The 46,388-nt window shown below is 32.4% G+C and carries 37 protein-coding genes, 1 tRNA gene and 11 pseudogenes; 18 read left to right on the plus strand and 31 right to left on the minus strand.

Annotated elements, in window-relative coordinates; genetic code table 11:
- Positions 1 to 48 precede the first annotated feature (48 nt).
- From AC1RYN_RS04120 to AC1RYN_RS04155, 8 genes and pseudogenes are all read left to right on the plus strand, one after another.
- Positions 49 to 3,035: pseudogene (locus AC1RYN_RS04120) on the plus strand (serine hydrolase domain-containing protein).
- 321 nt (positions 3,036 to 3,356) lie between these two features.
- On the plus strand, positions 3,357 to 3,503 hold the full coding sequence (locus AC1RYN_RS04125; protein WP_481805935.1) for a hypothetical protein: 147 nt from the start codon (positions 3,357 to 3,359) through the stop codon (positions 3,501 to 3,503).
- A 304-nt stretch (positions 3,504 to 3,807) separates the two neighbouring features.
- Positions 3,808 to 4,050, plus strand: coding sequence for an anhydro-N-acetylmuramic acid kinase (locus AC1RYN_RS04130; protein WP_481805967.1), 243 nt, complete (start codon positions 3,808 to 3,810; stop codon positions 4,048 to 4,050).
- On the plus strand, positions 3,932 to 4,429 hold the full coding sequence (locus AC1RYN_RS04135) for an anhydro-N-acetylmuramic acid kinase (protein ID WP_481805936.1): 498 nt from the start codon (positions 3,932 to 3,934) through the stop codon (positions 4,427 to 4,429). The genes AC1RYN_RS04130 and AC1RYN_RS04135 overlap by 119 nt, the downstream gene beginning before the upstream one ends.
- Before the next feature lie 285 nt (positions 4,430 to 4,714).
- The gene (locus AC1RYN_RS04140; protein ID WP_481805968.1) at positions 4,715 to 4,858 is read left to right on the plus strand and encodes a DUF5009 domain-containing protein; all 144 of its coding nucleotides are present in this window, start codon (positions 4,715 to 4,717) and stop codon (positions 4,856 to 4,858) included.
- Positions 4,834 to 5,118: a hypothetical protein gene (locus tag AC1RYN_RS04145; protein ID WP_481805937.1), complete on the plus strand. Its 285-nt coding sequence runs from the start codon at positions 4,834 to 4,836 to the stop codon at positions 5,116 to 5,118. The genes AC1RYN_RS04140 and AC1RYN_RS04145 overlap by 25 nt, the downstream gene beginning before the upstream one ends.
- A gap of 196 nt (positions 5,119 to 5,314) precedes the next feature.
- The gene (locus tag AC1RYN_RS04150; RefSeq protein WP_481805938.1) at positions 5,315 to 5,887 is read left to right on the plus strand and encodes a hypothetical protein; all 573 of its coding nucleotides are present in this window, start codon (positions 5,315 to 5,317) and stop codon (positions 5,885 to 5,887) included.
- A gap of 777 nt (positions 5,888 to 6,664) precedes the next feature.
- Positions 6,665 to 6,814: pseudogene (locus AC1RYN_RS04155) on the plus strand (penicillin-binding transpeptidase domain-containing protein); the annotation flags it as partial.
- A 210-nt stretch (positions 6,815 to 7,024) separates the two neighbouring features.
- Here the strand turns inward: AC1RYN_RS04155 and AC1RYN_RS04160 are convergent.
- The 19 genes and pseudogenes from AC1RYN_RS04160 to AC1RYN_RS04250 all read right to left on the minus strand — a co-directional run.
- Positions 7,025 to 7,147, minus strand: a complete 123-nt coding sequence (locus AC1RYN_RS04160) for a hypothetical protein (protein WP_481805939.1) — start codon at positions 7,145 to 7,147, stop codon at positions 7,025 to 7,027.
- Between the two features lie 357 nt (positions 7,148 to 7,504).
- Complete coding sequence (locus tag AC1RYN_RS04165; RefSeq protein ID WP_481805940.1) at positions 7,505 to 9,016, minus strand: glycoside hydrolase family protein; 1,512 nt, start codon at positions 9,014 to 9,016, stop codon at positions 7,505 to 7,507.
- A 101-nt stretch (positions 9,017 to 9,117) separates the two neighbouring features.
- Positions 9,118 to 11,196: an HAD-IIB family hydrolase gene (locus AC1RYN_RS04170; RefSeq protein WP_481805941.1), complete on the minus strand. Its 2,079-nt coding sequence runs from the start codon at positions 11,194 to 11,196 to the stop codon at positions 9,118 to 9,120.
- Between the two features lie 372 nt (positions 11,197 to 11,568).
- A tRNA-Arg gene (locus tag AC1RYN_RS04175) sits at positions 11,569 to 11,642 on the minus strand.
- A 57-nt stretch (positions 11,643 to 11,699) separates the two neighbouring features.
- Positions 11,700 to 12,149, minus strand: a complete 450-nt coding sequence (locus tag AC1RYN_RS04180; RefSeq protein ID WP_481805942.1) for a GatB/YqeY domain-containing protein — start codon at positions 12,147 to 12,149, stop codon at positions 11,700 to 11,702.
- Positions 12,150 to 12,342: 193 nt separating this feature from the next.
- On the minus strand, positions 12,343 to 14,307 hold the full coding sequence (ftsZ, locus tag AC1RYN_RS04185) for a cell division protein FtsZ (protein WP_481805943.1): 1,965 nt from the start codon (positions 14,305 to 14,307) through the stop codon (positions 12,343 to 12,345).
- Between the two features lie 52 nt (positions 14,308 to 14,359).
- Positions 14,360 to 15,741: pseudogene (gene ftsA, locus AC1RYN_RS04190) on the minus strand (cell division protein FtsA).
- Positions 15,742 to 15,747: 6 nt separating this feature from the next.
- A complete protein-coding gene (locus AC1RYN_RS04195; RefSeq protein ID WP_481805944.1) occupies positions 15,748 to 16,470 on the minus strand; it encodes a cell division protein FtsQ/DivIB in 723 nt (240 codons plus the stop codon).
- The gene (murC, locus tag AC1RYN_RS04200) at positions 16,457 to 17,806 is read right to left on the minus strand and encodes a UDP-N-acetylmuramate--L-alanine ligase (protein WP_481805945.1); all 1,350 of its coding nucleotides are present in this window, start codon (positions 17,804 to 17,806) and stop codon (positions 16,457 to 16,459) included. The genes AC1RYN_RS04195 and murC overlap by 14 nt, the downstream gene beginning before the upstream one ends.
- A gap of 66 nt (positions 17,807 to 17,872) precedes the next feature.
- A complete protein-coding gene (murG, locus tag AC1RYN_RS04205; RefSeq protein ID WP_481805946.1) occupies positions 17,873 to 18,961 on the minus strand; it encodes an undecaprenyldiphospho-muramoylpentapeptide beta-N-acetylglucosaminyltransferase in 1,089 nt (362 codons plus the stop codon).
- A gap of 56 nt (positions 18,962 to 19,017) precedes the next feature.
- Positions 19,018 to 20,316: an FtsW/RodA/SpoVE family cell cycle protein gene (locus tag AC1RYN_RS04210; RefSeq protein WP_481805947.1), complete on the minus strand. Its 1,299-nt coding sequence runs from the start codon at positions 20,314 to 20,316 to the stop codon at positions 19,018 to 19,020.
- Between the two features lie 139 nt (positions 20,317 to 20,455).
- A complete protein-coding gene (locus AC1RYN_RS04215; protein WP_481805948.1) occupies positions 20,456 to 20,728 on the minus strand; it encodes a four helix bundle protein in 273 nt (90 codons plus the stop codon).
- A gap of 47 nt (positions 20,729 to 20,775) precedes the next feature.
- The gene (gene murD, locus AC1RYN_RS04220) at positions 20,776 to 22,107 is read right to left on the minus strand and encodes a UDP-N-acetylmuramoyl-L-alanine--D-glutamate ligase (RefSeq protein ID WP_481805949.1); all 1,332 of its coding nucleotides are present in this window, start codon (positions 22,105 to 22,107) and stop codon (positions 20,776 to 20,778) included.
- Position 22,108: 1 nt separating this feature from the next.
- Positions 22,109 to 23,340, minus strand: a pseudogene (gene mraY / locus AC1RYN_RS04225) (phospho-N-acetylmuramoyl-pentapeptide-transferase).
- Positions 23,341 to 23,350: 10 nt separating this feature from the next.
- The gene (locus AC1RYN_RS04230) at positions 23,351 to 24,814 is read right to left on the minus strand and encodes a UDP-N-acetylmuramoyl-L-alanyl-D-glutamate--2,6-diaminopimelate ligase (protein WP_481805950.1); all 1,464 of its coding nucleotides are present in this window, start codon (positions 24,812 to 24,814) and stop codon (positions 23,351 to 23,353) included.
- A pseudogene (locus tag AC1RYN_RS04235) lies at positions 24,811 to 26,812 on the minus strand (penicillin-binding protein). The gene AC1RYN_RS04230 and the pseudogene AC1RYN_RS04235 overlap by 4 nt, the downstream one beginning before the upstream one ends.
- A complete protein-coding gene (locus AC1RYN_RS04240; RefSeq protein WP_481805951.1) occupies positions 26,803 to 27,150 on the minus strand; it encodes an FtsL-like putative cell division protein in 348 nt (115 codons plus the stop codon). Before AC1RYN_RS04240 ends, AC1RYN_RS04235 begins: the two are co-directional and overlap by 10 nt.
- 17 nt (positions 27,151 to 27,167) lie before the next feature.
- Positions 27,168 to 28,075: pseudogene (gene rsmH, locus AC1RYN_RS04245) on the minus strand (16S rRNA (cytosine(1402)-N(4))-methyltransferase RsmH).
- Positions 28,059 to 28,522: pseudogene (locus AC1RYN_RS04250) on the minus strand (division/cell wall cluster transcriptional repressor MraZ); the annotation flags it as partial. The pseudogenes rsmH and AC1RYN_RS04250, both read right to left, overlap by 17 nt.
- 377 nt (positions 28,523 to 28,899) lie before the next feature.
- Between AC1RYN_RS04250 and AC1RYN_RS04255 the strand changes: the two are divergent.
- Both AC1RYN_RS04255 and yihA read left to right on the plus strand, forming a co-directional pair.
- A complete protein-coding gene (locus tag AC1RYN_RS04255) occupies positions 28,900 to 29,661 on the plus strand; it encodes an alpha/beta fold hydrolase (RefSeq protein WP_481805952.1) in 762 nt (253 codons plus the stop codon).
- Between the two features lie 43 nt (positions 29,662 to 29,704).
- Positions 29,705 to 30,325 (plus strand): ribosome biogenesis GTP-binding protein YihA/YsxC, encoded by a 621-nt coding sequence (gene yihA, locus AC1RYN_RS04260; RefSeq protein WP_481805953.1) that lies wholly within the window; start codon positions 29,705 to 29,707, stop codon positions 30,323 to 30,325.
- A 66-nt stretch (positions 30,326 to 30,391) separates the two neighbouring features.
- Here yihA and gldC read toward each other — a convergent pair whose 3' ends face one another.
- Both gldC and gldB read right to left on the minus strand, forming a co-directional pair.
- Complete coding sequence (gldC, locus tag AC1RYN_RS04265; protein WP_129540956.1) at positions 30,392 to 30,733, minus strand: gliding motility protein GldC; 342 nt, start codon at positions 30,731 to 30,733, stop codon at positions 30,392 to 30,394.
- Positions 30,733 to 31,689: a gliding motility lipoprotein GldB gene (gene gldB / locus AC1RYN_RS04270; RefSeq protein ID WP_481805954.1), complete on the minus strand. Its 957-nt coding sequence runs from the start codon at positions 31,687 to 31,689 to the stop codon at positions 30,733 to 30,735. Before gldB ends, gldC begins: the two co-directional genes overlap by 1 nt.
- Before the next feature lie 100 nt (positions 31,690 to 31,789).
- Between gldB and nadE the strand changes: the two genes are divergently transcribed.
- Together nadE and AC1RYN_RS04280 are read left to right on the plus strand one after the other, a co-directional pair.
- Positions 31,790 to 32,596, plus strand: a complete 807-nt coding sequence (gene nadE / locus AC1RYN_RS04275) for an NAD(+) synthase (RefSeq protein ID WP_481805955.1) — start codon at positions 31,790 to 31,792, stop codon at positions 32,594 to 32,596.
- A 93-nt stretch (positions 32,597 to 32,689) separates the two neighbouring features.
- Complete coding sequence (locus tag AC1RYN_RS04280; RefSeq protein WP_035618090.1) at positions 32,690 to 33,319, plus strand: LuxR C-terminal-related transcriptional regulator; 630 nt, start codon at positions 32,690 to 32,692, stop codon at positions 33,317 to 33,319.
- Here AC1RYN_RS04280 and dnaG read toward each other — a convergent pair.
- The 7 genes and pseudogenes from dnaG to rlmN form a co-directional block, all read right to left on the minus strand.
- Positions 33,316 to 35,384 (minus strand): annotated as a pseudogene (gene dnaG / locus AC1RYN_RS04285) (DNA primase). The gene AC1RYN_RS04280 and the pseudogene dnaG overlap by 4 nt on opposite strands.
- Positions 35,385 to 35,511: 127 nt before the next feature.
- The gene (locus tag AC1RYN_RS04290) at positions 35,512 to 35,967 is read right to left on the minus strand and encodes a hypothetical protein (RefSeq protein ID WP_481805956.1); all 456 of its coding nucleotides are present in this window, start codon (positions 35,965 to 35,967) and stop codon (positions 35,512 to 35,514) included.
- A 384-nt stretch (positions 35,968 to 36,351) separates the two neighbouring features.
- Positions 36,352 to 36,555: a hypothetical protein gene (locus AC1RYN_RS04295; protein ID WP_481805957.1), complete on the minus strand. Its 204-nt coding sequence runs from the start codon at positions 36,553 to 36,555 to the stop codon at positions 36,352 to 36,354.
- Between the two features lie 65 nt (positions 36,556 to 36,620).
- The gene (locus tag AC1RYN_RS04300) at positions 36,621 to 37,265 is read right to left on the minus strand and encodes a hypothetical protein (RefSeq protein ID WP_481805958.1); all 645 of its coding nucleotides are present in this window, start codon (positions 37,263 to 37,265) and stop codon (positions 36,621 to 36,623) included.
- 69 nt (positions 37,266 to 37,334) lie between these two features.
- Positions 37,335 to 37,895, minus strand: coding sequence for an RNA polymerase sigma factor (locus AC1RYN_RS04305; RefSeq protein WP_481805959.1), 561 nt, complete (start codon positions 37,893 to 37,895; stop codon positions 37,335 to 37,337).
- Positions 37,896 to 38,129: 234 nt separating this feature from the next.
- Positions 38,130 to 39,107, minus strand: coding sequence for a polyprenyl synthetase family protein (locus tag AC1RYN_RS04310; RefSeq protein ID WP_481805960.1), 978 nt, complete (start codon positions 39,105 to 39,107; stop codon positions 38,130 to 38,132).
- Positions 39,108 to 39,468: 361 nt separating this feature from the next.
- Positions 39,469 to 40,524: a dual-specificity RNA methyltransferase RlmN gene (gene rlmN, locus AC1RYN_RS04315; protein ID WP_481805961.1), complete on the minus strand. Its 1,056-nt coding sequence runs from the start codon at positions 40,522 to 40,524 to the stop codon at positions 39,469 to 39,471.
- Positions 40,525 to 40,993: 469 nt separating this feature from the next.
- Here rlmN and AC1RYN_RS04320 point away from each other — a divergent pair, with 469 nt between their 5' ends.
- From AC1RYN_RS04320 to AC1RYN_RS04345, 6 genes and pseudogenes are all read left to right on the plus strand, one after another.
- Positions 40,994 to 41,554, plus strand: coding sequence for a YceI family protein (locus AC1RYN_RS04320; protein ID WP_481805962.1), 561 nt, complete (start codon positions 40,994 to 40,996; stop codon positions 41,552 to 41,554).
- A gap of 7 nt (positions 41,555 to 41,561) precedes the next feature.
- Positions 41,562 to 42,926, plus strand: a complete 1,365-nt coding sequence (locus AC1RYN_RS04325) for a hypothetical protein (RefSeq protein WP_481805963.1) — start codon at positions 41,562 to 41,564, stop codon at positions 42,924 to 42,926.
- An 8-nt stretch (positions 42,927 to 42,934) separates the two neighbouring features.
- On the plus strand, positions 42,935 to 43,486 hold the full coding sequence (locus AC1RYN_RS04330; protein ID WP_129540945.1) for a hypothetical protein: 552 nt from the start codon (positions 42,935 to 42,937) through the stop codon (positions 43,484 to 43,486).
- Positions 43,487 to 43,672: 186 nt separating this feature from the next.
- Entirely contained in the window at positions 43,673 to 44,005 is a 333-nt protein-coding gene (locus tag AC1RYN_RS04335) for a hypothetical protein (protein ID WP_481805964.1), read from the plus strand.
- A 112-nt stretch (positions 44,006 to 44,117) separates the two neighbouring features.
- Positions 44,118 to 44,759 carry an O-methyltransferase gene (locus AC1RYN_RS04340; protein WP_481805965.1) on the plus strand — a complete coding sequence of 214 codons (642 nt, stop codon included), beginning with the start codon at positions 44,118 to 44,120 and terminating at the stop codon, positions 44,757 to 44,759.
- Between the two features lie 29 nt (positions 44,760 to 44,788).
- Positions 44,789 to 45,506 (plus strand): annotated as a pseudogene (locus AC1RYN_RS04345) (phytanoyl-CoA dioxygenase family protein).
- Positions 45,507 to 45,621: 115 nt separating this feature from the next.
- Here the strand turns inward: AC1RYN_RS04345 and AC1RYN_RS04350 are convergent.
- From AC1RYN_RS04350 to AC1RYN_RS04360, 3 genes and pseudogenes are all read right to left on the minus strand, one after another.
- Positions 45,622 to 46,015: pseudogene (locus AC1RYN_RS04350) on the minus strand (phosphatase PAP2 family protein).
- 22 nt (positions 46,016 to 46,037) lie between these two features.
- A complete protein-coding gene (locus AC1RYN_RS04355) occupies positions 46,038 to 46,187 on the minus strand; it encodes a hypothetical protein (RefSeq protein ID WP_481805966.1) in 150 nt (49 codons plus the stop codon).
- Positions 46,187 to 46,388 (minus strand): annotated as a pseudogene (locus AC1RYN_RS04360) (hypothetical protein); the annotation flags it as partial. The gene AC1RYN_RS04355 and the pseudogene AC1RYN_RS04360, both read right to left, overlap by 1 nt.

The raw sequence follows: 46,388 nt of genomic DNA on the forward strand, positions 1-46,388 counted from the left end.
GGATTGCTAAGGTTAATACATGCTCCTGTTGTTAGGGAGGCAGCACCTATTAGCCTATACGCCACATTTTTATTTTTGATTACCAATTGTGCTACCAAAAAAAATAACACAATTATAAATTCAGATAAAGACTCCTTTACAAAAGATACAGTCGTTTATATTACTCCTAATAAATCAGACAAAAAGACTTTTTTCAAAGATTCAGACAAAGAGACTCGTTGGGTCGACAGCATTTACAACAAAATGTCACTTCGAGAAAAAATAGGTCAGTTGTTTATGATTTCTGCTTATTCCAATAAAGATTCAATACACACAAATCAAATCAATGCATTAGTTCAAGACTATAAAGTAGGCGGTGTTATATTCTTTCAAGGTGGCCCGGTTCGTCAGGCTAAATTAACCAACCTATACCAATCAAAAGCAAAAATCCCTTTGTTCGTAGGAATTGATGCCGAATGGGGATTAGGTATGCGATTAGACTCTACTTATCAATATCCATGGAATATGACATTAGGAGCAATTAAAGATTTGAGCCTAATTGAGAATGTAGGTAGAAATATGGCCAATGAAAACAAGCGAATCGGAATTCATTTTAATTTTGCTCCCGTACTTGATATTAATACCAATCCTAAAAACCCTATCATTGGAAACCGCTCATTTGGTGAAGATAAAGTTAATGTTAGCGACAAAGCTATTGCGCTAATGAAAGGAGTACAAAGTCAAGGTGTCTTTAGTACTGGAAAACATTTCCCTGGACATGGAGACACATCAACTGATTCGCACTATGCATTACCTTTAGTCAATTTCTCAAAGGATAGACTTGAGCTAGTCGAATTATATCCATACAAACGAATTTTCAATGAAGGCTTAGCTTCTGTTATGGTTGCCCATCTAAATATTCCAAGTTTAGAACCAATACCAAATATTCCGTCATCAGCATCTTATAATGTAGTAACCAACCTGCTCCAAAAAGAATTAGGTTTGGAAAAATTTAAATTTACAGATGGTTTAGCAATGAAAGGGGCTAGCAATTTTAAAAGTCCTGGTGATCTGGAAATAGCTGTACTTCTTGCAGGAAATGATATTTTACTTTGTCCGGAAAATGTACCTGTAGCAGTTCAGAAACTTGAAGTAGCCTATAATGACAATATTATTACTGAGGAGCGCTTGGCGCATTCGGTAAAAAAAATATTGCATTATAAATTTAAAATTGGGCAATAAAGAATTATAAGCCTATAAATATGGTAAACATTTATGATGATCTTAATCCATCACAAAATGATGCTTTGCACTATAAATTATACGAAAACGCTATTACGGTTTTAAAAAATGAAAAGGAAATACTTCCTATCAAAAACTTAGATCAAAAGATTGCGTATGTAAAATTAGGAGAAGATGTAAACAGTGATTTTGTTACTACATTAAAAAAATACACCGAAGTAACCGAAGTAGCCAATACTAATATAGATAGCCTAAACAACGAATTAAATAAATACGACCTTGTTATCATTGGTTTTCACAAAGTAAATAAAACTTGGGAAAAGCAAAATTTTACAGATACAGAATTGGTTTGGCTACAAGAAATTGCAAAGCATAACAAAGTCATATTAGATATTTTCACAAAACCATATTCGTTACTGCCAATCACTAATTTTGATGATATTGAAGGATTAGTAGTGTCTTATCAAAACTCGGATATAAGTCAGATCGTTTCGGCAGAATTACTCTTCGAAGCACAGGGGGATTACTCAGCCAAAGGAAAACTACCTGTATCTATTAATACATCTTTTAATGTAAATGATGGATTATCAACCGAAAAAATAAATCGTTTGGGTTTTACAAAACCAGAAAATGTGGGTATGAATCCGCTAATTTTATCTAAAATAGATGCAATAGCACAAAAAGCAATTGATGGTAAAATGACTCCCGGAATGCAAGTTCTTGTAGCACGAAAAGGGAATGTTACTTTCCAGAAATCATACGGCAGTCAAACCTATGACAGTACCAGAAAAGTTACTAATTCAGATTTATATGATGTAGCATCGATTTCAAAAATGATTTCGACGCTACCTAATGTTATGCAATTATACGATCATGATAAAGTAAATCTAGATACCAAATTAAAAGATATGGTCCCTCTTTTTGCAAAAACAAATAAAGAGAGTATTACTTTCAAGGATTTACTAACCCATTATGCAGGACTACAAGCTTGGATTCCGTTTTACAAAGCAACATTAGATAGTGAAGGCAAACCTTCGGCTAAATATTATCGCAGAGTAGCCGAATCTGACTTTTCGACTAAAGTGGCAGATGGTCTCTTTATTAGAAATGACTATCATGACACCATCATGAAAATCATTGCAGATAGTCCACTCTCCTTAAAAAAAGAGTACAGATATAGTGATTTTACCTTTATCATCCTGAAAGAATATTTAGAGAGAAAAACGCATAAAAAATTAGAAGAGCTGAGTCAACAAAATTTTTATAGCCCACTCGGAATGAATAATACCCTTTACAATCCTTTAGACAAATTTGACAGAAGTAGCATTGTTCCTACCGAAATAGATAATTATTTCAGACATCAGGTTATTCAAGGATATGTTCATGACATGGCAGCAGCAATGGAAGGCGGAGTAGCTGGTCATGCAGGGATTTTCTCTAATGCTATGGATGTTGCCAAAATGATGCAGTTGTTTTTACAAAAAGGGAATTATGGTAATAAACAATATTTTTCTGAGCAAACCTTTGATGCTTTTAATACCTGTTATTACAAAGACAAAGGAGTTCTAAGAGGCTTAGGTTTTGACAAAAGAGTTGGCAAAGATGGACCAACTTGTGGTTGTGTTTCTGAATCTAGTTTTGGACATACCGGATTTACAGGAAACATAGCTTGGGTTGACCCAGAAACAGAAATTGTTTACGTATTTTTATCCAATAGAACCTATACCGAAGTTATTAACGATGAGAATAAATTATCACGAGGAAAAATCAGAGAAGATATTCAACAAATAATTCAGGACGCTATTATAAAATAAAAACCTATTATATTTTTTATCTAACACATAGAAACATAGGTTTAATTCTTAAGTTTAGAATATAGATAAGATAATTCATTATCATCACATAGCTATATGGATGTATGCAGAGTAAAACGTCTTTTCTTAGATTTCTAAAAGCTATGTTTCTATGTGTTAAAAATAATTGTGCTATTTATATCAATCATAAGATTAAATAAAACCATATAAAAAATATAAGTCCATATTAATATTAGGGTCTTCACAAAATACTGCTTAATTGAACTTATATTTTTTATATGGTTTAAAAGTATATTAAAATGAACTTTTAAAAACAAAATCATGAACGCAAATCTGGAATCACTATATAAAATTGCCAAAAAATCTTCCCGAACAATTATCGGATTAATGTCTGGTACATCTTTGGATGGTCTTGATGTGGCTTTATGCAAAATCTCAGGTTCTGGTGAAACACAGAAGTTCAATTAGTTCAATTTGATACCGTTGATTATTCCGAAGAAATCAAAATCAGAAATCAGAACCGTGTTTGCAAAACAAACGATTGATTTTCAAAAACTGGTTTTATTAAATGAATGGATTGGGTTCTTCATGCTAATATGATTTTAGAATGTTTAAAACGTTGGGAAATTCCAACAGAGCAAGTCGATTTAATAGCGTCTCATGGACAAACTGTTTTTCATGCTTGTCCGAAGATTTTGCATAGCGAGAAAATTTTCCAAATGCTACTTTACAAATTGGCGATGGAGATCATATTGCGGTAAAAACTGGAATTATAACGCTGTCTGACTTCCGGCAAAAACACCTAGCTGCAGGTGGCGAAGGTGCTCCACTAGCTGTTTATGGAGATTATTTCTTGTTTGGAAAAAAAGGCGAAAATCGTATTATGCTCAATATGGGTGGTATTGCAAATTTTACCTATTTGCCATCAAGCAGTAATCCCGAAGAAGTTTTTGTTACCGATTACAGGAACAGGAAACACCTTAATCGATGCTTTTACCAGACTTTCGTTTCCTGATAAAGCCTATGATAAAGATGCCGAAATCGCAAAGCAAGGTACCGTAAACAATTCTCTTTTAGAAGCTTTAAAAGCCAATGAGTTCTTCCTTGCATCTTTCCCAAAAACAACAGGACCAGAACTTTTTAATATCGAATATGTTCGAAAAGCTCAAACCGAAAGTAATACTACAGCCATTTCTGTTGAAGATTTATTAGCAACATTAACCCGATTTAGTGCCGAAACTATTGCCAGCGCCATACATACATCTATAAACAACACCACATATCCTATTGAAAGTTTTACAATTTATATGTCAGGCGGAGGTGCTCACAATCCATTATTAGTAAGTTGGCTAAAAGAGCTTTTGCCTTGCACTTTTACGAACACTAATATTTAGGAATTTCAGGGGATGCAAAAGAAGCCATCCTATTTGCCATTTTAGCGAATGAAACTGTTCTGGCGGAACTTCAGATTTTGGAATACGCAAAGGAATCCCATCTATATCAATGGGAAAAATTTCTTTTCCTAGCTAAAGAAAACCAATTAAAATTCCTTATTTGAATAAATAACGAAACCAAAAAACCAAACCAATGACAAAAGAACGTTTAATCTCGCTAGATGTATTTAGAGGATTTACTATTTTATTAATGACAATCGTTAACAATCCGGAAGCTCGGCCTATATATCCACTTTTAAGCACGCTGAGTGGAATGGTTGTACCCCTACAGATTTAGTTTTTCCTTTTTTTGTTTTTATACTGGGAACGGCAATACCATTTGCAATGCCTACTAACATTTTGACTTGGGTGTTTTTAATAAAATCCTAGTTCGTTCCTTGCGAATATTCTGTTTAGGATTGTATTTAGCTTATTTCAGCAGAATTCAATTATTTGGATTAGAAGGAATCCCGTTATTACTCCTTAGACTAGCAATAACTTTTGCAGTAGCTTATGCCCTCTTAGGAAATTTTACTTTAAAGATTAAAACCTACCTTGTATTAGGAATATTTGCAATCTTATTATTTTTAGCATACAGTCAGATAGAAGCATATCAGGACGTAAGAATCCCTGTGTTTTACAACGAATAGGGATTGTATATTTCTTTACCTCTCTTTTATATTTAAAAACAAATTTAAAAACACAACTTCTAATTGTAGCTTCAATTTTATTAGGCTATTGGATTCTAATGGCTTTTGTTCCAGTTCCTGGATTTGGTACTCCAAATTTTCAAAAAGGAACAAATCTAGCGGCTTGGTTAGATAATTTACTTTTAAACGGGCATTTATGGAGCGACTCAAAACTTGGGATCCAGAAGGAATTTTCAGTACTTTACCAGCTATAGGAACAGGGATTCTAGGAATGTTTATAGGTCAGATATTGAACTTACAAATACCTAAAATTGAAATTGTAAAAAAAATAGCAGTCGCAGGAGCTGTTCTAATAATTACAGGTTTACTTTGGAATATCGTATTCCCAATAAACAAATCATTGTGGTCAAGCTCATACGTTTTGTATACAGCTGGTATTGCAACAATATGCTTAACGATATTATATTACATCATAGATGTAGCAAACTATAAAAAATGGACGAAGCTGTTTTTAATTTGGGGAGTAAATCCTATGATTGTATTTTTCTTTTCGGGCATTATCCCAAGGGTTTTAAGTTCGATTAAAGTACAAAACCCCGAAATAGCGACAGAAGAAATCAATCTTCAAACTTTAATTTACAAATTTGGAATTGTACCTTATTTTGAAAATCCATTAAATTCATCATTAGCTTATGCAATATCGTATGCAATTTTCTGGTCACTTATCCTTTGGGTTTTCTATAAAAAGAAACTAATTTTTAAAGTGTAAAAAAACAGTCAATATTACTATAAGAAATAACAAGCTCATAAATCAAAAAACTTTGAGGCTGATTAATTGTAAATCACTTTTCAAAATTGTATTTTTACTTATGATTCCCAACTAAATAAATTGATACCCATAACTATAGAACCATATCAAGCAGAGAGGTAAAAACTACTGGTCATTTACCATAGCCTCACTTAATAAGTGATTTCTCTATGCGCTGTTCTCAAAACATGTCCAAACAATTAAAACTTGAAGAACTTGTTATTGAAGGAACACCAACAAGAGAATAAATATTCTTTCAAAAAAAGAAACTAAATATAACATTAGTAAAAATGCTAAATGTAAAAAAACATACAAACCAATTCAAATCGATATTGATAATGAAGAAAGCGATGATAGATTTTTTTCATTAGGCTTTACTTTCAATTTTGATAGGAACATTATACCCCATAATATAGGATTTTGCCGTGACTTTATTGAAAATCCTAATTTTATATATATTGAGGCAGATGATCAAATTCACGGATTCAATACTAAAGCCGTAAGCTATAATATTGAAAATTTTATTCTCACTCTAACACTTCTGGATAAAAATAAATTTTATTGGGATGGTTCTAAATCTGTTTCTATAGAATTAGATGAAAGTAATATAGAAGATGTAATCCTATGCCTAAAATTTATTTTTGATGGTTTATAATAAGCTAACCAAAAAACACAATGGAATGAACTGACTCGACTGAATCCTCAACAATTATTCACCTAAAAAATGGCTGGTAAAATGGCTACATCGTAAATAAAAACGGAACTTACTTTTTTGCAACACATCTTATACAGGACAGAAAATTTAATAGTTCTAATTTTGGTAATTGTCGAAAAGACATCACAAAATCTGTATTTAAAGATTTAAATATTATCTCTAGCAAAAACTGATTACAAATTAGTGGAAATTTCTAATTATATTTTTGAAACAGAAAGAATACCTAAAAATCTTAAGTTTTTGAAAATTCATAAAGGATTGAAATTGTTTCATTCAATAATATAAAAAATTAAAAAAGCTCCTAAACTAAAATCTAGGAACTTTTTTATTGTTCTCTCAACTGGTTTTAAACCCACAGTCTTCAGAATAAAAAACCATCTAACTTATAACATACGAGATATGATAAACGAAAATACAAATCCTAAACCAAACCAAAGCAGTCTAGCTACCCTATTATCTCTAACAATTTCTTCTCTTTCTTCTCTTTCGCTGATATTCGTTTTCACAATAATTGGTATTTTCATTAGGGCGCAAAAATACATTTAACTTATGGATTCAAAAAAAACAATAAGCCATTTAAATAGCACGATAAGCTCAATTTGAATCTATTATTATATACTGCAAACCGTTCGTTCATCTAGTCATTTCCTAAAGGCTGAGCTATTTATTCTTAGTTTTATTAAGTCACTTTGGTAAAATTTGAATCTAAAACCCTAAGAGTCAAAATCTAATAATTTACTTTTTTGCTAGCAACTCCTTTTTAATAATTGAAATGATGATAAAAATGGCATTCTATAAATCAAATAATTAGCAATCCAAAATATATTTCAAAAAACACATCCCATGTATTAAATAAAATTCTGCTAAACTTGAGTTATTTTATTGTATTCGTCTAAAGCTTTACTAGGATCAGAAGTAGCGTATTCATTCTCTGGTTCCGGAATTACATGGATTTTTGAATCACTCAATGATACAATAGCAGAACAAACATAAATCCCTATTTTTCCATCGCTATATTTAAAATCCAACAATGTTAACTTTACAATTTCATTGATAGAAAGCTCATAGTAATTTCCGTAACGAATGATCTTAAAATAAATTTCTTTTTTATCTACTATTTCAAATTGATTGGTTTGAATGTTTTCAAAAACAAAATTATTCTTTACATCCTTTTCATTAAATCCCCATGCTCTAAATTGAACAAACCCATTTACAAAATCAATTGATATATAATAGGCTGTTCCTTCTTTATCGCACTCAATAACAAAACCTGTTTTTCCCATTCCTTCGACTGCCAATATCCCTTCCCAAACAAAGTTATTTGCGGGTTTATCAAAACAAAAAACCTCATACCCACTCCTACATCCAAAACGCCATTTACTTTCATTTTCCAAATCAAAATTTGCCGAAGGATTTCCTAAAATTGGCACTGGAATTGGTAAGTTTTTTTGAAGAATTGTTCTTTGATAAAGTGTTTTCCAATGATGATAGGTCTTTAATAAAAGTCTACCATTGGTGTCAACATCTAATTGTTTTGGCGGAGGAATTACACGAAGTGTATTGACATTTCCTCCAACAAAATAAAAATTATAAATTAAAAAATAATCGCCATCTTTTACAACTCTTGCCGCATAATTACCTTGTGGCATCAGAACATTATTATGAAAAGCATGGTATTCTCCTTTAAAATCCGGAGAAAACCAATAACGAACTTTAATATCTTCACGAATTGAACCTAATAAATAATGCATCCCTTTTATTTCTACTACACAAGGACATTCAATATCATCATATACATAAGCAACATGTAGTGGTTTTTGAAGAACAAAACCATTTGAATCCCTTTTAGCTACACCAATACATCCTCTTCTATAAGTAGGCCCTACTGCACTTCGAGCACAAATCAGTAAATAGTCCTCTCCTTCAAATTGGTATTTATATGGATCTCTAAAACTAAGCCATTGGCGAGGATTATTGTCTGAGCTCTCATAATAAGGTGCTTTACTTTTTAAAGGTAAACCATATAGATTTTCTTTTGTCCAATGGATTAAATCAGGAGAAACTGCTCTTCCAATTTTTTGCATAACTCCTTTGTCTTTCCGTTTTAAACCTGTATAATACATCTCATAGCCTTCGCCATCAGAATTTTTACTAACATGCATAGTCCATAACATATCATCATCCCACTCTCCTGGATCACCTACAAACAAAGCATTCTTTACTCTTTTCCAAGAAAGTCCATCTTTTGATACTGCATGTGCAATATAATCGTGATTTGGAATTATCAAATGAAATAAATGATGCATTCCGTTTTCATCTATAAATACATCTACGTCGCCTATTTCCCAACTACTAAACCCTGAACCTGAATACATATTACTTAATTATTTTATAGTGTTTTAATCCCTCTAAAATTCCTAAAGAAGCCGAGCCTTTTGCTACATAAATACTTTTGGTTGTTTCATATTTGGCAAGTTCAGAACTTTCGATTTCCTACGATAATCCCTTTAACAGAGCCTCTAAACATATCAATATCATTTCCTGAATCGCCCGCTGCAATTACATTCGATAAAGGAATCGCCCATTTACGACATAAAAATTTAACCGCATTCCCTTTTGATGCTCTTTTAGGAATAAAATCAATAAACTCTCCGTGACTTGGAATAATATTTACTTTATACCACCCTGTTCCTAAGACAGTTATTAATTGCTCATAATCGTATTTTTCTTTATCATAATAATAGGAGATTTTATATGGATTTTGAGCTTCTTCTTCCTGCAATCTCAACCATGAAACCCCTTTCAAACGATTTACAATATCTTCCCTTTTCCAACGACCTGCCAAAAAAGTAGCCCAACCTTTGTCTAGAATATAATTTTTCCCATTTGTATAATAAATTTCAGTTCCTACAGAACAAATAACAAAGTCTGGCAAAGGAAATTGTTCTTCATCTATGACTTTTTTAACAAGTGCCAAATTTCTTCCTGATGCCAAAGCAAAAGCCATTTTTTCAGTACGATTTATCAAATGTTCTTTCAATTCTTTTAATCCTGGATTATTCAACTTTGGTTCAATTAGGGTCCCATCAATATCAGAAACAAATAAATGCTCTACCTTTCTTTTTAAACGCTCAATATTAATATTGGGGTAATGTTGCTTTTTTAAGCCAGAACCAGATGATAATGATAAATTTTCATTAATCAATTCAACATATTGATTAACATGGCTTAACCAACTATAATGTTTTTGAATATTAATTGCTCCATTATTTGAGTAATATTTCCATTGACTTTCATTAGTCAAAATAGTACGTAATGCTTTTTTGATTTCATTTTCATTCAGAGGATCTACTAATTCTCCGTTCTGACAGGTAGGAATAATTTCAGATGGGCCACCATTTTTAGTAACTACAACAGGCAAGCCAGAACTAGCAGACTCAATAACTGTTAATCCAAAATTTTCATGTAAGGCCAGATTTACAAAGACACCCCTTTTTTCGGCAGCATAACGATAAATAATCGAAACCTCATTTTCTACATCATGCTTTTTAGGAATTGCCATTTTCCCATATAAATCATACTTGTCCATTAATAACAATAAATCTGTTAGAACATTTTTTTCAGATTCAGGCATTTTCGAAATATCCTTTCGAATCCCAGCAAAAATGACCAGATTGGCTATGCTTTGCAGCTCTTTATCTTTACCATAAACATCTATCAGTGTATGAAGATTTTTATGACGATCGGGTCTTGAAAGGGCTAAAATAAAAGGTTTGTGTGGATTTATTAAAAACTTGGAGATAACTTCAGCCACCCAATATTTCCTTTGCTCCTCTTCCATTTGTTTATTAGCATCTTGCTCTTGATGATAATAAGGAACAAATTTACTAGTATCAATTCCAGGAGAAATTGCATGATACTTTCCTAGTTCAAAATTTTTATAGACTCTATAAGTTTCAATTTCTTGCTCTGTAGAGGTAACGATAAATTCAGATAATTCTAAAGTCTTATCCTCTGCAGCAATCCTTTGCTCAAACTTAAATTTCTTTTCAATTTCTTCTTCACTCAAGCCACTTTCCAGCAACTTTTTCTTTTTATGAAAACCCAAAGAATGTCCTGTATGAGCAAAAGGAATATTCAATATTGTAGATAATTCACTAGCTACATATCCTGCATCTCCATAATGAGAATGAATCCAATTGGGGAAAATATCATGAAGTTTGATATGCTGTACAACTCCATCAACAAAAGTGTCTAAACCCTCCCATAATTGTTCCTTTGACTTATATTTTTTTCCTAAAAAAGAAATTCGTCTAATATCTAATTTATCATTAATGATTTCAATTGGCACTGCATATTCCGGAGAAAGATTCTTATCATCAATTAACCTTGTAAATAGATGAACATGTTCAACAGCTTCATGCTGTGATAAAAACTCGGCTAGTTCATAAACATACTTCGTTTGTCCCCCATTATCAGCATCTCTACCAATTTCTAGTCCTGATCCTTTTAAAAGCCCATGGATATTTATTAATGAAATTCGTAATTTAGCCATCTTCCTTTTTATTGGTTAGATTTTTAAGGTACGAAAATTAGAGCAGCTCACCTCTAATTTTAGGCAAAACAACCAGATTATTAACACTTTAAGATTAAATTAGTAAGACTTATAGCCGATACAAAGCCTCAATTACACAGAAATAATAGTGTAAATATGCTTGAATTCGGAGCTTAAAATTCTAGCTGTTTTTATCTAAAGTAAAATCTTTAGCCATTTATAAATATTATTATAATTTCTAATCCTCTTATAATGACATTTATTATTTGTTTCCTCTCAAAGAAGTGGGAATATGGTGGGAATTTAAAATGATTTATAAAAGACAAACGCCTTATAAATAAGGCGTTTTGGATTAAAACAAAGATGAGTTTGTGACCACGGTAGGGTTCGAACCTACAACCCTCAGAGTCGAAATCTGATATTCTATCCAGTTGAACTACGCAGTCATTTTAATTATAGCATTCCGATTTTAAATCTAAAATCAAAATGCTACAATCTATTTTTTATACTAATAATTTTTTTACGATTGCAGAGATAGTTTTTCCTTCAGCAGTTCCGCCTAATTGTGCAGAAGCTAGCCCCATAACTTTCCCCATTGATGCAATTCCTGAAGCTCCAGTTTCAGCAATAATTTTAGCAATTACAGCTTCAATTTCTTCTTCGCTCAATTGTGCTGGTAAGAATTTTTCGATTACAGCTACTTGTGCTAATTCTGGCTCAGCCAAATCAGGACGGTTTTGCTCTGTAAAGATTCTAGCACTTTCTTTACGAGTTTTAACTAGTCTTTGAAGTAATTTAATTTCATCCTCTTCTGTTAATTCTTCTTTTGTTCCAGAAGCCGTAGCTGCCAATAACATTTCTGATTTAATAGCTCTTAAAGCTTCTAACGCTACAGTATCTTTTGCTCTCATGGCGTTTTTAATTTCGTCCATGATTGTTGTTTGTAAACTCATCTTAGTTTTATTTTTAAATAAGCGAGGCTTATTGATTGACATTTTATTATAGGATATTTTTCATCTCCATGAAATTAAAAATTCTTTTAAAACTTCAAAAGAAAGTCAAATTTCCAAATTCTGTGCGAAGATAAAAAAAATAACCCGAAAATTAAATTCAATTTTCGGGTTACCTCATTTTGATTTTAGCGTATTAATCTACGTTGTCGTGCAAAAATGAATTATTAGAACGCAACTGCAAATCATTATTACTATCTGTTCCTACAGAGATTCTAGAATTTGTATTGTTTTGTGAACTGTTAGAAAGATCAATACCTAATCTTTTGTAGGCTGGTTCTTTCTCTAGTTCTTCAACTCTAGAAACATTATTATGGAACTTATAATTAAATTCTTTTAATTTTTTTCTTCTTTCATCAGCTCTCATGCGTAATGTTTCTTCAATAGTTAACTCCATCGGAGAAACTTCTTCAGAAAAATTAGTTTCTTGCACTACTGCTCTTTGGTGAACCGTAATATTTAGCTCTTCTGGAATAACTTCTTCAACTACTTTTGCAGCAGGTTTTGATGACGTTAAATCATTTTCAAGTTCCATATACTCTTCTAGAGAATACTTGATAATTCCGTTATCAGAAAGTTCCGTAACTGGTACGAATTGAACTGGCTGGTTTACTTTAATATCACGTGTTTCATTTGTTAATTCAAACAATACTCTAGTATCTTCTTTTACAGGCTCAGGTTTTACTTCTGGCTCAGCTCTAAAAATAGGCAAATCAAAAGAGAAAGTAGTTTGTTCTTCCTTTTCTACGATTTTATGTTGAACAGCTCTTACAGGGGCAACTTCTGGAGCTGAAATTGTAAAATCAATATCTGTAATTGGAGAAACGATTTCAAAAGTTACATCTAAATTTTTAATAAATTCAGACATTACAACTAATTCATCTTCGTTAATCACTGGTGATTGAACTATTGGCGCCACTGCAGTAGGTTCTGGTGAATCGTCAAGTAATTCAAAAACAACTTTTTCTTCTGCTTTTGGTGTTGGTGTTGATGGTGTTTCAGCATTTAAATCAAAAGAAGTAAGTGTTTTATTCGTCAAATTATGAACACTTCTCTGCTCATCTTCTAACGTATGTATAATTTTTTTAGGTTCAGTGTTTACGATTTCGTTTTGTTGTTCAACATCAAAACCTGTTGCAATAATTGTAACAGCAATAGCATCACCTAGGGTTTCATCTTCACCAACCCCCATAATAATATTAGCATTAAAACCAGCTTCTACCTGAATATGATCATTTATTTCACCTATTTCATCAAGTGTAATCTCATTAGAACCTGAAACGATAAGCAACAATACGTTTTTGGCTCCTGTAATTTTATTATCATTTAACAACGGAGAATCTAATGCAGAAATAATAGCATCTTTTGCTCTGTTTTCTCCAGATGCAGTAGATGATCCCATTATAGCAGTTCCACTGTTTGATAATACCGTTTTGGCATCACGTAAATCGATATTTTGAGTATAGTGGTGCGTAATTACTTCAGCAATACCTCTTGAGGCAGTTGCCAAAACTTCATCCGCTTTAGAAAATCCTGCTTTAAAGCCAAGATTTCCGTACACTTCTCTTAATTTATTATTGTTGATTACAATTAACGAATCGACTTGCTTACGTAACTTTTCGATACCCAAAAGCGCTTGCTCCTGACGTACTTTTCCTTCGAAAAGAAACGGAATAGTAACAATTCCAACTGTAAGAATCTCTCTTTCCTTAGATAATTGTGCAATTACTGGCGCAGCTCCTGTTCCGGTACCACCACCCATTCCTGCAGTAATAAATACCATCTTGGTATTGCGATCCAACATCTTTTCGATGTCAGCAATACTTTCAATAGCCGACTGTTGTCCTACATCAGGGTTAGCACCTGCTCCTAAACCTTCTGTTAGATTAACTCCTAACTGAATTTTATTAGGCACAGAACTATTTTGTAGCGCTTGTGAATCAGTATTACAAACGATAAAATCTACCCCTTTGATTCCTTGTTTAAACATGTGGTTTATAGCATTACTACCTCCACCTCCTACACCGATAACTTTTATCACATTTGATTGATTTTTTGGTAAATCAAATGAAATACTTCCAAATTCTGAGTTGCCCATCATATTTTTGGTTTTTTGATATTAAATATTAATTCTTGTCTTGTTTTATAATCGCTTATTCAGCGTTGTCTAGAAAATCTTTGATTTTATCGACATAGCGGTCAAAAAAGGATCTTCTTATTTTTGTTTCAGTTGACTCTTCTTTAACTACTTTCTTCACTTCTTCAACAGTTTCTACATAAGATTCTTCAACCTCGTGTTGTTGCTGTTGTACCGGGGCTCTATATATTGGTACCTTTGGCTGTTCTACAACGTCCATTCTTACGGCACTTTGAGTACTGTTTTCAATACTGTTCATTACTAAACCTACAGCCGTAGCATATAATGGACTTGATATTTCTTCGTTTGAATTACCTGCCAAATGTTCATTTGGATATCCAATTCTGGTATCCATTCCTGTAATATACTCTACTAATTGCTTAATGTGTTTTAGTTGAGCTCCACCACCTGTAAGAACAATTCCTGCAATTAATTTTTTGCGAGGATCTTCGTGTCCGTATGCTTTTACTTCTGTAAAAACCTGATCCACGATTTCGACTACACGTGCATGAATTATTTTTGATAAATTTTTTAAAGAAATTTCTTTTGGTTCTCTTCCTCTTAATCCTGGATCGAAACAATTTCATTGTCTTTATTTTCTCCTGGCCATGCCGATCCAAATTTAATTTTCAATAATTCAGCTTGCTTTTCGATAATCGAACAACCTTCTTTTATATCATCTGTAATTACGTTTCCTCCAAAAGGAATTACAGCTGTATGACGAATGATTCCGTCTTTAAAAATTGCTAAATCTGTTGTACCGCCTCCAATATCGATAAGCGCTACTCCTGCTTCTTTTTCTTCCTGACTCAATACAGCATCAGCCGAAGCCAATGGTTCTAATGTTAAGCCTGATAATTCAATTCCTGAACTTTGGATACATCTTCCTACGTTTCTAATAGATGAAGCTTGTCCTACTACAACGTGAAAACTAGATTCTAATCTACCACCGTACATTCCAATAGGCTCTTTAATCTCCGATTGCCCATCAATTTTAAATTCCTGTGGCAAAACGTGAATTATTTCTTCACCTGGTAACATTGCAAGTTTATTAACCTGATCTATTAAAAGCTGAATATCATTTTCACCAATCACCTCTTCAGGGTTGCTTCTGCTAATGTAATCTGTATGCTGTATGCTGCGAATATGCTGTCCTGCTATACCTACAACTACGTCTTTAATCTTGTAACCCGAATTATTCTCCGCTTCATGTATCGCTTGCTGAATAGATTGTATTGTTTGAGTAATATTGTTCACAACACCTCTCGCAACACCTAAGCTTTTTGATTTTCCTATTCCTAGAATCTCAAGCTTACCATATTCATTCTTCTTACCTATCATGGCAACAATTTTGGTTGTACCAATATCTAGACCTACTGCAATATTATCTTTTCCCATTATCTATTATTTTGTGCAAACTACTTGTTCCGTAAACCTAAGATCTATCTTACTATATTTATATAACGAACTATCTAACGCTGCCTTTTGAAAAAAGGCTTTATAATTATTAAATTTTCGTTCAACATTTATCGTTCTTCCGAAATCTATCTCGTAATTAAAATTCCTGTTAAGCATTTTTAAGCTTCCATTAGGCATAATTTCAATTCCAATGATGTTTTTTTTCAAAAATGCATCGTCATAAATCATGCGGAATAATATAGCTAATTCTTCGTTATTTTTTTTATTTAAATTCCCTGAAACAAGAGGAACTCTAGCTGTAAAATTGTCAGACAAAGGCATTTTACCACCCTCATAATCAATATAGAACGACTCATTCCCGTTCATAATGCGGGCTATCGGCGTTTTCTGTTTTACTACTGCTTTTAGAACACCATCAATACTCACAAAAACATCCGATTTCTCAATCATCTCTTGCGTATTAAGGACTTTCTCTATCTTATTCAAATCTAACCCTTCTTTTTTAATGCTAGAAGCATCTCTTTTATTTTCTATTAACAATTTATTAACCGTCTCTGGCTTGACAAAAATAGCGTTTTCCCCTACAAAAACAACGGTAGATTTCTTTAATTTTCGCTCTCCATTTCTATGTGATGTAAACGAAAATAAAACGATAACTACCCCAAACATGAGGATCAACCGAATATTTGTCCAATTAATTAATTTCATTTAAACTATTTTTAATTGATGGCACTAATTCACCTAAATCACCAGCTCCAATAGTTACAATTACAGTTGCATTACTAGCTTTAATTGAAGCTAATAAATCATTTTTAGCAACTATTTTCCTGTTAGAATTACTCATTTTATCCATTAACCATTGCGATGTAATTCCTTCCATCGGCAATTCTCTTGCAGGATAAATATCCAATAAAATCACTTCATCAAATGCTGACAAACTTTTAGCAAAACCGTCAGCAAAATCTCTAGTTCTGCTAAATAAATGCGGCTGAAAAACAGCCAATACTTTTTGTCCAGGATACAACTCCCTAACAGCTTGATTCACTGCATTTATCTCTGTCGGATGATGCGCATAATCATCTATATAAACCAGTTTATCTGATTTTATTTGATAAGAAAAACGCTTTCTTATACCTTTAAATGACGCTAAAGCTTTTGCAATTGCATCAGTCGAGGTTCCATATGTTTTTGCCATAGCAATAGCCATTAGCGCATTCATTAAATTATGTTTTCCTGGTAACCCAAAATGCAAATCTTTCATAGTTTCTGACGGCGTTTGCACATCAAAAACATAACTTCCATTTGCTATTCTAACATTAAACGCTTTAAAAGGCGCATCTTCATTTATAGCACATTGAATTCCCTCCAGAGGCAACTCTTTGGTTATAAAAAGATTATTTTTATCCTCCACTTTTGAAGCAAATTCTACAAAAGATTCTTCTATCGCTTCGCTTGTTCCATAAATATCCAAGTGGTCTGCATCCATTGATGTGATACAGGCAATATTTGGGTGTAAATGCAGGAACGAACGGTCAAATTCATCAGCCTCAACAACAGTAACAGTTTTTCCGTTTCCTATTAAATTCGAATTATAATTCTCTACAATTCCACCTACAAAAGCAGTAACATCGGCTCCACTTTCGTAAAGAATATGTCCTAAAATACTAGATGTTGTTGTTTTACCATGTGTACCAGCTACAGCAAACGAAAAAGTGTCTTTTGTAATGATTCCTAGAACCTCTGCTCTTTTCTTAACTACATAATTTCTTTCTAAAAAGTAATTCCACTCCGAATGTGTATTTGGAACTGCAGGTGTGATTATAATCAATGTGTTTTCTACAAAATAATCACTTGGAATTAAACTAATATTATCTTCAAAATGAATATTAATTCCACTTTCGATAAGTTCATTTGTAAGTATTGAAGGGGTTTTGTCGTAGCCTGAAACTTGTTTTCCAATGTTCTTGAAATAACGAGCCAGAGCACTCATTCCGATGCCTCCAATTCCTATAAAATAGACGTTCTGTATTTGGTTTAAATTCATTTCTTTTTTGCTTTAGGCTTTAGGCGCTGAGTTTTAAGCTCAGTCCTTTAACTTTATGACTTTTTTTTATTTAATCAACTTTATAATTTCCGCAACAATTGCCTTTGTTGCGCCTGGTTTTGCCAATCGCTTTATGTTTTCACTAAGCTGTTTTTGCTTCCCTTCATCCTTCAGCAATGCTTCAAAAACAATGCTAAACTCGTTGTCTAACTCAGATTCTTTCAATAAAATCGCACCCTTCTGATCTACAATAGCTTGCGCATTTTTTGTTTGATGATCTTCAGCAACATTTGGCGATGGAATAAAAATAACTGGCTTTCCAACAATACATAATTCCGAAACTGACGATGCTCCAGCTCTTGAAATGATGATATCTGCCGCTGCATAAACAAAATCCATTCGCTCTATAAAATCAACCACCTTTACATTTGGCTGATTGTATTTTTTATAATCTTCAAAATACAACTTCCCACATTGCCAGATAATCTGAACGTTTTGAGAAAGCATATTAGGTAATTCTTTTTCTATTAATTGATTTACTCTTCGAGCGCCAAGACTCCCTCCAAGTACCAATAATGTTTTTTTATTTGCGTCCAGATTATAGAATACGATTGCTTCATCTCTTTTGCTATCGATATCTATTAAATCCTGACGAACTGGATTACCAGTTAAAACAATTTTGTCTACAGGAAAAAATCGCTCTAAATTTTCATACGCAACACAAATCGCACTCGCTTTCTTACTCAATAATTTATTGGTAATTCCTGGAAACGAATTTTGCTCTTGGATAACTGTTGGAATTCCTGCTGATCCAGCCATTTGTAATAACGGACCGCTAGCAAAACCTCCCGTACCAATAACAACATTAGGCTTAAATACTTTTATTATTTTTCTTGATTCTAATAAACTACTTATCAACTTAAAAGGAAACATAGCGTTCTGTAAAGTCAATTTTCGTTGTAGTCCAGCAATCCAAAGACCTTTTATCTCATATCCAGCTTGTGGTACTTTCTGCATTTCCATTTTGTCTTTAGCACCAACAAAAAGAAATTCAGCATCTGGATATTGTAATTTTAATTCATTCGCAATTGCAATTGCAGGATAAATATGTCCTCCTGTTCCTCCACCGCTTAATATGAATTTATATTTTGTCATATTTTTAAATGTTACTACATTTTAAAAATTATTATATTTTCTCTTTTTAACTCCAATCATTTCATCACCGCCTCCATTGGATTCTTTGCATTGTCTTCGATTGAATATCCTCCAACTTCTTCTTTCATCAATTCATTCTCTTCCTCTAATTGCTTGTCAATTAATTTTTTTAGCGCCTCTTCTCTTTTCTCCTTCTCTTTTAGCTCTTCTTCTATTTCTTCGTCTTTTTTAGTAACACTAATAATGATTCCAAGTGCAAAACAAGTCATCCAAATTGAACTACCTCCACTACTAATAAGCGGTAGGGTTTGTCCCGTTACTGGTAATAATTCGACTGCTACAGCCATATTAATCATCGCCTGAAATATCATCGGAAAACCGAGCCCGACGACGACTAACTTCCCAAATAGCGTATTGGCTTTATGTGATGCGATTACAAATCTAAACATCAACAATAAGTACAATCCTAATATTGTAAGTCCACCTATCAACCCATATTCTTCAACAATGATTGCGTAAATAAAATCGGAAGATGATTGTGGCAAAAAGTTCTTTTGAACACTTTTCCCAGGCCCTAAACCTCCTAGTTTTCCAGATGCTATGGCAATTTTAGCCTTCTCTATCTGATAATCATCTTCATCCGGTTTATCGGTTGTAAAATTCTCAATTCGACTTCCCCATGTTCCTACCCTGCTAAAAAAGCGAGATTCAGGAAAAGCTTTCGCTAAAAGAAGGAAAAACAGAAACATTACTACTCCTGAACCAATAATTAATCCGATATATTTTAAAGGATATTTACCTATAAATGTAAGCATCAATACCATCGAAAAGATAAGCGCTGTTGTCGAAAAATTCGCTGGCAAAATAAGCATCAACGTAATAAAAACAGGCATCCAAAGCTGAATTAACGAAGTTTGAAAAGGCTCGTCTTCATCTCTGGTCTTTGATAAATATCGTGCCACAAAAATAAATAACACCATCGATGCCAATGTAGATGTCTGGAATGTGATTCCGATAAACGGAACCTGGATCCATCGACTTGCATTTGCTCCAGCAATAACAGTTCCTTTTAAAAGCGTGTACGCTAATAATATCCAAACCACAGGTAAAGCAACTTTTGAGATTGCTCTAAAATAATGGTACGGCACCTTGTGTACACAGTAAATAATTACGAACCCTATACAGATATGAGCTAAATGTTTTACCAAATATCCCAACGTATTTCCTGTTCCATGACCTATATAGGCTAAATTACTACTCGCACTAAAAACAGGCATAAACGAAAACAAAGCCAATAAAGCCACAAACGACCATATTACTCTATCTCCTTTTAATTTGTTTACTAGTTCTTTCATTTTAATTTTAGATTTATGAATTTATATTTTTGTAAATTCTTAATTCTAGCTCATTACACTAATTCTATTGTTTACTGCCTTTAAACTATTCACCAAAATGGCAGTTAACTCGTTTCCTTCTTTCCAAATTGTTTCTAATTCAGATATGCCAATCCATTTTTTTTTCTGCTATAATTTCGATCCAAAATAAAGTTTCATCAGCCTTCTCTAAAACAATCTCCATTTTTGATGCAAATTCTTCGTCGCTTTTTGATCTACAAACCGCTCTATAATCTGCTCCTACCGAAGTACCACTTTTAATAATTTGACTTGCAATTATTTCACTTGAACCAAAATTTGGTAATTTCTCTGCCAAATTTATCACCATCAAAGAAAACTTCTTTGTTCTTACTTTCATTCCGTCTGTCGTCATCTCTATAAAAATATTTTTTGATTAAAGTTTAAACCTTAGCCCGCTAACTATAAATTATGCACTGCTTGTTTAAATTGTTTTCCTCTGTCTTCGTAGTTTTCAAATAAATCAAAACTTGCACAAGCTGGAGACAATAAAACTGCATCACCTTTCTCAGTTAAACGTTGCGCTGTTTTTACAGCATCGGCCATATTATTAACTTCAACCATAATATCAACTACATTACCAAAAGCATCAATTATTTTTCGGTTATCAACACCAAGACAAATAATAGCTTTTACTTTTTCACGAACCAATGACATCAATTCGTTGTAATCATTTCCTTTATCAACTCCACCAACTATCCAAACTGTTGGTGCATTCATACTATCTAATGCAAAAAATGTAGCATTTACATTTGTTGCTTTTGAATCATTAATATATTGTACGTTCTGAATTTTCAGAACTTTTTCTAAGCGATGTTCAACACCTTGAAAATTAGATAAACTCTCACGAATTGTTGCATTTCTTATCTGCATCAATTTAGCTACTGAACTTGCTGCCATTGCGTTTTTCAAATTATGTTTTCCTTCTAAAGCAATGTACTCAGTATCCATTGTAAACTCTTCTTGGTTAATCTTAATTTCCATTTTGTTGTTTTTTATAAATGCTCCTTCATCGAATTCTTTCGTCAATGAAAAAGGAATTAGTTTTGCTTTTGTTGTATTATTTTTAAGCCATTCGGCTGATGCTTCATCATCGCCATCATAAATTAAATAATCACTTTCTGTTTGATTCATTGTTACTCGAAACTTCGAGTTAATGTAATTTTCATACTTATAATCATATCTATCTAAATGGTCGGGACTAATATTTGTAATTATTGCAATATCTGGTCTGTAATCTATGATTCCGTCCAATTGAAAACTGCTCAATTCTAGTACATAAAAATCGAATTTATTTTCAGCTACCTGCCATGCAAAACTCTTTCCGATATTTCCTCCAAGGCCTACGTTTAATCCTGCTGACTTTAGCAAATGATAGGTTAACATTGTTGTCGTTGTCTTACCATTACTTCCTGTAATGCCAACTGTTAAGGCTTCGGTGAAAGGCTTTGCAAACTCAATTTCAGAGATTACTTTAATTCCTTTTTTTACTAAACTCTTAACTATTGGTGATTTCTCAGGAATACCTGGGCTTTTCATTACCACATCGGCATTTAAAATTAGGCCTTCAGTATGTTTACCTTCTTCCCATGCAATTCCGTTAATGATAAGAACTTCTTTATAACTCTCGTTTATCTTTCCATAATCAGAAACAAAAACATCATATCCTTTTTTCTTTCCAAGAATAGCAGTACCTACACCACTTTCTCCTCCACCTAAGACTACTAACCTCATATTATCTTAGTTTTAATGTTACAATAGACAATATGGCCAGCATAATTGCAACAATCCAAAATCGGGTTACAACTTACTTTCGTGATACCCTTTTTTCTGGTAATGATGATGCAATGGCGACATCAGGAAAATTCTTCGTCCTTCGCCAAAACGTTTTTTAGTATATTTAAAATAAGCCACCTGAATAATTACCGAAGCACTCTCTGCTAAGAAAATACCACAGAATAAAACAATCAACATCTCTTTACGAACTGCTATTGCCAAAACAGCTATAATCCCTCCAATTGTTAGACTTCCTGTATCTCCCATAAAAACAGATGCCGGATATGAATTGTACCATAGAAATCCAATTAACGCACCAACAAAGGCGGAAATAAAAACGGTCATTTCACCCGAATTGGGTATATACATTATATTGAGGTAATTCGAGAAAATAATATTTCCTGATAGAAACGTAAATATCCCCAGTGCGAGTACAGACACTGCTGAAGTTCCCGCTGCAAGACCATCGATCCCATCAGTTAAATTAGCTCCATTAGAAACCGCTGTGATAATAAAAATTACAACTGGAATAAAAATCAACCAAGCCCATTTCTCATATCCTTCGCCAGTCCACGCTAATAATTCAGCGTAATCAAACTCATTATTTTTAAAGAATGGAATAGTTGTTACAGTCGATTTTTCTTCAATTAATGCTGGAACTATTACACTAGTTGTTGATTGCACTCTATAAATATCGCTATTACCAGTATCGGTTCTTACGGTAACATTTGGGCTAAAGTAAAGTACTGAACCTACAATTAAACCTAAACCTACTTGACCTATAACCTTAAAAATTCCTTTAAGTCCTTGTTTATCTTTTTTGAAAATCTTGATATAATCATCTACAAAACCAATTACTCCCATCCAAAGCGTGGTTACAATTAGCAATACGATATAAATGTTATGCAGTTTAGCAAACAACAAAACAGGCACAAGGGTAGCAAATATGATAATTAAACCTCCCATAGTTGGTGTACCAGCTTTTTCATTTTGACCAGCAAGTCCAAGCTCGCGAACAGTTTCACCAACTTGTTGATTTCTTAGGAAATTGATAATTCTCTTTCCGTAGATTGTTGATAAAAGCAACGAAAGCAAGAAAGCTAAAGCTGATCTAAAAGTAATGTACTGAAAAACTCCTGTACCTGGCACATCTAATGTTTTGTCTAAATATTCAAATAAATAGTATAGCATATATCTGGTTTTATTTGTTTAGTTGTGCTAAAATTTCCTTTACAATCTGCATATCATCAAAATCATGACGTACGCCATTTACTTCTTGATACGTTTCATGTCCTTTACCTGCTATTAAAATAATATCGTTGGGCTGTGCCAATTGACAAGCTGTTTTGATTGCTTGTTTTCTATCTGTAATTGCCAATGTTTTTTTATAATTTTGTGGTTCAACACCTTTTTCCATCTCAATAATTATAGTTTCAGGATCTTCATTTCTAGGATTATCAGATGTAAATATTGCTTTATCACTTAACTCTGATCCAATTTGTGCCATAATAGGGCGCTTGGCTTTATCTCTATTTCCACCACAACCTACAACTGTAATTAATTGCTCATTTTTAGTACGAATATCATTTATGGTTTTCAATACGTTTTCTAATGCATCTGGCGTATGTGCATAATCTACAATTGCTGTGATATTAGAATCTGATACAATAAATTGAAAACGCCCAGAAACACTTTCTAAATCTGACAATAAACGTAAAGCTTCAAGACTATCAATCCCTAACTCAATAGCCGTTCCGTAGATTGCTAATAAATTGTAAGCATTAAATGTTCCTATTAATTTTACCCAAACTTCATTATCATTAATTTTTAACAACAATCCTGATAATTGATTTTCTAAAATTTGCGCTTTATAATCAGCATACGATTTTAAAGCATAAGTACGTTTTGTAGCAATTGTATTTTGCAACATTACTGGCCCATTTTTATCATCGATATTTGATAATGCAAAGGCTGTTTTTGGCAATGAATCAAAAAATGATTTTTTCACATCTCTGTACTCCGCAAAAGTTGGATGATAATCCAAATGATCATGAGATAAGTTTGTAAAAATTCCACCTACAAAATGCAAGGCTTCAGTACGCTTTTGATGAATTCCGTGTGAACTTACTTCCATAAAACAATGCGTAACTCCAGCTTCAATCATTTCATTTAAATAATGATTGATTGTAATAGAATCTGGTGTTGTATGCGTTGCTTTATATTCTATTTCGTCGACAACTATTTTTACAGTAGATAATAAACCTACTTTAAATCCTGCTTTTTTAAATAATTGATACAACAATGAAGCAATCGTTGTTTTACCATTTGTTCCTGTAATACCAACTAATTTGATTTTCTCAGATGGATTGTCAAAGTAATTAGCTGCCATAAAAGCCAAAGCCGAATTAGTGTCTTTAACTTTAATGTAAGTAACTTCTTTTGATAAAACTTCTGGTAATGTATCGCAAATAACAGCAGTTGCCCCAAGTTCAATTGCTTTTTGAATATAATCATGACCATCTGAAAGTGTACCACGAATGGCAACAAAAACATCATTCACTTCTATTTTTCTAGAATCGAAATCTATTTTATGAATAGCAATATCCGTTGAACCCGTCACCGATTCAATAGCTACTTTGTATAATATGTCTTTTAATATATTCACGATAATTCTAATACTATAGTTGTGTTTTTAGCTATATTTTCTCCTGCCTGAAGCGATTGTTTTTTCACTTTTCCTATTCCAACAGCTTTCACTTTAAGCCCTAAATTTTCGAGTAAGGCAATTGCATCCATACCCGACATCCCTTTTACATCTGGGACAGATTGCTTTTTCTGTACCTGAGTATAGTAAGCGTTATAATTGTTTTCTTGTTTTGAAATCTTAGCATCCAATGTTTTTATTTCATTTGTTGATGGCGCATCTGTAAAAATCTTTTGAGCAATTCTTTTAAAAACTGGTCCCGCAACATCTGCTCCGTAATAATTATTTTTTGATGTATTTGGTTTATGAACGACTACAATACAAGAATATTTAGGATGATCTGCTGGAAAATATCCTACAAACGAAGAAGCATAATACAATCCTGACCTATCTTTATTCCCGTAATTTACTTGAGCCGTTCCTGTTTTTCCTGCCATAGAAAAATCTTTTGAATACAATTTAGCCCCTGTTCCTTTTTTTACCACATTTGCCAAAACTGCTTTTAGCTTATTGATTGTTTCTTGCGAACATATTTTAGGATTCAAAACCTCAACATCAAACTTTTTAATTGTTCTATTCCATTCTTTTATCTCAGAAACAAACTGAGGCTTAACCATTACTCCATTGTTTGCAACCGAATTATAATAAGTCAAAGTTTGTAATGGTGTTACCGAAACCCCATATCCAAATGCCATCCATGGCAATGAAACCCCTGACCAATGTTTGTCTCCAGGCTGTGGTATATAAGGTCTTCCTTCTCCTTGAAAATGCAATCCCAATGTTTTGTTTAATCCGTAACTATTAATGCGGTTAACAAATTTGGATGGGTTGTTTTTATAATTATCATACACCGCCTGAACCATTACTGTATTAGATGACAATTCAAAACCTCTAGCCAATGATATTTTACCATACCCACCTCTTTTTGAATCACGAACAACTCTTCCATAATAACGAACTTCACCATTATTACAATCGAAAACTGTACTGGTATCCGCTACCTTATCTTCTAGAATTGTCATTAAATCAACTAATTTAAAAGTTGATCCTGGCTCATGTGACTCGGCTATAGCATAATTTGTGGTTTCATAATAAGAGCCATCATCTGCTCTCCCTAAATTAGAAATAGCTTTAATGTGTCCTGTTTCCGTTTCCATTACAACCACACAACCATGATCTGCCTCATAATCTTCTAATTGTTTTAGCAATGCATGATGCGCAATATCTTGGATAAAAACATCTATAGTCGAAATTACATCATATCCATCTTGTGGGTCTACTTCATTTACATCTCGAATAGGTTTCCATTGGCCTTTTGCAATTTTTTGTTTTAGGATTTTACCATCTTTCCCATTCAAATAATTTCTAAACGCCCATTCGATTCCTTTCCCCGTTGACTCTCCATTAACACCACCTTTGTCATAACCGATAGTCCGTTCAGCAATTTTTCCGATAGGATGTTCTCTCACCGTTTCTTGCTCAATGATAATACCTCCTTTATAAGGTCCTAGTTTAAACAACGGAAACCCTTTTATTTTCATGTAATCTGTATAACTTAATTTACGAGCTATTAAGAAATACCTATTTTTATTGGCTCTTGCCTTTCTTAATTCATTTTGATAATAACCACTAGGTCTTCCCAAAAACTATTGACAGTGAATCTGCAAGTAATTTTACATTCTTTTCAAAAGCTTCTGTTTTAGGCGCTACAGCATCAAATCGAATTTCGTAATTAGGAATAGAGGTCGCCAAAAGACTTCCGTCTGCCGAATAAATATTCCCTTTATTTGCGGGAATAACAAAGTTTTTTACCGTACGCTGCTTAGCTAATTTTCGATAATAATCTCCTTCAACCCACTGAATATTAGTTAACTTTACGACAATACCAATTGCCATCAAGAAAATGAAGGCTGCTACCAGATAAACTCTGTAGGATATATTTTTGTCGTCTACTGCCATATGCGTTTAAAAAAGCTTTTTTCTTTTTCTTTCTTTACTTCAATTTTAATTGGAGGAACTGTCGACGGATAAATTTCTTTGGTAAGCATTTTTTCCGATACTGTCGACTCCATTTTTAATTTCATCAATTCCGATCTCCTGTCTACAAACTCTGATCGCAATTCCTTTACTTCATTATTCAATTTTGCAATTTCAAAAACCTTTTGTTCGTATCGTTGTGTATTAGCAATCATAATTATTGCCAGCAGAATTATAAAAACGATAAAACGCCAATTCTTCACAGCGTCATCATTAATAAGAAATCTTGCTTTTAATATATCAAATACTCCGTTTTTCATTATACCTTATTATAGTACTATATTTTTTCTGCAATTCTCAGCTTGGCACTTCTAGCCCTATTGTTTATTTTAATCTCTGCGTCATTAGGAACTATTAGCTTTCCGATGGTTTTAAATGGAACTGAAAAATTTCCATAAAAATCACGTTCTGGCTCTCCTTCAAACATTCCGTTTTTAATGAAACGTTTTACCAATCTATCTTCTAATGAATGGTATGAAATAACACTTAATCTTCCACCCGGGTTTAACACCTCCAATGATTGCTCGATAAATTCTTTTAATACATCCATTTCCTGATTTACCTCTATACGTATTGCCTGATAAATCTGAGCTAGTATTTTATTACGAACTCTTTCAGGTAAATATTTTGCCAAAACTTCTTTCAATTCATCAGTAGTCTTGATAATCTTATTTTCTCTAGCCTCTACAATTGTTCTCGCCAAAACAGGAGCATTTTTCAATTCTCCATAATCTAGAAAAACTCTTCTCAAATCTTGTTCATCGTATTCATTCACTACACGATATGCATTCAAATCATTTTTCTGACTCATTCGCATATCCAGTTCAGCGTCAAAACGGGTAGAAAAACCTCTTTCGGCAACATCAAACTGATGTGATGAAACACCTAAATCTGCCAAAATTCCATCTACACCTCTTACACCATGAAAACGCAAGAATCTTTTAATAAACCTAAAATTTTCATTTATAAATAAACTTCTCGTCTGGCAAAGCATTTGCCAAAGCATCTTCATCTTGATCAAAAGCAAATAATTTTCCGTTTGGCCCTAGCCTGCTTAAAATCTCTTTTGAATGTCCCCCACCACCAAACGTCACATCTACATAAATGCCGTCAGGCTTAATATTCAAGCCATCTACTGTTGGATGAAGCAAAACCGGATTATGAGATTTCCATTGTCGTCGTCATTTATATTTCCCATTACTTCTTCGGCTAAATCTGCAAAATCCATATCTTCGCCGCTAATTGATTTTTCGTATAACTCTTTATCCCATATTTCAACAATATTCACCGCAGATGAAAATACCACATCTTTCGAAATACCAGAAATGCCATCAGATCCTTCGGAACTAATAAACGCCCTAATGCATCAATCTCAACAATCTTAACTCCAGCGGTAAACCTTCTGATAAAATCATTATTTTTCTTTACAAAACGATTCAGTTTATTAATTTTCTGCATCATCAAATCCCATTCTTCCATCGGATATAACTCCAAACAAGTCTGAAACACGGAACGCTTCAAAACAAATCCGTTTTGAAGTGAGGTAGCCAACTGCTTTTTCAAGGGAGCAGGCATTAGCAGCCTCCCTTTAGCATCGACTTTACACTCATATGTTCCTACAATTGTGTTCAAAAAAAAGTATGGTTATGTTATACAGCAAAAATATAAAAAATATTACCACAATTTACCACTATATACCACTTTGTTGATAAGTTTAACCACTTTTACCCAAAAACTCTTAAATTATGCATAGTCAGATCATTAGCTATTTGAAAAATTAGCTGTAAGAATGATTCTACATAACAAAAAATGAAATAAGCATATTGAAAAATATCATCCTTTTTTTGGCAATTTTGATGAGAAAAAAGAAAAAAATTAAAACATCTAGCAACTGATTTTTAGCTATTTATTTCTTCGACTAAAATTATCTAGTTAAAAATTGTTTTCAAAAATCCATATTTATGTATTAAACCCTATATTTGTCCAAATTGAAATCGGTATTTAGTTAGATGGATAAACATTACAAAAAAGAAGGCAGATATAGCTATTATGAAGCTGGAGAAGGAACACCTATTGTTATATTACATGGCCTCATGGAAGGACTTAGTAACTTCGATGCCGTAGCCGAATATTTTTCAAATAGAGGGTACAAAATAGTAATCCCCGATTTACCGATATACACACAAAGCATCTTAAAAACTAACGTAAAAAGCTTTGCTAAATACGTTAAAGACTTTATCACATTCAAAGGATTTGATAAAGTCATTTTACTGGGAAATTCATTAGGTGGCCATATTGCACTATATCACACAAAATTATACCCAGAGAAAGTAACTGGACTTGTAATAACAGGTAGCTCAGGACTCTATGAAAGCGCAATGGGTGATAGTTATCCTAAAAGAGGAGATTACGAATACATAAGGAAAGCTGAAGATGTATTTTATAATCCAAAGATTGCAACTCCAGAGCTTATTGATGAAGTTTATGCTTCTGTAAATGATCGCATAAAATTAATAAAGACACTTACCATTGCAAAAAGCGCTATTCGTCATAACATGGCAAAAGATTTACCAAAAATGCAAGTTGAGACTTGTATAATCTGGGGTAAAAACGATAAAGTAACTCCACCGGACGTAGCCGAAGAGTTTAACAAATTACTTCCCAACTCTTCTTTATATTGGATTGACAAATGTGGACATGCTGCCATGATGGAACATCCAGAAGAGTTTAATAAAATTCTTGAAGAATGGTTGAAAAAAACCAATTTATAATAAACACTTTCGAATTTGAGGAGGTTTTAGAAATAGTATAGATATGAAAATAAATACCGCCAAATTTATAATCAGTAATTCAGATGTTAGCAAATGTCCTAAGGACTTCTTGCCTGAATATGCTTTTATAGGAAGATCAAACGTAGGAAAGTCTTCTTTGATCAACATGTTGACCAATAATAAAAACTTAGCAAAAACTTCTGGTCGCCCAGGAAAAACACAATTGATAAATCATTTCTTGATTAACAATAATTGGTTTCTTGTAGATTTACCTGGATATGGATATGCTAAAGTTTCTAAAAAAACAAAATCTGTTTTCCAACAGTTCATCACCGATTATTTTGAAACTCGCGAACAATTAGTTTGTGCTTTTGTATTAATCGATATTCGCCATGAAGCTCAAACCATCGACATTGAATTTATGTCGTATATAGGTGAAAGTGAAATTCCATTTTGTATCATTTTTACCAAAGCTGATAAAATCAGTAAAACAAAAGTTGATTCTCACATTGCTGCTTACAAAAAGAAAATGTTTGCCAATAACTGGGCCGAAATGCCACATTATTTTGTAACATCTGCAACAGAATCTACTGGTAAAGATGACGTTTTAAACTATATCGACGAAGTAAACCAAGAGGTGTTTAAAAATAATAATCAGTTTTAAATATTCTTTTCAGAAATAAAAAAAATCCCAAAATTAAAAAATTTTGGGATTTTTCATTTGTTTCAATTACGACTTTTTCAATTCAAGTTTTTCAGCAAAATAATCACAGAAATCTTTCATAGTATCCGACATTTTCTCATCATCTGTAGCACGCTTAAACGTATCAGCCATCGCTACTAAAGTTTGATGAAAGAAAATTTTCATTTCATCTACTGGCATATCTTTCGTCCATAAATCAATACGCATCGTTTCCTGCACTTTACTGTCCCAAATAGAAAGCATAATTGCTTTTGCATCTTGAGCTTCGACTCCTCCATCTTTTGCAGACCATTTTAGTTTTTCTGGTACTCGATTTTCGTCTAACTCTATAAGGAATTTAATTTCTGAGGTTTGTTTATTATCTGACATTACTTCTTAGGTTTATATTTTGATTTTTCAAAAATTTCTTTTGCGTTGGTTTTTAACAATTCTTCTATTGACACATCGTTATTCTTCATATACGAACGTACAATTTGCCATCCAATCCAGGTTCCAACGCGTCCTGGTGATTCGTTATCTATTTCAAGGTAAAACTTAGAAAATGGTGCTGTATTTATAAATCGTGATGTAAGTTTTGCATCATCACTATACAACATCTCTTTTTCTATAAAATAGCGCCACATATAGCCTTCATTTTCCTCACACCATTTAATTTGTTCTAGTGTATATCCTATTTTATCCGCATCAGTATAATCAGGCAAAAGCAAATCTTTTAAATACAATTGCTTTCCATAATACACCATTTTGCTTATTAAATTCTTATCTGTAATTGGCGAAATTTTCTTTAATGAGAAACTAGAAACTACATCTGGCATAATTTGCTTCTCTTCAAAATTTTCCTTTATATAATTCGGAAATTGATAAAACTTATGTTCTTTTCCTAAATACAATTCAAGCGCAACTATAACCAAGCTATCTGCATAAATCGCCTTATTGTTATAATCCATTTCAGAAATTATAGTGATTACTTTTGGCATTTTTGTTTTAGGAAAATAATACTCTATATGCTGAAACAAACTATTGAATTCTTTACGAACTGGCTCAAAGTCCCCATACTTCTTTTGGACTTCAGTATACAACTCTCTCCAGAGTGGGTTTTGCATTTTTTCTAACCATACCGAGTCATCATTACCTGCTGGAAAGAAAAAAGGATATTCTTTTTTTATTTTGGCTAAATCTTTGGGCTGGGTCTCAAAAAACACTTTATCAAAACGCTCCACTTTAATATCTACTGGAATTTCTTCTACTGCTTTTTCAATTTTACTCTTTTTATCACATGACAAAAAAAAGACACATAGAGCGATAGCAAACCGATATATTTTCATTTTATTTTAATTAAGTTTGTGTTGCAAATTCTATTAAGTAATGACTACTTAAATATAATTGTGCAAATATACATTCCTGTATTTTAAAACTTAAACTATTATGGCTAAAAAAAGCACTATTCAAACAGAAAAAGTAAATACCTACATTGTAGAGTGGTTAAAAGATTATGCCACCAATGCTAAAGTGAATGGTTTTATTATAGGAATTTCTGGTGGTGTCGACTCTGCTGTAACCTCAACATTATGTGCCCAAACTGGATTAAAAGTTTTATGTGTAGAAATGCCTATACATCAAGCTCCAAATCAAGTTTCCAGAGGAAGAGAACACATTGATCAATTAAAAAAACGCTTCCCGAATGTTTCCAATATAGAAACCGACTTAACAAGTACATTTGAAGCTTTTAAAGCAGCAACTCCAGATGACGCCGATATTGCTAAAGTTAATTTATCATTAGCCAACACTCGCGCTCGTTTACGCATGACTAGCCTATACTATCTAGCAGGTATTCATGGTTTATTAGTTGCTGGAACAGGAAACAAAGTTGAAGATTTTGGAGTAGGTTTTTACACAAAATATGGAGATGGTGGCGTAGATTTGAGTCCAATTGCCGATTTAATGAAATCTGATGTGTATGCATTAGGGGTATTTCTTAAAATTCCAGACTCAATTTTAACAGCTGCACCTACTGATGGCTTATTTGGAGATAACAGAACAGATGAAGACCAATTGGGTGCTAGTTATGATGAATTAGAATGGGCCATGCTAGCCGATGAACTAGGAAAATCAGCTATTGACTTCACAGGACGAGAAAAAATTGTTTTCGAAATATACAAAAAATTAAACACAGCCAACCAGCACAAAATGAACCCAATACCTGTTTGTTCTTTACCTAAAAAGTTAAAATAATCATTTTTATGTTGATTTACAATAAATTACAGAATTTATTTATTAATTTTACAATTCCAAAAAAAAATGAACAATTCTTAAAAAGGTAAAACTATGATTAAAGTATGTTTAGCAGACAACCACCCTGTGACGCACTTTGGCGTTAAGTCGTATTTTAAAGACCATGATGACATTTCAATCGTTGCAAATGTAGGTAACTTTACGATGGTAAAAGACATTCTTCAAACTAAAGACATTGATATTCTTATTTTAGATTTAGAATTAGAAGGTCTTGCAAGTATTTTTGAAGTGAAGTCTATTCTTAAAAATTTCCCTAAAACTAAAATCATCATCTTCAGTAATCTTTCTGAACAAATGTATGCTCCAAATGCTATAAAAGCTGGTGTTTCAGGATACATCCACAAAACAGAAAAACTAGAAACTCTGGGGATTTCGATTATCAAAGTACATGAAGGGAAAATTATCATCAATGAAACCGTACGTAAAAATATGGCATTGATTGCAAAACAAAGCAAAAGTGAACGTTTATACCGAAAACTATCAAACAGAGAAATTGAGGTATTACGCTACTTAAGCGATGGTAAGAAAAACAATGAGATTTCTAAAATTCTAAATCTTAACGAAAAAACAATTAGTACTTACAAACTAAGATTACTAACTAAATTAAACGTTACCAATTTAGTAGACTTGGTTAATAAAGCCAAAACATTAGAAATTATTTAAGTATGGTAACGGGACATTACTCTCCCTAATTTTCTCGAAAACGAATTAATTAATTTTGAGTAATCTATAACCATCATCAAAAGCTCCATATTATCTTCCTTAGGATTTGATACTATGGAGCTTTTTAATTCTTCAATTATCTTATCTACCAAGAACCAACGCATAGACATAATTGTCTCAGTTACATATTGACTTATTGATTCTGATTTACCTTTAGAAAAAATATTTTGTCCTTCCCAGTCATGAAGTGCAACTTTTTCATCTTCCATCAAAATATCCGTTACTTCCTGAGCAAATTCAGGCTGCAAACGCATTAAATATTGCTCCAAACTAAATTTTTCATTCTGATGATAGAACGTAATTAAACCTGTAAAAATATCACGAAAAAGACTATTAGAAAGCTCTACCTCATCTTCCTGCAAACTCAAATAAATTCGCTGAAAAACTTTGTACTCTTTCTTTTCAGTAACCGTTTCTATTTCACCTTCTCCATTATTTCTCAAAAAAACATCTTCAAACACTTCTGTCTTATCTCCATAAAGCAATAAAATTTCAATTACTTTACGTTCTAAATTATACAAAATATCAATTTTTTCAGCTTGTTGCTGTTCTGGATATCCTGGCTCTCCTGATAATCCTCAGGCGGTCCGTTTCTTGGATCTTCTGGATCTCCCCCTGAATACCCTGTGGTTTTTGGTTTTTGGTTTCTATAAACTTCAAAAGGCTTGTGTTCCTGCTTTTGTTTTTTATTAACCTCTGCAATATCTTTTTGAATCAGCTGCGCCAAAGTACTCACAAGCACCTGCTCTGAAATATCCATAATTCGCGCACATTCCTGAACATAAACCTCACGCTGAATCCTATCTGGAATTTTAGAAATACTCGTAACCATATCCCGAATCAAATCGGCTTTCTTTATAGGGTCATTCTTAGCCTCATTCATTAATAAAGAAGCCTTAAACTGAATAAAATCCTTAGCATTCTCTTCTAAGTATTTAACTAAATCTTCATACGAAGTTTTTCTAGCAAAACTGTCTGGATCATCACCATCAGGAAAAGTACACACTACTTTACATTCATCCCTTCTTCAAGAATCAAATCGATTCCTCGAATAGAAGCTCGTAATCCCGCAGCATCTCCATCAAAAAGTACAGTGATATTTTTGTCAACCTGTTTACCAATCGAATTTGATCAGGTGTTAATGCCGTTCCCGAAGAAGCAACTACATTTTCTATTCCCGCTTGATTAAATTGAATCACATCAGTATATCCTTCTACCAAAAAACAGTTATCTTGTTTTGCAATAGATTGCTTAGCTTGAAAAATACCATACAATACTTTACTCTTATGGTAAAGATCACTCTCGGGGGAGTTTAAATATTTTGCTGCTTTTTTATCATTAGTAAGTATTCGACCTCCAAAACCCAAAACACGTCCCGACATACTTTGTATCGGAAACATAACCCTTCCTTTAAATCTATCAAATGGGCGATCATCTTTTGGAATTGTCAATCCGGTGCTTTGCAAAAACTCTAATTTATACCCTTGCCCAAGTGCTTCTTTGGTAAAAGCATCCCAAGTTTCAGGGGAATATCCCAGTTCGAATTTTTTTATTGTTTCGTTTGTAAAGCCTCTTTCTTTAAAATAAGAATATCCTATTGCCTGACCTTCATCTGTATTTAAAAGCACATTATGGAAATACTTTTTTGCAAATTCCGAAACCAAATACATACTTTCGCGAACATCCGTTATAGCTTTTTCTGCTTCCGTTTGTTCTGTTTCTTCAATCTCAATATTATATTTTTTAGCCAAATACCGAATAGCCTCTGGATATGTAAATTGCGAGTCTCCATCAGGAATTTAACTGAATTCCCTCCTTTTCCAGTACTAAAATCTTTCCAAATTCCTTTTACTGGCGATACCATAAACGACGGAGATCGCTCATCTGAGAATGGACTCAACCCTTTAAAGTTACTCCCTGCTCGTTTTAAGTTAACAAAATCGCCAATTACCTCCTCTACTCGAGCAGTTTCAAAAACAGTATCAATGGTATTTTGTGAAATCAAAACGTATTTATTTTTTTAAGATTGAAGCCTGTAAAATTACACAAATCAAACTTCATATTTTAATTATATGAAACAAAAAAAGCACTCCTTTCGAAGTGCTTCATTACTAAAAAACTAACTCAATTTATTAATTTAAATCAAAACGCAATCCTAATGAAACATTGTTTTGTTTAATTTCATTATCAGCAAATAAAGAATTCAAGTCATATTTTAAATATAAACTAACATCTTTATATCCCATATATGTACTCAGTCCATAAATAAAATTATTTACGTTATAATCTCCTTTAGATATTACTTTTTCCTTTATATCGTCTTGATCATATTTTAAAATCTGTTTTGATTTAACATTGATTCCCGCGTAACCCCCAATTCCAAAACGGAAACTTTTATGTGTTCTAAAATAGGTTTTTCCATTCTCCGTTTTACTTCCTGAAAAATCAAATTCTAAGTGTAGCGGCACCACTAAATAAACATTTCTAAAACGAGACTCATCTAAATTTACCGGATTAACTTCTAAAATAGTTTCCTTTCCATCTACCACAAAATTACGATTCTCAGTAGGTCGAAGATTATTATACATTACTGTACAAATCCATATTTAGCATGCAATAAATTATGATCTTTCAAGATTCTTGAATTAAATGTAAAACCCCGATTCGTAAAAATGCGATCCCATAAATTTATAATCTGAATCTTTTAAACTGCCATCTGTTACCAAATTATTTAATCCGGCTGCAAACACAAATTGCGATGTAGTTCTTTTTTCTCTGCAAATCGAATCTTTCTCTTTTCCACCTCATTAAATTTAAAACTAATCTTGTACGTTTTTGTAGAATCTTTTTCCTTTATTTTTCCATCTACTTTTTGTTGTACTAAATCATTTGATAATCGATTTTGGGCAACTGTAACCTTTTGTTCGATTTGTGTAATTGCTCTTGCTTCTGCTAATTGCTTTTTCTTTTTATCAGCCTCTTCTTTTGTAATTTTTCCTTCTAAAATTGCACATCACAACTTCAACTTCTTCTTTTAGAGCTGCTTTTTCTTCCTTAGTTACTTTCTCTATATTATTAGCAATTAGTTTCGCTCTGGATTCGAATGTTTCCTGACCTATCATTTTACTAACGAATAAAAATAGGGTGAATATTAAATAAATGGTAAAATTTCTCATGGTGATTTTTTTTAAGATTGATTGATGATGATTTTTAATTTAAATGGTTTTAATTCATCCGAAACTTATTCTTCTAGATTTCTGTTTGCTAAAGCTACTTTTACAGTTTGGTAATTTTTATTAACTTTATTAATTACTTTTTCTCTAAATGAAAGTTCTAACTCCCCATCGACTTGTGAGAGCAGATCGTCAGCATTTATCTTTACTTTGTTTTTCTGCTGAACTCCTCTATCCATTGCTAATGTTTTTTCTGCTGAAATTAACAATTGATCTACTGTTGCATTTTTTGAATTATCAGCGATTACTGTTTGATTTATTTTCGATTCTGTTTTTTGATTGTTTTTCCAATTTTCTTTATTGGCTTCTTTGATGATTGAATGCTCCGCTACTTGATTTTGATTTGTCTTATTATAATTTAATTTTTGATGCTTTTCTTCAGAAACTTTCTCTGTTTCTTGTACAACTATTGCATCTGTATTTAAAGGTTTTGAAATTATTTTGTCGTGATTACTTTTAATTGTCGTTATAGAATCTTTTGGTTGCTCCTCTTTAGTAACTACAGTGTTGTTTAAATCATTATTAGAGATCTCTTTTTGACTCAAATAAACCGTAGTTATCAATAAAAAACCTATAAAACCTGCCGCAACATACATCCAAGTATATTTTCGCTTTGGTTTAGCTTCTTCAGCAACATTCAACATTGCATCCAATCGATCCCAAGCTTTATCACTAGGATTAATCTCTCTTGCATTTAGTTTTTCACGAAACTCTTTTCTAATTTATTCGGTTCCATTTTCTTGATTTTTTAAAGTAATTATTTGCTTTTGCAACATTTTGCGAGCATGTGATAATTGCGATTTTGACGTTCCTTCATTAATCCCCAACATTGTTGCAATTTCATTGTGCTTATATCCTTCGATTGCATAAAGATTAAAAACCATCTTATAACCATCTGGCAAGGCATCTATTAAAAACTGAATTTGATCTGTTGATAATTGGCTTTCGATTCCATTAAAACTCTCTTCAGTATAATTCTCATCTTCAATAAATTTCACTTTTTTTTGAACTCGCAGATATGAGATACATTCATTTACCATTATCCTTCGAATCCATCCTTCAAAACTTCCTTTATTTTCAAATCTTTTAAGATTCGTGAAAACTTTCATGAATGAGGTAATCATTACATCTTCGGCTAGCTGAATGTCTTTAATATACTGTCGACAAACACTTAACATTTTTGAAGAGAACTTACTGTATATCTGCTGTTGCGCCTGTCGATTATTATCGATAGCCAACTGAATGATTTCAGCTTCTTCTTGATGCAATTGGATTACTTTCATAAAAACTCAGTAGAAAATTTCAAAAAAATGATTCGGTAAAATTAATTCAAATAATAGCATTATAAATCGGCAGCTTAAAATCAAACTGACTTCTATTAGCATAGACGCTTTACAATTAAAAAAGGTTGCATGGAATTTAAAAATTTTAATAAATTAAAATTAAAAAAAGAAAACAAAACAACAAAAACACTGTATTACAAGTGTTTAAAAAATATTTCCCCGTAAAATTATTTATTATTTTTTTCTTTCAATAACATAGTTCACCATCAAAGTCAAGGCTGCTTTGAAATCTGAATCTGAATAATTATTAAGCAAAGCGAGTGCTTCTTGCTGAAATTCTACCATTTTATTTTCTGCGTAAGCCAAACCATTATTATCTTTCACAAAAGCAATAACTTCTTTTACTCGCTTTTTGTCTTTATTATGGTTTTTGATAGAATTTATAAGCCAGCTTTTTTCTTTAGAAGTACAATTGTTCAGAACATGAATTAAAGGCAAAGTCATTTTTTGTTCTTTAATATCTATTCCTGTAGGTTTACCAATAGCTTCTTCACTATAATCGAATAAGTCATCTTTTATCTGAAAAGCCATTCCTATAAGTTCACCAAATTTACGCATGTTCTCTACTTGAACTTCATCTTCAATAACCGATTTTGCACCAAGTGCGCAACAAGCGGCAATAAGTGTTGCTGTCTTTTTTCGGATGATTTCGTAATAAACATCTTCAGTAATATCAAGTCTTCTTGCTTTTTCTATTTGAAGTAATTCGCCTTCGCTCATTTCGCGAACAGCGACAGAGATTATTTTAAGTAAATCAAAATCACCATTATCGATAGAAAGCAACAATCCTTTTGAGAGTAAATAATCTCCAACTAGAACGGCAATTTTATTTTTCCATAGTGCATTAATTGAGAAAAAACCTCGTCGACGATTACTATCATCAACAACATCATCATGAACTAAAGTCGCGGTATGAATTAATTCTATAACCGAAGCTCCACGATAGGTACGTTCGTTCACAATTCCTTCTGACACCATTTTTGCTGTCAAGAAAACAAACATAGGTCGCATTTGTTTTCCTTTTCTGTTTACAATATAGTAGGTAATTCTGTTGAGCAGAGCCACCTTTGAAGTCATCGATTCATGGAACTTTTTTTCAAAAAGTTCCATCTCGTTAAAGATGGGCTGTTTTATTTGAGAAGTAATATTCATTTCGATTCCAAATATACTATTTTAAATAAAAAAACGTTGTGTATTTTATAGAAGTATATCAACATTTCGAACTTTTTATACACTATTCATATCCAAGTGAGCCTAATTTGCTTGAAAGTTCATTATTTGCTCATGTCTAAATGTACCGTTACTCTTTTATTTCCCCCATCTTCATAAAATAGCATTAATTTAAAATCTACATTATAATACAATCTCTATTCTAACTAAATTAAATAGTTAGAAATTATACATTTGAAGAAATACATTAAAAAAAACATCAACTCTTTTATCAAAAGAAAAAGCATTAAAAACAAGTACTAATCCTGTTTTTAATGCTTTTTTTATTTTATGCTTAATTTTTTTAAACTTCTGCTTCTTTATTGGCTAATTGTCCGCAAGCAGCATCAATATCTTTTCCTCTGCTTCGACGCACTTTTACCACAACTCCAATATTCTCAAGTGCTTTTATATACGCATTAATTGATTCCTCTGAAGCTTGCTGAAACTCTCCATCATCAATTGGATTATATTCAATTAAATTAACTTTACAAGGCACGTATTTACAAAACTTGACCAATGCATCCACTGATGCTTTATCATCATTAATTCCTTTCCAAACTACATACTCGTATGAAACTTTACACTTGGTCTTTCGGTACCAATACTCTAATGACTCACGTAAATCAGCTAAAGGGAAATTTTTACTAAAAGGCATAATTCGGGAACGAATTTCATCGATTGCCGAATGTAATGAAACTGCTAATTTGAATTTAACATCATCATCAGCCATTTTTTTAATCATCTTAGGGATTCCTGATGTCGACACCATAATGCGTTTTGGCGACATTCCTAAACCTTCAGTAGACGTAATCATATCAATAGCCTTCATAACATTGTTATAATTCATAAGTGGTTCTCCCATACCCATAAAAACAATATTCGACAGCGGGTGATTATAATACAAACGACTTTCTTTATCTATAGCAATTACCTGATCATAAATTTCAGCTGGCTCTAGATTACGCATTCTTTTTAATCTTGCTGTAGCACAAAAATTACAATCCAAGCTACATCCTACCTGACTAGATACACAAGCTGTAGTTCTTGTTTGAGTAGGAATCAAAACTGACTCTACAACCAATCCATCGTGTAATCGAACGGCATTCTTTACAGTACCATCGCTACTACGTTGCATTGTATCGACTTTAATATGATTTATAACAAAATTATCCTCAAGCATAGAACGTGTTGCTTTCGCAACATTGGTCATATCGTCAAAACTATGTGCTCCCTTGCTCCATAACCATTCGTAAACTTGATTCCCACGAAATGCTTTGTCATTATTTGTAACAAAAAATTCGCGTAATTCCTCTTTTGATAAGGCTCGTATATCTTTTTCTCCATTTGCATGCTGCAAATTTAATCACTTTTGTTGTTTTTTAATGTTTTTTAGATGCATTCTTGCTAAAATGCTCAATTTCATAAAAATATTTTCATAAAAATTTCAATCGTTATATACTACGCAAAAGCCTATAAACACTCACTTTTTGTCATTTCAGTTGAAAAATATTTTTTAGCTGAAAATCTTAACTGAAATTTTAGCTATATAAAAATCCGATAGTTCTTACGATTAAAAAACAACAAACTAACAAACAGTACTATACAAAACATTATTTTGTTACCGATTCCATCTTATTTTAATAAGCTACCCCACTCACTATTAATTTACCACTTTCTTAAAGTTTTAACAATGATTATTATCATGCTTTTTACTATGCGTGCATAGTAAATTTGATGAAAAGAAATTAAGAATTGCTTGTGAAGTCAATGTATACTATAGCTTCCATACAAAGTCTAATTAATGATTAACGAATAAATTAATAAAAATGAAAACAATTAAATCTATTTTTCTAACAGTAGCTTGCTTAGCAATGACAACATACATGAGTGCACAAAAAAACTATACTGTAGATGCAAAATCAACTTTTTCAGTGGCAGGAACATCTACTATGCATGATTGGGAAATGAAATCAAATTCTGGAACTGGTACAGGAAATTTAACTATTACTGATACTAAACTAATAGACATTCACAACCTAACCATTACTCTTTTGGCAGAAAGCATAAAAAGTCACAAAACAAGTATGGATAAGGTAGCTTACGAAACTTTAAATACCAAAACTCACAAAAACATTAAATACGTTTTAAAATCTGCCGAAAAAGTAAATGAAACGACTTGGAACTTAACAGGAACATACACAATAGCAGGAGTTAGCAAAGATTTTAAAACTCAGGTAAAAACTACTGTTAACAATGGAGTTGTAATCCTTCAAGGATCTAATAAAATAACGTTTTCTGATTTCGGAATGACTCCTCCAAAAGCATTACTTGGAACCATCAAAACAGGAAAAGACCTTACATTAAATTTCAATATCATTTTAAAATAAATACCACATGAAAAAAATCTATCTCATAGCTACAGTTTTATTAGGAATGGCTACAGCAACGGCCCAAGTTGGATTTGGGCAGATTCAGAATCAAATTTCACGAGACAAAAACGGAATAAATCAATTTGACGTAAAAAAAGATACAGTTCAATACAAAGGACTAAGTATAGATATAGGAGCGGCATTTGCATTACAATTCCAAGGGGTAAATTCTTTCAACGGACAAGAAAATCTGCCTGCTCCAATTTCTGGCTACAGATTAAATAATCTTGAAAACAATTTTAACCTACCCACTGCTAACTTTACAATTGGCGCACAATTATTTGATGGGGTACGTGTAAATCTAGACGTTTATCTTGCTTCTAGACACCATCATGAGACTTGGGTAAAAGGAGGATATTTACAAATTGACAAATTAGATTTCATTAAGAAAGATTTCTTAGCAGATTTCATGAAATATACTACTATTAAAATTGGTCAAATGGAGAACAACTACGGTGATGCTCATTTTAGAAGATCTGACAATGGTAATGCACTAATGAATCCTTTTATCGGGAATAATATTATGGATGCCTTTATTACAGAAATGGGTGCCGAACTTTACTATAACCGAAGCGGTTTTGTAGGTATGATTGGAGTTACAAACTCTAAACTAGACCAAGATGTTAAAGAAGTAAAACAAGCTAGTCCTACGCATAATACAACTGTTAGCCCTACTATCTTGGTAAAAATTGGTTTCGATAAACAACTTGATCCAGATTTAAGAATAAGATTAACAGGATCTTTATACCACACTGCAAATTCAAGTGGAAACTTATATGCATCTGATAGAGCAGGAAGCCGTTTTTATGGTGTAATGAGTCACAGTGATTATACTGGTGCCAATGGAGCTCCCGTTGCAGACAACTTTGACCCAACTACTAATAAAGACACTGGACGTTTTAATCCTGGATACGGAAACTGGGCAACATCATACATGATTAACCCGTTTGTAAAATATAAAGGATTTGAGTTCTTTGGTACTTTAGAATTTACTTCTGGTGGAGATGCAAAAGGTGTTGAAACTTCACGTTCAGTAAACCAATATGCAGGAGATATAGTATACCGATTTGGCGCAAACGAAAACCTTTTTGTTGGAGCAAAATACAACTTAGTTGATGGTAAATTAAGAAACTCTGATGCAGAAGCTGTTAACATAACAAGATTTGAAACTAGTGCTGGTTGGTTTATGACTAAAAACATTTTAGCAAAAGTTGGTTATGTAGATCAACACTACAAAAATTACAGTCAATTTAATGCTGCTGGAAATCCAAATGATTTATACAAAGGAAAATTTAACGGTGTAATGTTTGAAGCTGTTATTACTTTCTAACTTACTCAATGAAAAATTTACTTACAATTGGATTGTTGGGTTTAGCATTATTCCTTTGTTTAGGAAGTGCTAAGCCCACTTTTTTCCCTGACGATTCAATTTTAATTATTAATAAAATTGAAATTAAGATTAGCGGAAAATCAACTGTTGGCGATTATAACTGTGGTAACTCATTAATCAAAAAAGACAGTATCTTTTTAAATTTAAATAAAAAAAATAGTATTTCAGCAGAAATTCCAATGTCTAAATTTGATTGTAGAAACAAAATAATGACCAAGGATTTACAAGCTACAGTAAAAACAAAAATATACCCCAGTAGCTATGTAACCTTATCTGAAATTAAACCTTGTGGCAAAAACTACAAATGCAATCTTACTTTTTTAATAACAGATAAAACGCTTAAATACAAAGACTTTATATTAAATACCACTGGTAATAAAATCCAAGGAACCTTCAATTTGAATTTTTCTGATATTGGTCTTGAACCTCCTGTAAAGATGGCTGGACTGATAAAAGTAAAAGATCAAATAACAATAGACTTTAGTTTATATAAAAACTAATTACACAGCTTAAAAAAAACTTTTCATACAATAATCTAAAATTTTAAAGTTTGGTACAAGAATTGTATTTACACTCAAAAGAAAGATAGTCCTACAAAAAAATGTAATGTCTCATTTTTTTATGTAAATTGTTCTTTCTTAAAACCATACACTTAACATTATATCAACCAAAAAAATTATTTAATTATGAAAAAACAAATTTTAAGCTTAGCAGTTATCGCTTTATTAGCATTCGCAGTACAATCTTGTGAAAAGAAAGAGCCAAAACCTACAGAAGAAGAATTAACTCTTGGAAACAAGGTAGACTCATTAACTACTGATATTAATGAAGTAAAAGACACTGCAGTGGTTAAAGTAGAAGAAGCTGCTAAAGATGTAAAAGATGCTACTAAAAAAGCTGCTGAAGATGTAAAAAATGCAACAGAAAAAGGAGCTAAAAAAGTAGAAGAAGCTGCGAAAGCTGCAAAAGACGGAACTGTGAAAACAGCAAAAGAAGTTAACGATGCTTTAAAAAAATAATTTTCATTTCAGATAAAAACTAAAACCATCCGCATGTGGATGGTTTTTTTATGCGAAAAAGTATAGTAGATATTTTTGTATTTTTGCTTTTCAAATTCATAGATTATACAACATGCATTTTATATCACAAGACTTAGAAGACTACATAGAACAGCATTCAGAAAAAGAACCTGAATTACTAGCTCGCTTAAACAAAGAAACCTACCAAAAAATACTATTGCCACGCATGTTAAGCGGGCATTTTCAAGGACGTGTTTTAAGTATGTTATCCAAATTAATCCGACCAGTAAACATTCTTGAAATTGGCACTTATACCGGTTATGCTGCCTTGTGTTTATGTGAAGGAATGCAAGAAAATGGACAATTACATACAATTGATATTAAAGAAGAATTAATCGACTTTCAACGAAAGTATTTTGATCAATCGCCATGGGGAAAGCAAATTTTTCAACACCTGGGTGAAGCCACAGCTATCATCCCTACGATTGATGTGAAATTTGATTTAGTTTTTATTGATGCTGATAAAGAAAACTACCTTAATTATTACGAAATGATTGTTCCAAAAATGAATAAAGGCGGTATCATTTTATCTGACAATGTTTTATGGAGTGGCAAGGTCTTAGAGCCATTACATCCAAATGATATTAGCACAAAAATCCTTTTAGAGTACAACCTGCTTTTAAAAAATGATCCAAGAGTAGAAACTGTTTTATTACCTATACGCGATGGTCTAACTGTAAGCCGAGTATTATAATTTTTGAGCCTGCATAAATAGAATTAAAAATGGAGTATATCAATGAAATAAACTCGGAAGGTTTTGCAATTATTGATAATGTTTATGATGAAAACGAAATTAAAAAATTGATTTCGATAATTGAAAACGTTACTGAGAACAAAAAGGATAAAACAACCTTTAGGAAATCTGAAGATTTATTTGCTATAAGACAATTTCATAAAGAAATTCCGCAAGCATTAGACTCAATTTTTAATCAGAACTTAAAGGATATTATCAAATCTAACTTTGGGGAGAATTATTTTATAACTAAATCAATCTATTTGACAAACCCGAAAAATCAAATTGGTTTGTTGCGTATCATCAAGACTTAACAATCTCGGTAGATAAAAAAATAGATGTAGAAAGTTTTGAAAACTGGACTACTAAACAAGATCAGTTTGCTGTGCAACCTCCGAAAGATATTCTTGAGAAAAATTTCACGATAAGGATTCATATAGACAAAACGACTAAGGATAATGGTGCTTTAAAAGTAATTAATAATTCACATTCTAAAGGAATTTATAGAGTCGAGAATATGGACTTTAAAAATGAAAAAGAAACAATTTGTGAAGTCGAAAAAGGGGGAATAATGATTATGAAACCATTACTTTTTCATGCTTCTAATAAGACTACAAATAACGAAGAAGAAGAGTTATTCATATTGAATTCAGCAACATTGAGCTTCCGAATGGATTAGATTGGAGCGAAAGAACCAATATTAATTAAAAAGCACATAAATAATTCTGAGCACCTCTTAGCCCAGATGGAAACGGAGAATTTCTTTCCCTGACTTCTTTAGTCAGGAAAAGATAAAGTGTACAGCTGGAAAATGCTCCAAAATTTAAACCGGAAAATACTTTACTTTTGCTTTCTGGTATATCTTATAGATTAAAAATCCCATTATTATTCCTACTGAATATCCACAAAGGATATCTAATGGATAATGCAAGCCTAAATAAATACGGCTGTAAGCAAAAATTAATGGCCATAAGAGATAAAAATCCAAAATATTTAAAGTGCTTGTTAAGTGCTAAATATAAAAAGGTTGCTGCCGCCATCGAATTGGCTGCATGTCCTGAGAAAAAGCTGAATGATTGTCGAGATTGTACAATTCGAATAAACGATTTGATATCAGGATTGTTGCAAGGCTTTAAACGTTGTACGCTATATTTAACTGCATTGGTTAATTGATCAGTACAAGCTATTAGAATTGCTATAAACAAGAGCAAAAACAAGGTTTGTTTTGTCCCTATTTTTTTATAGATAAGATAAAGTAATAGTAAAAAAAAGTGGAGCCCAATTCAATTGATTGGTAATTACCAACCAAAGTTTATCGTAAGATTCTGAACCTAATCCGTTAAGGAATACAAATAGATTTACATCGAATTCTTGTAATTTTTCAAGCATTATAACTGACGTTTTATAGGTCCTGTAATGGAGTCAATATCTTCTTTTGTTTTTTCAAATTGCGTGGTAGCATCTCCTAATAAATTAGTTTTAGCCTTCTCTATTTCAGAATTAATGTTACCTGTCATATCATCCAGGTGCTGCCTCCCTAACAACAGGAGAGGTGCTGCCTCCCTAACAACAGGAGCATGTATTAACCTT

Source organism: Flavobacterium sp. TC780 (assembly GCF_056783245.1).

What these genes read in the sequence shown, in the direction of transcription:
- AC1RYN_RS04125 (WP_481805935.1), top strand. Translation starts at nt 3,357, where the DNA reads ATGAACGCAAATCTGGAATCACTATATAAAATTGCCAAAAAATCTTCC.
- AC1RYN_RS04150 (WP_481805938.1), top strand. Translation starts at nt 5,315, where the DNA reads ATGGAGCGACTCAAAACTTGGGATCCAGAAGGAATTTTCAGTACTTTA.
- AC1RYN_RS04165 (WP_481805940.1), bottom strand. Translation starts at nt 9,016, where the DNA reads ATGTATTCAGGTTCAGGGTTTAGTAGTTGGGAAATAGGCGACGTAGAT.
- AC1RYN_RS04170 (WP_481805941.1), bottom strand. Translation starts at nt 11,196, where the DNA reads ATGGCTAAATTACGAATTTCATTAATAAATATCCATGGGCTTTTAAAA.
- AC1RYN_RS04180 (WP_481805942.1), bottom strand. Translation starts at nt 12,149, where the DNA reads ATGAGTTTACAAACAACAATCATGGACGAAATTAAAAACGCCATGAGA.
- ftsZ (WP_481805943.1), bottom strand. Translation starts at nt 14,307, where the DNA reads ATGATGGGCAACTCAGAATTTGGAAGTATTTCATTTGATTTACCAAAA.
- AC1RYN_RS04195 (WP_481805944.1), bottom strand. Translation starts at nt 16,470, where the DNA reads ATGAAATTAATTAATTGGACAAATATTCGGTTGATCCTCATGTTTGGG.
- murC (WP_481805945.1), bottom strand. Translation starts at nt 17,806, where the DNA reads ATGAATTTAAACCAAATACAGAACGTCTATTTTATAGGAATTGGAGGC.
- murG (WP_481805946.1), bottom strand. Translation starts at nt 18,961, where the DNA reads ATGACAAAATATAAATTCATATTAAGCGGTGGAGGAACAGGAGGACAT.
- AC1RYN_RS04210 (WP_481805947.1), bottom strand. Translation starts at nt 20,316, where the DNA reads ATGAAAGAACTAGTAAACAAATTAAAAGGAGATAGAGTAATATGGTCG.
- AC1RYN_RS04215 (WP_481805948.1), bottom strand. Translation starts at nt 20,728, where the DNA reads ATGACGACAGACGGAATGAAAGTAAGAACAAAGAAGTTTTCTTTGATG.
- murD (WP_481805949.1), bottom strand. Translation starts at nt 22,107, where the DNA reads ATGAGGTTAGTAGTCTTAGGTGGAGGAGAAAGTGGTGTAGGTACTGCT.
- AC1RYN_RS04240 (WP_481805951.1), bottom strand. Translation starts at nt 27,150, where the DNA reads ATGAAAAACGGAGTATTTGATATATTAAAAGCAAGATTTCTTATTAAT.
- AC1RYN_RS04255 (WP_481805952.1), top strand. Translation starts at nt 28,900, where the DNA reads ATGGATAAACATTACAAAAAAGAAGGCAGATATAGCTATTATGAAGCT.
- yihA (WP_481805953.1), top strand. Translation starts at nt 29,705, where the DNA reads ATGAAAATAAATACCGCCAAATTTATAATCAGTAATTCAGATGTTAGC.
- gldC (WP_129540956.1), bottom strand. Translation starts at nt 30,733, where the DNA reads ATGTCAGATAATAAACAAACCTCAGAAATTAAATTCCTTATAGAGTTA.
- gldB (WP_481805954.1), bottom strand. Translation starts at nt 31,689, where the DNA reads ATGAAAATATATCGGTTTGCTATCGCTCTATGTGTCTTTTTTTTGTCA.
- nadE (WP_481805955.1), top strand. Translation starts at nt 31,790, where the DNA reads ATGGCTAAAAAAAGCACTATTCAAACAGAAAAAGTAAATACCTACATT.
- AC1RYN_RS04280 (WP_035618090.1), top strand. Translation starts at nt 32,690, where the DNA reads ATGATTAAAGTATGTTTAGCAGACAACCACCCTGTGACGCACTTTGGC.
- AC1RYN_RS04290 (WP_481805956.1), bottom strand. Translation starts at nt 35,967, where the DNA reads ATGTATAATAATCTTCGACCTACTGAGAATCGTAATTTTGTGGTAGAT.
- AC1RYN_RS04295 (WP_481805957.1), bottom strand. Translation starts at nt 36,555, where the DNA reads ATGAGAAATTTTACCATTTATTTAATATTCACCCTATTTTTATTCGTT.
- AC1RYN_RS04305 (WP_481805959.1), bottom strand. Translation starts at nt 37,895, where the DNA reads ATGAAAGTAATCCAATTGCATCAAGAAGAAGCTGAAATCATTCAGTTG.
- AC1RYN_RS04310 (WP_481805960.1), bottom strand. Translation starts at nt 39,107, where the DNA reads ATGAATATTACTTCTCAAATAAAACAGCCCATCTTTAACGAGATGGAA.
- AC1RYN_RS04320 (WP_481805962.1), top strand. Translation starts at nt 40,994, where the DNA reads ATGAAAACAATTAAATCTATTTTTCTAACAGTAGCTTGCTTAGCAATG.
- AC1RYN_RS04325 (WP_481805963.1), top strand. Translation starts at nt 41,562, where the DNA reads ATGAAAAAAATCTATCTCATAGCTACAGTTTTATTAGGAATGGCTACA.
- AC1RYN_RS04330 (WP_129540945.1), top strand. Translation starts at nt 42,935, where the DNA reads ATGAAAAATTTACTTACAATTGGATTGTTGGGTTTAGCATTATTCCTT.
- AC1RYN_RS04335 (WP_481805964.1), top strand. Translation starts at nt 43,673, where the DNA reads ATGAAAAAACAAATTTTAAGCTTAGCAGTTATCGCTTTATTAGCATTC.
- AC1RYN_RS04340 (WP_481805965.1), top strand. Translation starts at nt 44,118, where the DNA reads ATGCATTTTATATCACAAGACTTAGAAGACTACATAGAACAGCATTCA.
- AC1RYN_RS04355 (WP_481805966.1), bottom strand. Translation starts at nt 46,187, where the DNA reads ATGCTTGAAAAATTACAAGAATTCGATGTAAATCTATTTGTATTCCTT.